This is a genomic window from Paenibacillus sp. J31P13 (genome assembly GCF_056269295.1).
Map to the genome: position 1 here is coordinate 1 of NZ_JBWDNR010000016.1, position 57,671 is coordinate 57,671.

58 protein-coding genes, 1 rRNA gene and 1 riboswitch (1 of these 60 running past the window's edge) are annotated in these 57,671 nt (G+C 44.9%); of the genes, 56 read left to right on the top strand and 3 right to left on the bottom strand.

The genetic code is table 11. The features are described from left to right. Positions 1 to 188: 188 nt before the first annotated feature. Positions 189 to 305: ribosomal RNA gene (gene rrf / locus AC0YOD_RS27270) — 5S ribosomal RNA — on the top strand. Between the two features lie 99 nt (positions 306 to 404). Here rrf and AC0YOD_RS27275 read toward each other — a convergent pair. After that, positions 405 to 935, bottom strand: coding sequence for a transposase (locus AC0YOD_RS27275; protein WP_475802498.1), 531 nt, complete (start codon positions 933 to 935; stop codon positions 405 to 407). Between the two features lie 239 nt (positions 936 to 1,174). Between AC0YOD_RS27275 and AC0YOD_RS27280 the strand changes: the two genes are divergently transcribed. The 10 genes from AC0YOD_RS27280 (at position 1,175) to rsmI (ending at position 8,667) form a co-directional block, all read left to right on the top strand. Then, a complete protein-coding gene (locus AC0YOD_RS27280; protein ID WP_475802499.1) occupies positions 1,175 to 1,366 on the top strand; it encodes a sigma factor G inhibitor Gin in 192 nt (63 codons plus the stop codon). Between the two features lie 112 nt (positions 1,367 to 1,478). Then, positions 1,479 to 3,005 carry an aminotransferase class I/II-fold pyridoxal phosphate-dependent enzyme gene (locus tag AC0YOD_RS27285; protein WP_475802500.1) on the top strand — a complete coding sequence of 509 codons (1,527 nt, stop codon included), beginning with the start codon at positions 1,479 to 1,481 and terminating at the stop codon, positions 3,003 to 3,005. 101 nt (positions 3,006 to 3,106) lie between these two features. Further along, positions 3,107 to 3,763, top strand: a complete 657-nt coding sequence (tmk, locus tag AC0YOD_RS27290) for a dTMP kinase (RefSeq protein WP_475802501.1) — start codon at positions 3,107 to 3,109, stop codon at positions 3,761 to 3,763. 126 nt (positions 3,764 to 3,889) lie between these two features. Beyond that, complete coding sequence (locus AC0YOD_RS27295; RefSeq protein WP_475802502.1) at positions 3,890 to 4,219, top strand: cyclic-di-AMP receptor; 330 nt, start codon at positions 3,890 to 3,892, stop codon at positions 4,217 to 4,219. A 16-nt stretch (positions 4,220 to 4,235) separates the two neighbouring features. Then, positions 4,236 to 4,679 (top strand): YaaR family protein, encoded by a 444-nt coding sequence (locus AC0YOD_RS27300; RefSeq protein WP_475802503.1) that lies wholly within the window; start codon positions 4,236 to 4,238, stop codon positions 4,677 to 4,679. A gap of 32 nt (positions 4,680 to 4,711) precedes the next feature. After that, positions 4,712 to 5,689 (top strand): DNA polymerase III subunit delta', encoded by a 978-nt coding sequence (gene holB / locus AC0YOD_RS27305; RefSeq protein WP_475802504.1) that lies wholly within the window; start codon positions 4,712 to 4,714, stop codon positions 5,687 to 5,689. 3 nt (positions 5,690 to 5,692) lie between these two features. Beyond that, entirely contained in the window at positions 5,693 to 6,496 is an 804-nt protein-coding gene (locus tag AC0YOD_RS27310) for a PSP1 domain-containing protein (protein WP_475802505.1), read from the top strand. A 62-nt stretch (positions 6,497 to 6,558) separates the two neighbouring features. Beyond that, entirely contained in the window at positions 6,559 to 6,960 is a 402-nt protein-coding gene (locus tag AC0YOD_RS27315) for an initiation-control protein YabA (protein WP_475802506.1), read from the top strand. 160 nt (positions 6,961 to 7,120) lie between these two features. Further along, positions 7,121 to 7,789 carry a tRNA1(Val) (adenine(37)-N6)-methyltransferase gene (locus AC0YOD_RS27320; RefSeq protein WP_475802571.1) on the top strand — a complete coding sequence of 223 codons (669 nt, stop codon included), beginning with the start codon at positions 7,121 to 7,123 and terminating at the stop codon, positions 7,787 to 7,789. Continuing rightward, positions 7,786 to 8,667 (top strand): 16S rRNA (cytidine(1402)-2'-O)-methyltransferase, encoded by an 882-nt coding sequence (gene rsmI / locus AC0YOD_RS27325; protein WP_475802507.1) that lies wholly within the window; start codon positions 7,786 to 7,788, stop codon positions 8,665 to 8,667. Before AC0YOD_RS27320 ends, rsmI begins: the two co-directional genes overlap by 4 nt. A gap of 131 nt (positions 8,668 to 8,798) precedes the next feature. Here rsmI and AC0YOD_RS27330 read toward each other — a convergent pair whose 3' ends face one another. Beyond that, positions 8,799 to 9,053: an AbrB/MazE/SpoVT family DNA-binding domain-containing protein gene (locus tag AC0YOD_RS27330; protein WP_054025791.1), complete on the bottom strand. Its 255-nt coding sequence runs from the start codon at positions 9,051 to 9,053 to the stop codon at positions 8,799 to 8,801. A 269-nt stretch (positions 9,054 to 9,322) separates the two neighbouring features. Between AC0YOD_RS27330 and AC0YOD_RS27335 the strand changes: the two genes are divergently transcribed. The 25 genes from AC0YOD_RS27335 (at position 9,323) to AC0YOD_RS27455 (ending at position 34,245) form a co-directional block, all read left to right on the top strand. Then, entirely contained in the window at positions 9,323 to 10,621 is a 1,299-nt protein-coding gene (locus tag AC0YOD_RS27335) for an HD domain-containing protein (RefSeq protein ID WP_475802508.1), read from the top strand. 17 nt (positions 10,622 to 10,638) lie between these two features. Next, positions 10,639 to 11,412, top strand: a complete 774-nt coding sequence (locus AC0YOD_RS27340) for a TatD family hydrolase (RefSeq protein WP_475802509.1) — start codon at positions 10,639 to 10,641, stop codon at positions 11,410 to 11,412. Positions 11,413 to 11,596: 184 nt separating this feature from the next. Beyond that, positions 11,597 to 11,780, top strand: a riboswitch (cyclic di-AMP (ydaO/yuaA leader). Positions 11,781 to 12,028: 248 nt separating this feature from the next. Then, entirely contained in the window at positions 12,029 to 13,177 is a 1,149-nt protein-coding gene (locus tag AC0YOD_RS27345; protein ID WP_475802510.1) for a ubiquitin-like domain-containing protein, read from the top strand. A 130-nt stretch (positions 13,178 to 13,307) separates the two neighbouring features. Continuing rightward, positions 13,308 to 13,853 carry a ribonuclease M5 gene (rnmV, locus tag AC0YOD_RS27350; protein ID WP_475802511.1) on the top strand — a complete coding sequence of 182 codons (546 nt, stop codon included), beginning with the start codon at positions 13,308 to 13,310 and terminating at the stop codon, positions 13,851 to 13,853. 7 nt (positions 13,854 to 13,860) lie between these two features. Beyond that, positions 13,861 to 14,808, top strand: a complete 948-nt coding sequence (gene rsmA, locus AC0YOD_RS27355; RefSeq protein WP_475802512.1) for a 16S rRNA (adenine(1518)-N(6)/adenine(1519)-N(6))-dimethyltransferase RsmA — start codon at positions 13,861 to 13,863, stop codon at positions 14,806 to 14,808. A 55-nt stretch (positions 14,809 to 14,863) separates the two neighbouring features. Continuing rightward, entirely contained in the window at positions 14,864 to 15,748 is an 885-nt protein-coding gene (gene yabG, locus AC0YOD_RS27360; RefSeq protein ID WP_475802513.1) for a sporulation peptidase YabG, read from the top strand. 249 nt (positions 15,749 to 15,997) lie between these two features. Then, positions 15,998 to 16,273 carry a biofilm formation stimulator Veg gene (gene veg / locus AC0YOD_RS27365; RefSeq protein WP_053373389.1) on the top strand — a complete coding sequence of 92 codons (276 nt, stop codon included), beginning with the start codon at positions 15,998 to 16,000 and terminating at the stop codon, positions 16,271 to 16,273. A gap of 222 nt (positions 16,274 to 16,495) precedes the next feature. After that, the gene (locus tag AC0YOD_RS27370) at positions 16,496 to 16,681 is read left to right on the top strand and encodes a small, acid-soluble spore protein, alpha/beta type (protein WP_475802514.1); all 186 of its coding nucleotides are present in this window, start codon (positions 16,496 to 16,498) and stop codon (positions 16,679 to 16,681) included. Positions 16,682 to 16,820: 139 nt separating this feature from the next. After that, positions 16,821 to 17,675, top strand: coding sequence for a 4-(cytidine 5'-diphospho)-2-C-methyl-D-erythritol kinase (gene ispE / locus AC0YOD_RS27375; RefSeq protein WP_475802515.1), 855 nt, complete (start codon positions 16,821 to 16,823; stop codon positions 17,673 to 17,675). 82 nt (positions 17,676 to 17,757) lie between these two features. Beyond that, positions 17,758 to 18,588: a pur operon repressor gene (gene purR, locus AC0YOD_RS27380; protein ID WP_475802516.1), complete on the top strand. Its 831-nt coding sequence runs from the start codon at positions 17,758 to 17,760 to the stop codon at positions 18,586 to 18,588. Between the two features lie 51 nt (positions 18,589 to 18,639). Further along, positions 18,640 to 19,038, top strand: coding sequence for a RidA family protein (locus AC0YOD_RS27385; RefSeq protein ID WP_475802517.1), 399 nt, complete (start codon positions 18,640 to 18,642; stop codon positions 19,036 to 19,038). A gap of 130 nt (positions 19,039 to 19,168) precedes the next feature. Further along, a complete protein-coding gene (spoVG, locus tag AC0YOD_RS27390; protein ID WP_028609566.1) occupies positions 19,169 to 19,450 on the top strand; it encodes a septation regulator SpoVG in 282 nt (93 codons plus the stop codon). A 204-nt stretch (positions 19,451 to 19,654) separates the two neighbouring features. Further along, the gene (glmU, locus tag AC0YOD_RS27395; RefSeq protein ID WP_475802518.1) at positions 19,655 to 21,052 is read left to right on the top strand and encodes a bifunctional UDP-N-acetylglucosamine diphosphorylase/glucosamine-1-phosphate N-acetyltransferase GlmU; all 1,398 of its coding nucleotides are present in this window, start codon (positions 19,655 to 19,657) and stop codon (positions 21,050 to 21,052) included. Between the two features lie 189 nt (positions 21,053 to 21,241). Next, positions 21,242 to 21,892: a 50S ribosomal protein L25 gene (locus AC0YOD_RS27400; RefSeq protein ID WP_475802519.1), complete on the top strand. Its 651-nt coding sequence runs from the start codon at positions 21,242 to 21,244 to the stop codon at positions 21,890 to 21,892. A gap of 203 nt (positions 21,893 to 22,095) precedes the next feature. Beyond that, positions 22,096 to 22,656: an aminoacyl-tRNA hydrolase gene (pth, locus tag AC0YOD_RS27405; RefSeq protein WP_475802520.1), complete on the top strand. Its 561-nt coding sequence runs from the start codon at positions 22,096 to 22,098 to the stop codon at positions 22,654 to 22,656. 63 nt (positions 22,657 to 22,719) lie between these two features. Further along, positions 22,720 to 22,950, top strand: coding sequence for an anti-sigma-F factor Fin (locus AC0YOD_RS27410; RefSeq protein WP_475802521.1), 231 nt, complete (start codon positions 22,720 to 22,722; stop codon positions 22,948 to 22,950). Positions 22,951 to 23,059: 109 nt separating this feature from the next. Beyond that, the gene (gene mfd / locus AC0YOD_RS27415) at positions 23,060 to 26,587 is read left to right on the top strand and encodes a transcription-repair coupling factor (protein WP_475802522.1); all 3,528 of its coding nucleotides are present in this window, start codon (positions 23,060 to 23,062) and stop codon (positions 26,585 to 26,587) included. A 72-nt stretch (positions 26,588 to 26,659) separates the two neighbouring features. After that, positions 26,660 to 27,721 (top strand): peptidylprolyl isomerase, encoded by a 1,062-nt coding sequence (locus AC0YOD_RS27420; RefSeq protein ID WP_475802523.1) that lies wholly within the window; start codon positions 26,660 to 26,662, stop codon positions 27,719 to 27,721. 347 nt (positions 27,722 to 28,068) lie between these two features. Next, the gene (gene urtA / locus AC0YOD_RS27425; RefSeq protein WP_475802524.1) at positions 28,069 to 29,322 is read left to right on the top strand and encodes an urea ABC transporter substrate-binding protein; all 1,254 of its coding nucleotides are present in this window, start codon (positions 28,069 to 28,071) and stop codon (positions 29,320 to 29,322) included. A gap of 102 nt (positions 29,323 to 29,424) precedes the next feature. Continuing rightward, entirely contained in the window at positions 29,425 to 30,330 is a 906-nt protein-coding gene (gene urtB, locus AC0YOD_RS27430) for an urea ABC transporter permease subunit UrtB (protein WP_475802525.1), read from the top strand. Between the two features lie 51 nt (positions 30,331 to 30,381). Next, a complete protein-coding gene (gene urtC / locus AC0YOD_RS27435) occupies positions 30,382 to 31,470 on the top strand; it encodes an urea ABC transporter permease subunit UrtC (protein WP_475802526.1) in 1,089 nt (362 codons plus the stop codon). Further along, a complete protein-coding gene (gene urtD, locus AC0YOD_RS27440) occupies positions 31,442 to 32,218 on the top strand; it encodes an urea ABC transporter ATP-binding protein UrtD (RefSeq protein ID WP_475802527.1) in 777 nt (258 codons plus the stop codon). Before urtC ends, urtD begins: the two co-directional genes overlap by 29 nt. Continuing rightward, the gene (gene urtE, locus AC0YOD_RS27445; protein WP_475802528.1) at positions 32,196 to 32,891 is read left to right on the top strand and encodes an urea ABC transporter ATP-binding subunit UrtE; all 696 of its coding nucleotides are present in this window, start codon (positions 32,196 to 32,198) and stop codon (positions 32,889 to 32,891) included. Before urtD ends, urtE begins: the two co-directional genes overlap by 23 nt. Before the next feature lie 206 nt (positions 32,892 to 33,097). Further along, a complete protein-coding gene (gene thpR, locus AC0YOD_RS27450; RefSeq protein WP_475802529.1) occupies positions 33,098 to 33,733 on the top strand; it encodes an RNA 2',3'-cyclic phosphodiesterase in 636 nt (211 codons plus the stop codon). 98 nt (positions 33,734 to 33,831) lie between these two features. After that, positions 33,832 to 34,245, top strand: coding sequence for a DUF2500 domain-containing protein (locus AC0YOD_RS27455; RefSeq protein WP_475802530.1), 414 nt, complete (start codon positions 33,832 to 33,834; stop codon positions 34,243 to 34,245). A gap of 129 nt (positions 34,246 to 34,374) precedes the next feature. Here the strand turns inward: AC0YOD_RS27455 and AC0YOD_RS27460 are convergent, their stop codons facing one another. Then, on the bottom strand, positions 34,375 to 35,508 hold the full coding sequence (locus tag AC0YOD_RS27460) for an ATP-binding protein (RefSeq protein ID WP_475802531.1): 1,134 nt from the start codon (positions 35,506 to 35,508) through the stop codon (positions 34,375 to 34,377). Positions 35,509 to 35,974: 466 nt separating this feature from the next. On the opposite strand from AC0YOD_RS27460, the gene AC0YOD_RS27465 reads away from it, so the two are divergent. The 20 genes from AC0YOD_RS27465 to AC0YOD_RS27560 form a co-directional block, all read left to right on the top strand. Continuing rightward, positions 35,975 to 36,613 (top strand): energy-coupling factor ABC transporter permease, encoded by a 639-nt coding sequence (locus AC0YOD_RS27465; RefSeq protein WP_475802532.1) that lies wholly within the window; start codon positions 35,975 to 35,977, stop codon positions 36,611 to 36,613. After that, on the top strand, positions 36,606 to 36,959 hold the full coding sequence (locus tag AC0YOD_RS27470) for a PDGLE domain-containing protein (RefSeq protein WP_475802533.1): 354 nt from the start codon (positions 36,606 to 36,608) through the stop codon (positions 36,957 to 36,959). The genes AC0YOD_RS27465 and AC0YOD_RS27470 overlap by 8 nt, the downstream gene beginning before the upstream one ends. Continuing rightward, complete coding sequence (gene cbiQ, locus AC0YOD_RS27475; protein ID WP_475802534.1) at positions 36,919 to 38,589, top strand: cobalt ECF transporter T component CbiQ; 1,671 nt, start codon at positions 36,919 to 36,921, stop codon at positions 38,587 to 38,589. The genes AC0YOD_RS27470 and cbiQ overlap by 41 nt, the downstream gene beginning before the upstream one ends. 173 nt (positions 38,590 to 38,762) lie before the next feature. Continuing rightward, entirely contained in the window at positions 38,763 to 39,305 is a 543-nt protein-coding gene (spoVT, locus tag AC0YOD_RS27480) for a stage V sporulation protein T (protein ID WP_475802535.1), read from the top strand. A 151-nt stretch (positions 39,306 to 39,456) separates the two neighbouring features. Next, positions 39,457 to 41,259, top strand: coding sequence for a putative polysaccharide biosynthesis protein (locus AC0YOD_RS27485; RefSeq protein WP_475802536.1), 1,803 nt, complete (start codon positions 39,457 to 39,459; stop codon positions 41,257 to 41,259). A 967-nt stretch (positions 41,260 to 42,226) separates the two neighbouring features. Further along, positions 42,227 to 43,720: a bifunctional methyltransferase/pyrophosphohydrolase YabN gene (gene yabN, locus AC0YOD_RS27490; protein WP_475802537.1), complete on the top strand. Its 1,494-nt coding sequence runs from the start codon at positions 42,227 to 42,229 to the stop codon at positions 43,718 to 43,720. Between the two features lie 180 nt (positions 43,721 to 43,900). Beyond that, positions 43,901 to 44,173: an HU family DNA-binding protein gene (locus AC0YOD_RS27495; RefSeq protein WP_053373361.1), complete on the top strand. Its 273-nt coding sequence runs from the start codon at positions 43,901 to 43,903 to the stop codon at positions 44,171 to 44,173. Positions 44,174 to 44,177: 4 nt separating this feature from the next. After that, complete coding sequence (locus tag AC0YOD_RS27500; protein ID WP_475802538.1) at positions 44,178 to 44,468, top strand: RNA-binding S4 domain-containing protein; 291 nt, start codon at positions 44,178 to 44,180, stop codon at positions 44,466 to 44,468. Positions 44,469 to 44,688: 220 nt separating this feature from the next. Then, the gene (gene yabP / locus AC0YOD_RS27505; protein WP_475802539.1) at positions 44,689 to 44,976 is read left to right on the top strand and encodes a sporulation protein YabP; all 288 of its coding nucleotides are present in this window, start codon (positions 44,689 to 44,691) and stop codon (positions 44,974 to 44,976) included. An 8-nt stretch (positions 44,977 to 44,984) separates the two neighbouring features. Next, complete coding sequence (yabQ, locus tag AC0YOD_RS27510) at positions 44,985 to 45,581, top strand: spore cortex biosynthesis protein YabQ (protein WP_475802540.1); 597 nt, start codon at positions 44,985 to 44,987, stop codon at positions 45,579 to 45,581. A gap of 8 nt (positions 45,582 to 45,589) precedes the next feature. Further along, positions 45,590 to 45,898 (top strand): FtsB family cell division protein, encoded by a 309-nt coding sequence (locus AC0YOD_RS27515; RefSeq protein WP_475802541.1) that lies wholly within the window; start codon positions 45,590 to 45,592, stop codon positions 45,896 to 45,898. 148 nt (positions 45,899 to 46,046) lie between these two features. After that, on the top strand, positions 46,047 to 46,571 hold the full coding sequence (locus tag AC0YOD_RS27520) for a S1 domain-containing RNA-binding protein (protein WP_475802542.1): 525 nt from the start codon (positions 46,047 to 46,049) through the stop codon (positions 46,569 to 46,571). A 504-nt stretch (positions 46,572 to 47,075) separates the two neighbouring features. Further along, positions 47,076 to 49,568 (top strand): stage II sporulation protein E, encoded by a 2,493-nt coding sequence (gene spoIIE / locus AC0YOD_RS27525; protein ID WP_475802543.1) that lies wholly within the window; start codon positions 47,076 to 47,078, stop codon positions 49,566 to 49,568. A gap of 485 nt (positions 49,569 to 50,053) precedes the next feature. Continuing rightward, entirely contained in the window at positions 50,054 to 50,779 is a 726-nt protein-coding gene (locus AC0YOD_RS27530; protein WP_475802544.1) for a vWA domain-containing protein, read from the top strand. Continuing rightward, entirely contained in the window at positions 50,763 to 51,686 is a 924-nt protein-coding gene (locus AC0YOD_RS27535; protein ID WP_475802545.1) for a protein kinase domain-containing protein, read from the top strand. Before AC0YOD_RS27530 ends, AC0YOD_RS27535 begins: the two co-directional genes overlap by 17 nt. Before the next feature lie 38 nt (positions 51,687 to 51,724). Further along, a complete protein-coding gene (gene tilS, locus AC0YOD_RS27540) occupies positions 51,725 to 53,137 on the top strand; it encodes a tRNA lysidine(34) synthetase TilS (RefSeq protein WP_475802546.1) in 1,413 nt (470 codons plus the stop codon). A 51-nt stretch (positions 53,138 to 53,188) separates the two neighbouring features. Continuing rightward, complete coding sequence (hpt, locus tag AC0YOD_RS27545) at positions 53,189 to 53,728, top strand: hypoxanthine phosphoribosyltransferase (protein WP_475802547.1); 540 nt, start codon at positions 53,189 to 53,191, stop codon at positions 53,726 to 53,728. A gap of 98 nt (positions 53,729 to 53,826) precedes the next feature. Continuing rightward, complete coding sequence (gene ftsH, locus AC0YOD_RS27550; protein ID WP_475802548.1) at positions 53,827 to 55,833, top strand: ATP-dependent zinc metalloprotease FtsH; 2,007 nt, start codon at positions 53,827 to 53,829, stop codon at positions 55,831 to 55,833. Between the two features lie 338 nt (positions 55,834 to 56,171). Further along, positions 56,172 to 57,224: a BMP family lipoprotein gene (locus tag AC0YOD_RS27555; RefSeq protein ID WP_475802549.1), complete on the top strand. Its 1,053-nt coding sequence runs from the start codon at positions 56,172 to 56,174 to the stop codon at positions 57,222 to 57,224. Positions 57,225 to 57,369: 145 nt separating this feature from the next. Beyond that, positions 57,370 to 57,671, top strand: partial view of an ABC transporter ATP-binding protein gene (locus AC0YOD_RS27560; protein WP_475802550.1) — the start only. The gene runs 1,243 nt beyond the window's last position; 302 of the gene's 1,545 nt are visible here — the first part of the coding sequence; the start codon lies at positions 57,370 to 57,372; the stop codon falls past the right edge of the window.

Below are 57,671 nucleotides of genomic sequence, written 5' to 3' on the forward strand. Positions count from 1 at the left end.
ATACTAATCGGTCGAGGGCTTATCCTAAAAATGGTTTGCTGTGACCCATACATCCAGCAAGCAATAGCTTTAAGGCTTCAGCAGCCTCTATCTTTCATATCCAGTTTTCAGGGCGTAAAGCTTTGTGAACCCGACATGGCTATGGTCGATGTGAAGAAATTCCATGATCATACGCATCAGCAACACCGTTTGGTGGCGATGGCGGAGGTGAACCACGCGTTCCCATACCGAACACGACCGTTAAGCCCTCCAGCGCCAATGGTACTTAGACCGCAGGGTCTTGGGAGAGTAGGACGTCGCCAAGCACGAGAGACCTATCGCATGTGATGCGATAGGTTTTTTGTTTTCTCATCATGAAAAAATAAGCCTTAGAATGCTCTGTATGAGCTTCTAAGGCTTTCTAATTACCAATGGTAATACGATGCTCCTCGAGCTTCGAGTCGAAGCAAGCCGTCTTTTTGTACCTTACGAAAGGAATAGGATAATAGGAGACGCGGAATCAAGAGCCATAAGTGCCAGGATATAATGCTAATCATGAGCGATTCTTTAATCCAAGGATATAATATAGCGATGAAACATAGTCCGATCCAGAAGAGATGCCGATGGACGCGTCGGAATAGACTTAGCTTAATATCATTAGCGGGTTTAAAGCCGATCCATGGAGGTGTAATGCGCCAAATCCATTTTCTCTCGGCTGCCTCATCTACACGAATGAATGTAAGCAGTATAATAGCAATATGCATAACCTGTATGACTACAAAGCCGAATAACCAGGAGAAGAGCCCGTCCATTTGGTACATGAGAATTTGAAAGGCAAGCAGTATTGCCGCAATCAGCAAATGACTCTGAATAAGCTCAGAACGAATTGTTTTTCTCTTCACAAGCTGATATTGATAAATGGTGGCATTTTTTTGATCGGATAAAGGTTGATGCATGGTTGTACGTCCTTCCTAATCATAGTTACACGAACTAACTCTCGGTAATTATATCGGTATTTATTAGAGATCTGTCCATAGTTTTGAATAAACATTTTCAGAAATGCTGTAACCACTGGGCTATCCGGCGCATAAGATATATAAATATTTGAAATGGGCTATGAAAACAAGTATAAAACGATAGAGTATGTGTCATAATAATTACTATATTGGGCTTGTAAGAGAAAGCGGGGATTGTTATGAACGATAATCGCGAGCATCATTGTATCATTTGTAATCAAGAAAAATCCGATGGGCAAGGAATAACAATTGTTAGTGGTTTTATATGTGAGACTTGTGAAGAGGAAATGGTACGAACTGACGTTAAGGATGCGAAATATCCATTTTTCATTCATCAGATGAAACAAATATTTCTAGGCGAAAATGCATGAGTGGTTTCTGATTACAGAAACTGCTCTTTTTTTGTGCGATTTTTCAAGTACAATAGAAAGTATAATGGAGTCTATTTGAGTCATATGTACGCGAAAGGAATGTACTTATATAATGAAGCAATTTTTTGCACCGCTTTTTGAAGCGTTGATTAAGCATAATAATCATTCCCCCGTAGGCTTTCATGTCCCGGGCCATCATTACGGACAAGCCTTAAATTTGGAGTTAGATGGAGCTAAGCCAGAGCAGCATCCAGCAGGGTGGTTCTCTGCGATTATGAAGCTTGATGTAACGGAGTTGTCCTCTACCGACGATTTACATCATCCTGAGGCTTCAGTTAAGGAAGCGCAGCAATTGGCTGCTATCACCTTTGGAGCAGATGAAACATTCTTTCTGGTCGGCGGCAGCACCTCAGGTAATATTGCTCTTTTGCTAACCGTTTGCGAGCCGGGCGATGTCATTATTTTGCAGCGCAATGTCCATAAATCAATTATAAATGGCTTGAAGCTGGCCGGTGCTACTGCTGTATTTCTATCTCCTCAAATAGAACCACAATCTGGTCTTGCGATCATCCCCTCGTTGGAAAGAGTTGAAGAGGCTCTTAGACTATATCCAGAGGCGAAAGCTGTTTTTCTTTCTAATCCGAATTATTATGGGATGGGTGTTTTGTTACGACCTTATTCGGAGCTTATTCATAAGTATGGAAAGGCACTAATTGTTGATGAAGCGCACGGAGCCCATTTTGGATTTCATCCCGAACTACCCTTATCTGCAATTGCAGAAGGTGCGGATGCCGTTGTACAGTCAGCTCATAAAACATTGCCTGCTTTAACAATGGGAGCGATGCTGCATGTAAAAGGTGATAAAATAGATAGAGGACTTCTTCGACAATCATTAGCCATGATTCAGAGTTCAAGTCCTTCATTTCCTATTCTTGCTTCATTAGATATATCTAGAGCAATGATTGATTCATTGGGAGTAAAGCTATTCCAGCAAAGCTTGGCGGCTGCAGCTTCATTCCGACACTGGTTGAAGCAAAATAGCTCTGTCATTCAAGAGTTAGATCTGTTAATAGATGAAGGAGCATTTAAGGATCCTCTAAGAGTTATATTATTTGATAGCAGTGGTAGACGATCAGGTTATGAGCTTCAACAATATTTTGATGGACTGGGCTGCTATGCTGAGATGGCTGATCCTCGCTATTTAGTTCTCGTATTTGGGATCCAGACATCTCCTACAGATATCGAAGCTCTTCAAACTGCTGTAAAGGCGATTAATAAGGAATTGGATGAGAACAGGGAAGATTCAAAAATCTATCATGATTCATTCTCACTAAATAGTGTATGTATAAGTATAGATGAGGAAATTTCAGATCCCATTTCATTTGAAAGAGCGAGGTTTATTGGTAGAGGAAGTGAGCGAATCGATCTGATACAAGCAGAAGGAAGGCTTGCAGCAGAATTGGTTACACCGTACCCGCCGGGAATTTCAATTTTATATCCTGGGGAAATGATATCAGCGGCAGTTATTTTGCAAATTCAACATTTAGCGCGGTTGGGAGCCAAATTTCAAGGGGCAATTGATGGAGAAATGAATACAATAACCGTATATGCAAAAGAAAGTGAAATAACCTTTAAATAAGACCATGTTCGTACCATTTGTTCATTGTACAAGGGGTAACGCTTTGTTAATATAGGTATAGAGTATGAACAATTTATTTTGACGTTAGGAGAAGCCTTAGTTTGAAAAAAGGTCTATTCATTACCATAGAAGGCGGCGAAGGAGCCGGCAAGTCGACACTTATTGAGCAGCTTGCAGATAGGATGTCGCAAAGAGGAATATCGGTCCTCATAACAAGAGAACCAGGCGGTATTCCGATCGCAGAGCAGATACGCGAAGTTATATTGGATCGGAGTCATACGAATATGGATGCGAGGACGGAAGCACTGCTTTATGCAGCAGCCCGCAGACAGCATCTTATTGAGAAGGTTGTTCCTGCACTGGAACAAGGAGCATTTGTCATATGTGATCGATTCGTTGATAGCAGTCTTGCTTATCAGGGCTTCGCTCGCGGTTTGGGTATGGAAGAGGTATGGACAATCAATCAGTTTGCGATTCAAGATACGATGCCGGATTTGACGATCTATATGGACGTCTCACCTGAAGTAGGACTGAAACGAATTCAGCAGGCTTCCGATAGAGAAATAAATCGACTAGATCTTGAGAAGCAATCCTTTCACGAGAAAGTTCGGGAAGGTTACATGAAGCTTTTAGCGCAGCATCCTGATCGAATCATGCTTATAAATGCTGAACAAGCACCAGAAATGGTATTTGATGACGTTTTATCCGCTATTGATCAGCGTTTTGCAGGAGTTTTTGCAACGGATGTCAAACTTTAAGAGAAGGACCTTTTATGCCGTGTGAAGATTAAGATCACCCAGAGATAGCACTAGCGGCGAAATGGATACCTGGTTAGAAGAAACTGTTCAATAACCTATTCTAATAGTAGTCAAGGGGGAATGAAGATGAAATTAGTAATTGCGGTTATTCAAGATAAAGACAGCAACCGATTATCGAATGCGCTGGTGCGCGAAGGGTTTAGAGCAACGAAGCTGGCAAGTACGGGTGGTTTTCTGAAAGCAGGCAATACAACCTTTATGATAGGTATTGAAGACGAAAGAGTACATGAGGTGCTCCAAGTCATTAATGCGAACTGTAAAGTGCGTGATCAATTGGTTACTCCGGTATCACCTATGGGTGGATCGACAGATTCATATATTCCTTTCCCTGTCGAAGTGCAGGTTGGGGGAGCGGCTGTGTTCGTTATTCCTGTGGAACGGTTTGAACATTTTTGAATGGGCGTGACATGCGATGAAAATTGATCAAGGATTTCGTCCATTGGGGCAAAATAGAGCAAACAACGATACAGGAGCCAAACTGGTACAGCCTAGAAGTTTTGCTGATGTCATGGTTCAGCAAAATGCAGATCGTACACAAGAGCAATTGCAGCAAAAAATGCAGGATATTCAAAAACAAGGCGATCGTTTGGCAAAAGTAATGACGGTGCGTGAGCTTAAGCTCTATCGCCAAATGGTCAAAAATTTCTTAGAGGACACGATTAGACGAGGCGTCGTTCTAAAGGAAGTCAAAGGATTTGATCGAAGAGGCCGCATTAAGCGATATAAATTGCTCGATGAGATCGATTCGACACTCATTTCGATGGCAGAGGATTTATTGGACAGCGAGCAGGGAAGAATAGACTTGTTGAACAAAATTGGAGAGATACGCGGATTGCTTATCAATTTGTTATTTTAATGAAATGAGAGCAAGAAAGGTTAGGAACGGTTATGAGTCTTGAACAAGTTACCGGACAATGGAAGGCACAGCGTATTTTGACGCATGCCCTGCAAAGTGGTAAGATCTCACATGCTTATTTATTTAATGGACCTTCGGGTACTGGCAGAATGGCTATGGCCCGCGAATTTGCCAAAGCATTATTCTGTACGTCAGATGGTGTTGATTCTTGTGGTGAATGTTTGGAGTGCCGTAAATTCGAGCACGGCAATCAAACAGACCTAACAACCATTTCTCCTGATGGTCAATCCATAAAAATAGACCAAATACGTGAGCTGCAGCGTGATTTTGCTTACCGCAACAGCGGTACGAAACGTAAAATATATATGATCGAGCAAGCAGATAAGATGACCCTGCAAGCTGCTAATAGCTTGCTTAAATTTCTGGAAGAACCATTATCGCCAGTAGTAGCCATACTATTGACCGAAAATGGACAAGCGGTACTTCCTACTATTCGCTCTCGTACACAGTGGGTACCTTTCTTGCCGATGTCACCTGAGAGTATGCTGCAAACACTGATTGCCGAAGGAGCGCCTTCAACCTTAGCGCGTACAGTTGTACATTTAAGTTCAGGTTTGGATGGTGCAAGACAATTTCTCCAGCAGAATCAGTTTGCAGAAATCAGAAATCTAGTGATACAATTGGGTAAGGAGAGTTTGACCCGATTCACCGCGGCGATGATCACTGCTGGACAACAGCTTTTTAAGACAGATTTGGTTGAACATACTCAATTGCTGTTGTCATTATTAGTTATATGGTTTAAAGATTTGATACAGTTCCAGGCCGGAAGGCAGAACAACATCGTTTTTATAGATCAGTTAGATTGGATAGGCAAACACGCCTTTAATCGTTCGTTGGCAGGCTGGGTGTCCTGTATAGAGCATACGCTGGAAGCGAGCAAGCGTATGCGAGCAAATGTAACGCCTCAACTCGCTTTTGAGCAACTATTGGTAAGATTACAGGAGGGCTAATTCTTGTATAATGTCGTCGGTGTTCGCTTCAAGAAAGCGGGCAAGATCTATTACTTTGATCCGGTCGATCAACCCGTGGATAAGGAGCAATATGTAATTGTTGAAACAGCACGCGGAATCGAATATGGTAAAGTGGTGGTGGGACAGAAGCAAGTCGGTGAATCAGACGTCGTTCTTCCTCTTAAGAAAGTGATTCGCATTGCAAGCGATGTCGATGCTAATATCGTCGATGAAAATCGTATTGCAGCCAAAAATGCGTTTGCCACTTGTCTTGAAAAGATTAAAGGTCATCAGCTTCGTATGAAGCTTGTAGATGTAGAGTTTACTTTTGACCGGAATAAAATTATTTTCTACTTTACTGCAGAAGGCAGAGTCGATTTCCGTGAGCTAGTTAAGGACCTAGCCAGTGTGTTCCGTACTAGAATCGAGCTCCGCCAAATAGGCGTTCGAGACGAAGCGAAGATGCTGGGCGGTATAGGCCCATGCGGACGAGTGTTATGCTGTTCCTCTTGGCTGGGTGATTTCGAGCCCGTATCGATTAAGATGGCTAAGGATCAGAACTTATCACTCAATCCTACAAAGATTTCTGGATTATGCGGACGTCTCATGTGCTGCTTAAAATACGAGCATGACAATTACGAAAGTATTCGTGAAGAGCTGCCGGCTATCGGCAAGTTCGTTGTCACCTCATTAGGCGAAGGTAAAGTAACTGGCATTAACACGTCCACGAAAAGCGTGTATGTGCAATTATTCGATACACCAGGTAAACCAAAAGAACTATCGATGGACGATGTCGTCATTAAATAAACGGCAGATTGCGATTCTCACGGGTGAGTTAACGCTCACGCATGAAGCTCTGGGGTGGGAACTTGGAGAAGAAAGATATATTTCTAAAGATGGACGAACTGGATAAGCAAGTCGGTACTTTTCATAAGGAGCTTAGCGCGATGAAGCAGAAGGTCAAAGAGCTGCTTGAAGACAATAAGCGCCTTAGCGAAGAGAACAACCAGTTGCGTCAGTTGTTTAAGAAAGAAGTAGAGCATGAGCGTGAAGTTGATCACACGCCAGTTCAAGGGACACAAGTTGCTGTTAGTCATGAGACAAAATCACTAAATGAGGATGCTTTAGCGGAAGCGGGCGTTGCCATTGGGGAAGGTCATGACAATCTAACACGCCTGTATCACGAAGGATTCCACATATGCAACGTTTATTACGGGCATTTGCGGACAGAGGGAGACTGTTTATTCTGTCTTTCCTTTCTAAATAAATAATGGAATCCGTATCGACATGCCGTCCTTGCCGCAAAGGGCGGTATTTTTTTGTATAATGACAGTAAGATTCATAGGAATGAACATCGTTTAAATAAAAGGAGCGGCTTAAAACGTGTCAGAAACACAATTATTAAAAGAAAATGAACGTTTAGATGATTTAATGACAGAATCAGGACTCAAAATTATACAAAGTCGTGAAGTATTCAGCTTCTCGCTTGATGCGGTTTTGCTGTCTCGATTTGCTAGTGTGCCAAAGCATGGACGTATCGTTGATTTATGTACAGGGAACGGTGTTATACCGCTGCTCCTGTCAGATAGAACGAATGCGCGTATTGATGCAGTAGAAATTCAACCGCGACTAGCAGATATGGCGAGAAGAAATGTTGCGCTAAATAAATTGGACGAACAGATAACGATTATAGAGCAGGACCTGAAGTTGTATACAAAGCAAGCTGGAAATGGTGTTTATGATGCCGTTACCGTTAATCCTCCCTATATGCCGATAACGGCAGGTGAGCAAAACGAGAACCAACATTATGCAATTGCGAGACATGAAATCCATTGTACACTTGAGGATGTTGCTGAAGCTTGTTCAAGACTAGTGCGTCCTGGTGGAAAGGTATCCATGGTGCATCGTCCATCGCGCTTGCTTGATATAGTCGAAACGATGCGTAAATGGCGGCTTGAACCGAAGCGTATTCAATTTGTTCATCCCAACGCAAATACGGAAGCAAATATGATATTAATAGAAGCAATGCGAGATGGAAAGCCTGATATTAAGCTTCTTCCACCGATAATGGTTTATGAGAATGGGGTGCAGATCGTTTGAATATTCAGAAGAGCTTCTCTCAGGCATCAAATGAGAATGTCGGCAGCTTATATTTAGTGGCTACGCCGATTGGCAATCTAGAAGATATGACATTTCGCGCCATACGGACGCTAAAGGAGGTGCAGCTTATTGCGGCTGAGGATACGAGGCAAACACGTAAGCTGCTTACTCATTTTGAAATAAGTACACGTTCGATTAGCTATCATGAACATAATAAACGGGCAAGCGGACCTGAGCTTATTCGCTTATTGCTTGAAGGACAATCCATTGCGCTAGTCAGTGATGCCGGTTTGCCTGCAATTTCGGACCCAGGTGCCGATCTTGTCAAAGAAGCGATTGAAAATAATATAGCGGTTATACCGATCCCAGGCGCTAACGCAGCATTATCCGCTCTTATTATGTCAGGTCTTCCTACTGATCGTTTTCTCTTCGCAGGCTTTCCACCGCGCGAGCGCAAGTCTTTGATGAAATGGCTGGAGGACCTAAAAGCTCAGAAGGGTTCGCTTCTTTTTTATGAATCTCCACATCGTATAACGAAGACTTTGGATGCTTTACTAGAAGTATTAGGTGATCGAACTATCGCATGTGTTAGAGAATTAACAAAGCGTCATGAAGAGGCGGTCCGAGGACGCGTTTCTGAATGTATCGAATGGTTTGCAGAGCATGCGCCGCTAGGTGAATTTTGTATCGTAGTGGATGGTGCTGACGGAATATCTGCTGGTGAACAGTCACTAGCGGAAACGTGGTGGTCAGAGCTGGATATGGAAGCTCATGTTGCACACTATGAGGAGCAATTCGATCGGAAGGAAGCGATTAAGAAAGCGGCATTGGATCGCGGATTGTCAAAGCGGGATGTATACAATGAAGTAAATCGTTAGGTGAGGCATAGGGTAGTCAAAATGTAGGCAAAAAAAGACCTTCCTGGCCGGGTTCTAGCACAGGAAGGCAACAAGGAGTATTAAAAAGGTTAGAATTAACAAGTTAATAAATATAGTATAACTTATTTTATTTATTTTGTCACAGGTGTAGGCATTTCTGACAAACAAACATGACAAACAATTTTACCTTTAAAGTAAGAAACGTTCTCTGCATTGCCACAGAAGATACAAGCAGGCTCGTATTTTTTCAACATGATGCGCTCGCCATCAACATAGATTTCAAGAGCGTCTTTTTCGCCAATACCAAGTGTACGACGCAATTCGATCGGAATTACTACCCGTCCCAATTCATCAACCTTGCGAACAATACCAGTAGATTTCATCATAATATATAAATGCCCCTCTCAAAATGTGTTTCGCCATCGTTCGACATAGTTTGTAGTTTTGTGATTACTATAATACCAACGATTACCATAATAGTCAACCTAATTTATTGCTTGACATCGCCTATATCATCGACATTTGACTAGTTATAAGGCTAATACTACTCTGTAATAGGATACAACAGCTTCGACATTTTGGAAACTAATTTACGACACTATTCGACATTATCCTGTATTTCTGTGTCGAAAATATGAACAAAGGAGATGAGACGATGAGTAATCAGCTGACGGAAGAAAAAGTTTTTAAGGATCCGGTACATAATTATATCTATGTGCAAGACCAAACGATTTGGGATTTGATTAATACAAAAGAGTTCCAGCGATTACGTAGAATCCGTCAATTAGGAACCTCTTATTTGACCTTTCATGGGGCCGAGCACAGCCGGTTTTCACATTCACTTGGCGTGTACGAAATAACACGAAAAATCATTTCACAATTTGAAAGGCATAAGTATCCGGATTGGCCGCTTGAGGAGCGACTAGTATCGCTTTGCGCCGCACTTTTGCATGATGTCGGTCATGGTCCGTTCTCACATTCTTTGGAGGAAGTATTCGATACGGATCACGAGGAATGGACCTGCAAAATCATTCTTGGCGATACGGAAATTAATCATGTGTTAAGTGCCGTTTCAGCCGATTTCCCAGAGCAGGTAGCAGCGGTAATTCGGAGGACCTATCCAAAGCCTATCGTGATCAGCTTAATCTCTAGTCAAATGGACGCTGATCGTATGGATTACTTGCTTAGAGATGCTTATTTTACGGGGGTAAATTACGGTACATTTGATTTGGAAAGAATTCTGCGTGTATTGCGGCCTCATAAGGGCAAAATTGTTGTGAAAGAAAGTGGAATGCATGCTGTTGAGCATTATCTGATGTCTCGTTATCAGATGTATTGGCAGATTTATTTCCATCCCGTAACAAGAAGTTCTGAGATTATTTTACGACAAATCTTTCGTAGAGCTCAGGAGCTGTACAGCGAAGGTTATACCTTTAATTGGATACCGAAATCGCTGGAGGGACTTCTTCTAAATACCATTACGGTACGGGATTATTTAAAGCTGGATGAGGCGCTTATACAGACGGTATTTGCTCAGTGGGCAGAGGAAAGTGATCCACTATTGAGTGATCTATGTGATCGTTTTCTAAATCGCAAATTATATCAATATATTACGATTGAAAACCCAGATGAAACGCTATTAAATGAGATCAAAAATTGCTTCTCTTCTATAGGAATGAATCCTGCTTATCATATGGAAATTGATTTTCCATTTGATCTGCCATATGACGTCTACCGTCCAGATAAAAAAGAAGGCGAAAAGAAAGAAAAAGCGCCGATTTTGTTGTTAGATGGGACGGATGACATTAGCGAAATATCGGCTAAGTCCGACATTGTTCGCTCTATTACTGGTTTGCATCAGGGAGAGTATCATCTTTACTTCCCAGTTGAGCCGCTCAAAAAAAATATTGGTTTGATTTCGGAGCCCATGAAGAAATTGTTTAAACTTAATTAAAGGAGCATGACATCAACATGACATTACTATTTGACACCCATACGCACTTGGACTCGCCCAATTTTAATGAGGATCGGGATGAAGTGATTAAACGCGCTAGAGAAGCGGGCGTAGATCTTTTGCTTAATATAGGATTTAATCGTGAGACGATTCCGACTACAATGGCTCTTGCCGAAAAATACGATTTTATTTATGCAGCAGTAGGCTGGCATCCCGTAGACAGTATCGATATGCTCCCGGAGGATTTGGAGTGGATAGAGCGGTTGTGCTCGCATGAGAAGGTTGTCGCTATCGGAGAAATTGGTCTTGATTATCACTGGGACACGTCTCCAAAAGATGTTCAGCAGCGTGTTTTCCGTGAACAAATCCGTCTAGCTCACAAGGTGAATAAGCCGATTGTCATTCATAATCGCGATGCGCACGAGGATATTATTCGGATTCTTCGAGAAGAAAATGCCTCTCAGGTTGGAGGCGTTATGCACTGCTTCTCAGGGAGCTGGGAAACGGCAAAACAATGTCTCGATATGAACTTTTATATTTCATTTGGAGGTCCTGTTACCTTCAAAAATGCAAGGGTGCCAAAAGAGGTTTTGAAGCAGGTTCCACTGGACCGAATTTTGATTGAAACGGATGCTCCATATTTGTCTCCGCACCCCCTTCGAGGGAAGCGAAATGAGTCCTCTTATGTGTCTCTAGTCGCAGAGACGGTAGCCGAATTATTGGGCAAATCTGTTGAAGAAATAGGTGCATTAACGACTGAAAACGGTAAAAAATGTTTTGGTATTGTATAAAAACGAGAGATATCAAGAGTAAATAAGACCTTTATCGCGTAAAAACTAATTTTTATATCGATAATCGCTTATTTTTTCCGAGTTTAACCAGCTTTTTCGCTAAAATCGTCTTTTATCGTATCTTTACAATTGACCACGGATGAGGTTATGATTCAACTCAGAGCTATTAAATTTTGTATTGGATTTCCAGTTCGCGCTTAATCTCCAAGTCGGAGAGCGGGGGAACCAGGTGCGGTAAATCGTTCCGCATTTTGATATTCTTCAGGGGTGAATTTCGGAGACATTGCCATGAGCATTGTGCTTCGTTTAGGGCAGCTCTCTTGCCCGAACCCGTCAGCTAACCTCGTAAGCGTAAATAGAGAGTGATCAAAATCGTGCATCCACTTTTTCTGTATCCCAGTGTATCTATTACCGGGAAGCCACGAAACAGATCTCTGTCGACGGCTTCTTTTTATTTTCGAATAATCGAAAATTTGACGTCATAGGGATAGAAAGATGGGGGTGTCGAGATAGATAGATGTTCTGGATTGCGTGCTTGCACGCCAATATACTATAGTCGCGTCAGTTGTATCATGCGTAACACTTGGCGGCGGGGCTATGAAGGAGGACCGATGAAGTGGGACTATTCCAAGTAAAGGACACCCATGGGAAACGATCATCCAGCATGTCTTTCGCATTGCGATGGAAGCGTGAAAACTTGCGTTTGATTCTTTTGAGTGCTACTATCTCAATCGCTATGACTTTCATGTTTTTGGTGTTGTTGTACGGAACGGCTGTCAAAAGCGTCTCCGTAGTAGTGAACGGACAAGAAACCGTTGTGGAAACAAAGCAATGGGTCCTGCAACGCCTACTGGATGAACAAGCTATCGCAATTGGACCACATGATGAGGTGTCCGTACCGCTTAATGCGGCATTAAAGGACGGAGATCGTATTGAGGTAACTCAAGCGATACCGGTAATTGTGAAAGCTGATGGCAAGACATCAACAGTGTACACGACAGAGAGAACAGTGCAGGCAGCGATCGAGGAATTACATATTCCAATTCGAGACCAAGATAAAATAATGCCACCGCTAGATACGGCATTAAATGCAGAGTTAACGGTGACGGTTGTACGCGTCGACACGAAGATGTCCGAGTCCGAACGTGCAATGCCGTTCTCTATCGTGAAGAAAGAAGACCCTACACTTGAAGCAGGCAAAGAAAAGCTTGTGCAAAATGGTAAGGAAGGTCTGATTGTTGAGCAAATCGTGAAGCAGTATGAAGATGGTGTACTTATCTCGAAGAAGATGGTCAACAAGGTTGTTGAGACAGCTGCTGTCGATCAGGTTGTTGCTGTTGGAACGAAGAAGGCAGAACCTAAAGTAACGGTTCTTTCGAACAAGTCGCCTAGCATTGCAACGCTTACGAAGAGCGGTGTAACCTTTAAAGCGAAGAAGGTACTGAATAATGTCACTTTAACTGCTTACTCTGCAGGTGTAGAGTCAACAGGAAAAGGTGAGAAGCATCCTTTATACGGGGTAACGGCTTCTGGCACACGTGTGCATGAAGGACGGACCATCGCAGTTGATCCTAAGGTAATTCCTATCGGTTGGTGGGTCTATATCGAGGGAGTCGGCTTCCGGCGAGCTGAAGATAAGGGAAGTGCTATCAAAGGCAATAAAATTGATGTTTATTTTGACAGTAATAAAACAGCAGATAAATTCGGCAGAAAGAAAGGCGTAACCGTCTATCTTCTCGGTCCGAACAAACCAACTGCAAGCTAATATCTAGAGGTACGCTATCATTTTATCGTATTTTTTAATTAAATATGCCATCATAAGGAGAGGCAATGCCTCTTCTTTTTGTATGTTCGTATGCAGAAAAAGGGAATCTAAACAGAGGGGAATGATCTTGATGATCAAAGAGATCATTGTCGTTGAAGGTAAAGACGATACTGTAGCGATTAAACGCGCGGTAGAAGCAGATACGATAGAGACAAACGGCTCCGCTATCGGTGAAGATGTGCTGCGGCGGATTGCGCTCGCAAATGAACGTCGCGGCGTTATTATATTTACAGACCCCGATCATGCAGGTGAACGCATTCGCAAAATTGTTGCGCGTCATGCGCCAGGCTGTAAGCATGCTTTTTTGCCACAAGAGAAAGCATTGTACAAGGGTGATATCGGTATTGAGAATGCAAGCCCAGAAGCTATTCGAACGGCGCTCTCAGAGCTCCGTACAGAGTCTCCAGATGAAGTCGGCGAAATTAGCTGGGATGACTTAATGGAAGCAGGTTTAATCGTGCACGAGGATGCTTCTAATAGACGTCTGCAAATGGGCAAGCTATTAGGAATAGGATATGCGAATGGAAAGCAGTTCTATAAACGCTGTACAAGCTTCAGAATTTCAAAAGCAGAGTTCATAGAGGCACTGCGTCAAATGGAACAGGAACGGGAGTGAAAGCAGAATGAGCAAGCAAGAGCATGAAGAGCAGCGTACTGCAGCAGCTGGAGCCAAAGCCGCAGCAATAGAGGTAGCAACACCTAAGCGGACAAAAGAGATTATTGCAAAATACGGATTCTCCTTCAAGAAGAGCTTGGGACAAAACTTTTTGATCGACCAAAATATATTGAACAAAATCGTAGCAGCTGCTGAACTGGATAAGACAAAAGGCGCGCTGGAGATTGGTCCCGGTATTGGTGCTCTTACTCAGCGGCTTGCAGCTGAAGCGGGAAGCGTAACCGCAGTCGAAATAGATAATCGCCTTATACCGATATTGCGTGATATTTTATCCGATGAGCCTCATACAACCGTCATACATGGTGATATTCTGAAGCTTGATCTCAAGCAATTATTTGCTGAGCAATTTGCTGGCTTGTCAGGCGTGAGTGTAGTCGCTAATCTTCCCTACTATGTAACGACTCCAATTCTCATGAAGCTCCTAGAGGGGAAGCTTCCGCTTGAGCATATCGTGGTTATGATTCAGAAGGAAGTAGCAGAACGGATGGCTGCGAAGCCAGGAGGCAAGGAATACGGCAGTCTGAGTGTGGCTGTTCAGTATTATTGCGTACCTCAGGTCGTATGCATGGTTCCTAATACCGTATTTATTCCGCAGCCGAATGTCGATTCCGCTGTTATTAAGTTATCCATACGTGAAAAGCCTGCTGTTGATGTTCCAGATGAGGATCATTTTTTCCGAGTGGTACAAGCAAGCTTTGCACAGCGTCGTAAGACGCTTGCGAACAACTTGACTGCCTTTGTAGGGAAGGATCGTCGTGAAGCGCTGACAGAAATGCTGTTAAAGCTTGAAATTGATCCAATTCGACGCGGTGAGACGCTATCCTTGGAGGAATTTGCACGTATAAGCCGCAGCATGTTGGAGGCAGGTTGGGGAAATAAACCGACAGAAGCATAAAATACTCACCATTCGCCCTCTCTGCCCATAGGATAGACGAAGAGGTGATTTACCTATGAAGCAAGGGGACCTGGTCGTCCGCAAATCGTATGGCGGTGACGTATTATTCCGTGTTGAGGCTGTTCGTACTGAAAAGGCCATTTTGAAAGGCACGGACTACCGCTTATTGGCGGATGCTCCTATTCCAGATCTATCTGTCGTACGCGACCCAGGATCGACAAAAGTGGTGCAGCAAGTACAAATAAAAGTGAATGACTCCATAAGACGTATGTATTCCGAACGTGAGAAGCAAGCAACCCAGAACGAGGACAGCATCAGGCATGCGATGCAGCAGAGCCAGCCATTTTTTGAAGTACCGGGAAAAGTGCTCCATCTTGACGGCGACGGTAACTACTTAAAGAAAAGCATGCAGTTATATAACACGATGCATGTTCCTTCGCATGGTCTTCATGTCCATGAATCACAAATGGCTGATGTGCTGTATCATCTGCTTCCGCAACTGCAGCCAGATATTGTTGTCATTACCGGTCATGACGGGGTACTCAAAGATCGTGGACGGATGGACCTTTACAGCCTTAGCAGCTATAAAAACTCTCAGCACTTCGTTAATGCTGTTCGGGTTGCCCGTGAGTATGAGAGAAACCGCGACGGCCTAGTCGTTATTGCTGGCGCATGCCAATCTCATTTCGAGGCGTTGCTGCAGGTGGGTTCAAACTTCGCCAGCTCTCCGGGGCGTATATTGATTCATGCGCTTGATCCTGTTTATATTGCGATTAAAGCAAGTTATACATCGATTAAGGACACGGTAAACCTGGCAGACGTCATACATGGCACAATTAGCGGAATAGATGGTATTGGCGGTATCGAGACAATGGGGCGCTTTCGTGTTGGTATGCCTAAGCCGCGAGTTACATCCACATCATCAGCATTAAAAGTGTAAGCTAGCTAATAAGCTAGCTTTTTTTGTTTTTTTTACATAAGAAATTTTTAATTTTTTTCATTGTCCATTATAAAATCACGGCGCAACCTCTTATTATGCAGATATATTTGCGGATCTATGCCTGCTTTTTAAAAAAATGGGTGAAATCACCGTTGACAAGTAAATAATCCGACTGATATAATATTTCGTTTATTTGACAAGCTATCTCTTTTTGGTTATAATGAACAAGGAAAGAGGTGGTAGTGTACAATGGCTAAAAATGCGCTATTGGATATTAAACGCAGTTTGGAAGCTCATGTTGGCTCCAAAATCCGTCTTCGAGCGAACGGTGGCCGACGTAAGACCATCGAACGAACCGGTACGTTGGAAGAAACCTACCCTTCTGTTTTCATTGTTAAACTGGATGAAGAGCAACATGCATTTAAGCGTGTTTCATACAGTTATGCGGATATACTGACTGAGTCGGTGGAAGTGACCGTATGCAATGATGAAGGTCAAGTCCGTATCGCCCATTTGCAACAATAGAATATATACGCCTAAAGGCAAGTTAGCGCAGAATGCTCTGCGCTTTTTTTTTGCGCTTTAAGCTGCATGAAACACATAGATTATTTTGAATTAGAGCAAAACAACTCCTTCTTCCCAAACGTATGGGTCCATCTCATATGACGCATACTACCTGTGCCAAGATAATCACTATTCATGTTTGGTGAGCGTCCGTACGTTAATTTGGGTGTGGAGGGAATAGCAATGAGCCGTAGAAAACGAGGGGTCATGTCAGAGCAATTGAAATATGAGCTGGCGAAGGATCTTGGTTTTATCGATACCGTGGAGCAAGAGGGTTGGGGCGGCATACGTGCCAAGGATGCCGGAAATATGGTTAAACGGGCTATTCAGCTTGCTGAACAGGCAGCAGCTAGATCCAATCAGCCTTAATAAAAAATAGGATCGTATACGCATATAAAAGCTAAGTTCCTGCCAGCCGAAAATCGGTTGAATTTGGGGGCTTAGCTTTTATTGCGTTCGTTTGATATAATGATGCTTAAGCTTATGAACGAACGGGTGAACCTATCGGATGAAAATTTATGAAAAAGCTCCTGCCAAAATTAATTTATTGCTCGATGTCCTTCGCAAACGCGAGGATGGTTATCATGAAGTCGAGATGATTATGACGATGGTCGATCTTGCTGACCGTTTGACTATGGAAGAGTTGCCGAGAGATACAATTATTATTTCAAGCCAAGTTGGCTACATACCGCTAGATGAGAAGAACCTTGCTTTCCAAGCGGCTAGGCTTATTAAAGACCGCTATGATGTGAAACAAGGCGTATACATTCATCTGGATAAGAAGATTCCAGTCGCTGCAGGTCTTGCTGGCGGAAGCAGCGACGCTGCTGCTGCGCTGCGCGGACTTAATCGCCTCTGGAAGCTGCAAATCCCGGAGGACGAGCTATGCCGTCTTGGAGCGGAGCTTGGTTCAGATGTGCCGTTTTGTGTGACTGGCGGTACCGCTATTGCGCGCGGTCGGGGAGAGAAGCTTGAACATATTGCTACTCCACCGCAGTGCTGGGTGGTCTTGGCCAAGCCACCGATCAATGTCTCAACTGCTGATGTATATGGCAGGTTCCGTGCCAATGCCTTGAAGGAGCATCCTTCCATTTCTAATATGGTTGGTGCGCTTGAGAGAGGTTCGTTTAGTGATATTTGTGACGGGCTAGGCAATGTTCTGGAGAATGTTACGCTGGATTTATATCCGGAAGTGATGCAATTGAAGGAAAGTATGATTCGTCTTGGCGCGGACGGCGTATTAATGTCGGGCAGCGGTCCTACGGTTTTTGGTCTTGTATCAAAGGAAGCCAAGCTATCACGCATTTATAACGGACTACGTGGTTTTTGCAAAGAAGTATATGTGGTAAGAATGCTCACATAGGACTGACGTTCTTCTTGATTAAATCCGTATAAAAATGTTATATTGGCATTATATTATTCGGATTTAGTGGGGGGAGATGTGTTTGAAGAAGTTGAAACGGAGTTCGCGGTTGGTTGAAATGACCCAATACCTATTAAGTCGTCCCCACACGTTAATTTCATTAACAGCATTTGCTGATCGTTATCAATCAGCAAAGTCTTCAATCAGCGAGGATTTAGCCATTATTAAAGAAGTGTTTGAGGAAGAAGGCATTGGTGAGCTTCATACGCTAGCTGGAGCTGCTGGCGGTGTAAGATATACGCCTAAGATGCAAGAATCCACTGCACTAACTATTATGACGAGCATATGCCGCCAGCTAGAGCAGCCTGAAAGGGTTCTTCCAGGCGGTTATTTGTATATAACGGATATGCTAGGCCAACCGGAACTGCTGGCTGATGTCGGCAGAATGTTTGCTACCGCATTTGCGGATCGCAAGATTGATGTCATCATGACGGTTGAAACAAAAGGGATCCCGCTTGCTTATGCAACGGCTGCTTGCCTCAATATCCCTGTTGTTATCGTAAGAAGAGATAATAAGGTGACGGAGGGCTCTGCGGTTAGTATTAATTATGTTTCTGGCTCTACAAAGCGGATTCAGACGATGTCCTTAGCGCGCAGAGCGCTTAAGGAACAATCTCGCGTCCTGATTATCGATGATTTCATGAAAGCGGGCGGGACGATACAGGGCATGATGGATTTGCTGTTCGAATTTAAAGCGATCGTAGCTGGCGTAGGTGTATTTGTAGAATCAGGCGAGGTTGAATTAGAGGAACGTTTGCTTGAGGATTATATTTCCCTTGCTAAGCTTACCGCGGTTGATATGAAAACGAAGCAAACGACGGTTGTACCTGGAAACTATTTTAAAGGTCAATAAATAAAGATGTGTTCAAAACAGTTGAAAATGCCAAGAGAGGTTGTGAGGATAATGACAACAAAGAAAAAATTGCAGGTCATTGCAACGGATCAAGCGCCTGCCGCTATCGGACCTTATTCACAAGCAATTATGCTTGGAGGTTTATTATTTACTTCTGGTCAAATTCCACTCGATGCATCAGGCCAGCTTGTTGAAGGCGGTATCGAGGAACAAGCACATCAGGTGTTCAAGAATTTGGAAGCGGTTCTGTCCGCAGCGGGTGCTGGCTTTTCAGATGTTGTGAAAGCAACTGTATTTATGAAAGATATGAATGATTTTGCAGTGGTTAACGGCATCTATTCTTCTTATTTTGGAGAGCATAAACCGGCTCGTTCGGCCGTTGAGGTCGCAAGGCTGCCAAAGGATGTTCTTGTCGAAATAGAGGTCATTGCATCGACAATTGTCGAATGAAAACGAAAAAGATTCATTTTAAAAAAAATATTTTAAATAGAGTATGATTTTACCAAAAATGTAGAAGGAATTGGCACAAATGTGTGGAAGTATACACCAAGTCTCTGATAGACAAAGGTGGTGAACACAAGTGCAAATTACTGATGTCAGACTCCGCCGTGTAAATTCCGAAGGGCGTATGAAGGCAATCGCATCCATTACTATTGATAATGAATTCGTTGTTCACGATATTCGTGTTATCGACGGAAACAATGGTATGTTCGTTGCAATGCCAAGCAAACGTACTCCGGATGGAGAATTTCGGGATATCGCTCATCCGATCTCTTCAACCACCCGGGAGAAAATCCAGGCTGCTGTTCTAGCTGAATACGAGCGTGCAGCAGAAGAAGTAGCAATTGAAGAAGGCGCTTAACCAATGCACTTCATGTTTTAGAGGAATGATCGGAGAAGAGGGCTACGGCTCTCTTTTCTTTTTTTTGAAATATAAGCAATTACTCGTATAATGTATATTGTAATAGAGTGATTCTTATATTTGAAAGAAAATGGATGCTTGAGATTCGGTTAAGAAGGTTAAAAACAAATTATTATTTCTAGATTAACTAGGGGGATCTTTTCGATGAAAATTATGGCTATTGTGCTTGCTGCCGGTCAAGGCAAGCGTATGAAATCTAAATTATATAAAGTGTTACATCCTGTTTGCGGTAAGCCGATGGTAGGACATGTACTGGACACCGTCAAGGAAGCTAATGCTGAACGCGCGGTTGTCATCGTTGGGCATGGAGCGGATAAAGTGAAAGCCTTCTTGGGGGATAGCGCAGAGTACGTGCTGCAAGAGCAGCAATTAGGTACAGGGCATGCTGTGCGTCAAGCAGAAGCCTTGCTTGGAGAAGAAGAGGGCACGACAATCGTTATTTGCGGCGATACACCGCTTGTAAAGGCTTCTACGATTAATGCGATGCTTGAACTGCATTCATCGAGCGGAGCGGCTGCAACAGTGCTTACAGCCTCGTTTGAGGATCCAACTGGTTATGGCCGTGTCATTCGCGGAGAAGCAGGTACGGTACAACGTATTGTGGAACAGAAGGATTGCTCTCCTGAGGAGGCAGCTGCGAAAGAAATTAATACGGGCACCTATTGCTTTGATAATAAGAAGCTGTTTGCAGCTCTTGCTAACGTTACGAGCAATAATGCACAGGGTGAATTCTATTTGACCGATGTAATCGGTATATTCCGCGAAGCGGGCGAAGTTGTTCAAGGGTATTGCACGAATGATTTGGCTGAAGCGATTGGCGTAAATGACCGTGTCGCATTGGCAGAGGCCGAAGGCTTCATGCGTGCGCGCATCAATCGCAATCATTTGCTGGGCGGGGTAACGTTGATTGATTCGTCCTCGACATATATTGAAGATGGCGTACAGATCGGTTCTGATACCGTTATATACCCAGGAACTGTGCTGCGCGGCAACACAGTGATTGGTGAGGACTGCATCATTGGACCGCAAGCAGATATCTCGGACAGTGTTATTGGAGACGGCGTTGTCATTAAATATTCGACAGTGGCTGAATCTTACATTGGAGATACGAGCTCTGTCGGTCCATATGCTAACCTGCGTCCGGGCTCGAAGCTTGGAGTGGGATGTAAAGTCGGCGACTTTGTTGAATTGAAAAATGCGTCATTAGGTGATGGCAGCAAGGTTTCCCATCTTAGCTATGTTGGTGACGCGCAGGTAGGCAAGGATGTAAATATCGGATGCGGAGCCATTACGGTCAATTATGACGGCTACAATAAATTTGTAACCGAAATCGGCGACTATGCGTTTGTTGGCAGTAACGTTAATCTGATTGCTCCAGTCAAAATTGGTGAAGGTGCATATATTGTTGCTGGTTCTACCGTAACCAATGATGTGCCGGCTGGCGATTTGGCGATTGCTCGTGAGCGTCAAGTGAATAAACCGGGTTACGCTGATAAATTGCGTGGCCGTGCGAAAGCGAAAAGAGACAAGAAACAGCAATAGATGAATGAGAGTCAGATAAATGCAGCAATAGATTCGGTCAGACGAATCCTTTGCTGCATTTTTCTATTTAATCATGTTGTAAAATGATTCCTTATTTTACCTGTTTGGTTATGGATTCGAATGGGTAAGTTATAAAGAAATCAATTTTGAAGCAAATAGGCTTCACTAAAATTTTAGGAGGTTTCTAGTATGGCTATAGCAATGAAAGCGGATCAACGATCGAGATCAACGAAGGGCGAACTGCGTCAATTGCGGCTCAAAGGAAAAACTCCCGGTGTTATTTACGGAAAAAATTTAAATGATGCAGCTCAAGTGGCTGTTGACAGCAAGGAGCTTCAGGCACTGCTTCGCTCACATCCGAATGCTGTAATTGAATTGAATTTACCGTCACTAGGCAAACAGTCTGTTATGGTGTCGGAGGTACAGCGGGATACAATGAATCGTCAAGTGCTTCATGTCGATTTCCATCAAATTAATATGAATGAGAACGTAACTGCCAATGTTAGAATTCAAGTGGAAGGCGATTCGCAAGGTGTAAGAGAAGGCGGCGTACTTCAATTGCTTGAGCATGAGCTGGAAGTTCAATGCTTGCCAAATAATATCCCTGATTCGCTAACTTTAGATATATCTGCGCTTGGAATAGGAGAGAGCTTGCTTGTTAGCGATTTGAAGCTGCCCTCTGGTGTTGAGCTAGTTGCAGAGGCAGAACAAGTGGTAGTCACTATTCTTGCACCGCAGAAAGAACTTACTGAAGAAGAAAGTGAAGCTGCTGCTGTTGAGGCGATTGAAGCGGAATCTCGTTCAAATGAAGCAAAGCTTGAAGGCGTTAAGAGCCTTTAATATATCTCGCCAGAGAACACTTATGCTGTCTGGTAGTCCAAATAACGTCGCCTTTGTATAGGGCGGCGTTGTTTGTTGTGTTTTCTCATGAGCGGTGTTCTTGTGATATATAGTCATTGCTTTTGAAGCTTTGGATTCCCTCTAACCGTTTACGCTTGCAACAGATTATGATACATTTGTCCGTAAAGGAGTGAAGTGAAGTAATGAGGTGGATTGCAGGTCTAGGAAACCCTGGCACAACGTATCATGGAACGCGGCATAATGTCGGTTTTATGGTTATTGATGAGCTGGCGAAGCGCTGGGGTATTAGTGTGACGCAGAGCAAATGCAAAGCTTTAATCGGTGAGGGCAACGTACAAGGCACCAAGGTTGTTCTTATTAAGCCGATGACATATATGAATTTATCTGGAGAGTCCGTTCGTTCGTTTATCGATTATTTTAAAACAAATGTCGAGGATGGCGTTATTGTCTACGATGATTTGGATACGGAAATGGGTAAGCTAAGACTTCGTTATCAGGGAAGTGCCGGTGGTCATAACGGCATCAAGTCGCTTATTCAGCATTTGGGTACGCAAACGTTTGATCGTGTCCGAATGGGGATATCTCGTCCGCAACCCGGTATGAATATTGCTGATTATGTACTCTCCAACTTTGCCAAGAGCGAGCAAGAGCAGCTTGCTGCTATGATTTCTTCGGCATGTGATGCCATTGAATTTAGGCTAAAGGCTCCTTTCGAGGAAACGATGGCAAAGTTTAACGGATAATCTGTTAGATTAGGATAATCGGGGCATACTGAAGGGTATAACGACTCTTCAGGAGGCATACATATGGCTGTAAACTATATTTGTCGGCACTGCAGAACGTCAATTGGGTCCTTGAACGGGTCGGATATAACAGAGCAGCAGCTCGGTTTCCATTTCTTGACCCCCGAAGAGCGCAGCGATATAATAGCGTATGACCCAAATGGTGACGTGACAGTAAAAGTGGTTTGTGATTATTGCCGTGAGGCGATCGATGCAAATCCCGAGCTTCATTTGGTAGCTAATCCACTTCAATGATGGAAAGTTAATAGTTAGAGCCTTAGCAGAAAGCTGAGGCTTCTTTTCAATTTACAGGGAGCGATCGTATCACTCTCCGATTGTGTACAGAAACGGGGTGTCGCAAACGTTGAAAGCGTTAATTAAAGCTTTTGCCGCGGATACAGACGTTCAGTCCGTCATATCCGGTATTCGAAAAGGAATGCGAGAGCAAATGATATCAGGGCTCGCCGGCTCTTCCAGACAGGTGCTCCTGGCTGCTCTGCAAGAGGATGTAGGCCGTCCGATGTTAGTTGTTACGCACAATATGTTCTCCGCACAGAAGATCGCGGAAGACTTGCAGGAATGTCTATCACCAGAAGAAGTATTGTTATATCCAGCAAATGAGCTGGTTGCTGCCGAAGCAGCCATTTCAAGCCCAGAGATACTCGCACAGCGTATGGATGCACTAATCAAGTTGTCCAAAGGCTATCGCGGGATTGTTGTCGTGCCCTTCTCAGGGGTGCGGCGTTATTTGCCTATAAGCAGTGTAATGGCAGAAGCTCAAATCGCGATAAAAGTTGGCGACTCTCTACCCATTGATACGTTTCTTCGTCAAATAACGGCTCTAGGCTACACGAGAGCTGATCGCGTAGAGCTGCGTGGAGAAATGAGTGTTCGCGGCGGCATCGTCGATTTATATCCGATTACAGCACCTCATGCTTATCGAATTGAATGGTTTGGCGATGATATTGATTCTATCCGTGCATTTGATCCTGCTGATCAGCGTTCATCTGATCGGTTTGATTCATTTGTTGTTTTGCCTTGTCAGGAATTGCTTGCTGACGGGCATCGCATGGAGGTCGCGGCTTCTCACGCGCAGCAGCTGTTAGAGAAGCAATTGGACAAAATGACTGATCGAACAGCAAAAGAGAGACTTCGCAGCGAACTAGGCGGCGAGCTTGAGCGTCTGCGTGAGCATGTTTATTTTCCGGAGATTTATAAATATATTTCGTTACTTTACCCTGAGCGTCAAACGATTCTTGATTATATGCCGAGCGATACCCTGCTCATACTAGACGAGCCGACACGTTTAATAGAGACGGCTAAGCAGTTGGAGCGGGATGAAGCAGAATGGTCCATGCATCTCATGCAGAATGGAAAGTCACTGCCAGGTCTATCGTTAGCGCGTGATACAGAAGAAATTCTGCATCATCGTCCGTTCCCGACCTTATTCTTATCTCTGTTCTTACGGCAGATTCCGCATTCGCAGCCGCAAAACATTTTAAATATGACAAGTCGCTCCATGCAAAGCTTCCATGGACAAATGAATGTATTGAAGGCTGAGATGGAACGTTGGCATAAAACAGGCTCCAAGGTTATGATGCTTGCTGGAAATGCGGAGCGTTTGGAGAGAATGCGCCGCGTATTGGATGACTATGGTATCGAAACACCAACGATGTTGGAAGGCAACCTGCAGTCAGGGTTTGAGCTTCCGTCTTCTCATCTAGTCATTATTACAGAAGGCGAGATGTTCTCGCAGAAGCAGCGGAAAGCGCGGAGAATTGATAAAAAGGTTGATAATGCAGAACGGATTAAGAGCTACACCGAGCTTAAGGTCGGCGATTACGTCGTTCATCATAATCACGGTATAGGTAAATATGTAGGTATCGGTACGCTGGAAATTGCGGGCATTCATAAAGACTACTTGCACATTCTATATGCTGGCGGCGACAAACTGTCTGTTCCAATCGAACAGGTCGACATGATTCAGAAATATGTTGGCAATGAAGAGAAGGAGCCAAAGGTCAATAAGCTGGGCGGCAGTGAGTGGACCAGAGCGAAGAGCAAAGTAAAGGCATCGGTTCAAGATATTGCGGATGACCTGATCAAGCTGTACGCTGAGCGCCAGACAGCTGCAGGTTATTCCTTTGGACAAGATACTTCTTATCAAAATGAATTCGAAGCGATGTTTCCTTACGATGAGACGCGTGATCAGCTCAGAGCTATTGAAGAGATCAAGAAGGACATGGAGAAAAGCCAGCCAATGGATCGCCTATTGTGCGGAGACGTTGGCTACGGGAAAACCGAGGTTGCTATTCGTGCTGCCTTTAAATCCGCTATGGACAGCAAACAGGTTGCAGTACTAGTTCCGACGACGATACTCGCTCAGCAGCATTATGAGACGTTCCGGGAGCGCTTTGCTGGTTATCCTATCAATGTTCAGGTGCTTAGCCGTTTCCGCTCACGCAAAGAGCAGAATGAAACGATGAAGGGACTTAAGGCAGGCACGGTAGATGTTGTTATCGGTACGCATCGCCTTTTGTCGCAGGATATTATTTTTAAATCATTAGGACTGCTTATCGTGGATGAGGAGCAGCGGTTTGGCGTGTCGCACAAGGAGAAGCTCAAGAAGCTGAAGACGAATGTTGACGTTCTGACTTTGACTGCAACACCTATTCCGCGCACGCTGCATATGTCGATGCTTGGCGTTCGTGATTTGTCAGTTATTGAAACGCCTCCTGAGAATCGTTTTCCGGTGCAAACGTATGTAGTCGAATATAGTCCTTCACTCGTGCGTGAGTCTATTGAGCGTGAGCTTGCGCGGGGCGGTCAAGTCTACTACTTGTATAATCGGGTGCAGGGTATCTATCAGATGGCTGAGCAAATTAATGCGCTTGTGCCGGATGCTAGAGTTGCGGTTGGACATGGACAAATGTCGGAGCAGGAGCTGGAGAAGACGATCCTTGATTTCCTAGACGGGGAATCAGACGTTTTGGTCAGCACAAGCATTATTGAGACAGGGGTCGACATTCCTAATGTAAATACACTAATCGTGCATGATGCGGATAAAATGGGGCTTTCGCAGCTCTATCAGCTGCGCGGACGAGTCGGACGTTCTAATCGAATTGCTTATGCCTATTTCACGTATCAGCGGGATAAGGTGCTTACTGAAGTAGCTGAGAAGCGTCTGCAGTCCATTAAGGAGTTTACGGAGCTCGGCTCCGGCTTCAAAATTGCGATGCGTGATTTATCCATTCGGGGAGCGGGTAATCTGTTAGGCGCTGAGCAGCATGGCTTTATTGCCTCAGTAGGCTTCGACATGTATTCGCAAATGCTGGCTGATGAGATCGCGAAGCGCAAAGCGGAAATGAGCGGTGAAGAGGTTAAGGAAGAGAAGCCTGTCAGCACGCTTATTGATGTCAGCATTGATGCGTATCTGCCATCGGATTATATTTATGACAGCATTCAAAAAATTGAAATCTACAAAAAGGTCGCTGCCATTCGCACATTTGAAGAAGCCGATGATGTGATAGATGAGCTTGTCGACCGCTTTGGAGATTTGCCGCAGGCGGTAAGCAATTTACTTGCTGTGGCAAGGCTTAAAGTATACGGTACCTTATATGGTATTGAACAAGTTAGCGGAAAAGGCGAGGATCTTCTGCTACGATTTGCAGCCGCTGAAAAGCGGAAAATTGACCGAAAAAAGGTCGATCAGCTCTGCTTGAAGCATGAGAACCGATTTAAGCAAGGGATGGATACTGAGCCGAATCCAACTATTCTTTTGCGTGGCAAAGGACTGAATATGGAGCAAAAGATCCATATGCTTGAGAAATTTTTGCAAGCCTATAATGATGTCCTCCTCTACAAGGACCAGTTGCAAAATGTAACACCATAAGAGAAGATTCGCTTTCAGCGACCCTTTTCTGATACAATAAGAGCAAGTTTATAAGATGAAAGGGGATTCTACATGTTATACGGTTCACGTAAATCAGCATGGCGCAAAGGCGCAATGCTAATCGTAGCATCAGTGCTTGTCATGGCCTTGGCAGCATGCGGCGCGAAGACAACAGATGTTGCAACTTATAAGGGCGGTACGGTTACGGATAAGGAGTTCAATAAGTATTTGGCTGTTTTCACGGTTATGCAGCCTTCTTATGAGCAAATTATTGAGATCCCGCAATTCAAAGAGCAATTGCTTAACCAGTACATTGCTTACAAAGTACTGAACAGCCAAGCTTCTGAAGAAACGAAGAAGGCAGCACAAAAAGATATTGATGAGCAAATGAAGCAATATAAAGCGGCGCTGAAATCCAATTCGGATTTGAAAGCTGTGATAGATGAGAAGAAATTGAAAGACAAAGATATGGAAAATTATTTATCTCTAGGCACAACAGTTGTTGCACACATGAACTCGTTGGTAACAGACGATGAATTGAAAACAGAAATTGAGAAGAACCCGGTAGACAATGCTATCGTTTCTGTTCGTCACATTCTAGTAGCGACCACGGATCTATCTTCGCAAGAGCAAAAGGAGCTTCGTACAGCAGAGGAAGCACTTGCTAGAGCGAAAGAAGTGAAAGCGAAGCTTGAAGCAGGCGGCGACTGGGCAGCAATTGCTAAGGAGTATTCTGATGATACAGGTTCCAAAGAAACAGGCGGACTGTATGCAGATAAAAGAAATGGCACTTGGGTTGAAGAATTCAAACAAGCTGCTTACAAGCAAGAAATTGGTGTGATCGGTGATCCGGTTGAAACGGAATATGGTTATCATGTGATTTTGGTTGAGAAGCGCGAAAACACGCCTCTGGACAAAAGAACAGATGCACAGAAGGATGAAATCAAAAGCGTTATTGCAAATAACCATATGACTACATTTATGACGGACGAGCTTCCGAAGCTGGAGATTGTGTCTAAACTTCCGAAAGCGGAAGAGGAAACACCAGCAAGTGATACGCCAGCAAGTGATGCTCCTGCTGGAGATGAAGCGCCAGCAACAGACGCGCCAACTGAAGCACCAGCAACGAAATAAGCATTTACGTTTAAACCCCTTTAGCCACTATGAGGCTAAAGGGGTTTTTTGTCGTTCTAATCCAATCATCTTATTTGTATCGAGTTACTTTATCTAACATAAAATATTCCTTTGAATCATATAAGAAGGATCGAGAGATAAATGTTAATATATCTAACTCGAAAATGAGATTAAACCCTGTAAAACTACGCATTTCCCAAAACAAAATAAAATTACAAAATTTGGTGTAAACTATATTGACATACAAAATAAGGGTATTCTATAATGATGACACGAACAATGGAATAACATTCCAGTAAAATGTTCGGAATTATAGAGAAAATATAAGGGAACTGGGGAGTGGGCAAATGAAAAAGAAGTTTGTTTATCAATTTAGCTTGTTGCTAGTGGTTTTCACTATGGTAATGGCGGGTTGTGGGACGAACAACAATGCGGGTAACAAGGAGACCGCAACAGCAAATACAGGAAGCTCAGCAGAGGGGGAAATTAAAGTAGGGGTTTTGCATTCTCAGAGCGGCACAATGGCAATTAGTGAGGTATCAGTTATCGATGCGGAACTGATGGCAATAGATGAAATCAATGCTAAAGGCGGCGTGCTTGGCAAAAAGATAGTGCCTGTTATCGAAGACGGGGCATCTGATTGGCCTACATTTGCGGAGAAGGCTCGCAAGCTTTTATCGGAGGATAAAGTCGCAACGGTTTTTGGCGGATGGACATCTGCCAGCCGAAAAGCGATGAAGCCGGTATTTGAAGAATTAAATGGTCTTCTCTGGTATCCCGTTCAATATGAGGGGCTAGAATCCTCACCAAACATTTTCTACACAGGAGCGACAACGAACCAACAGATCGTTCCATCGGTTTCTTGGCTGCTTGAAAACCGGGGCAAGAAATTTTACTTACTAGGTTCAGACTATGTATTCCCTCGCACTGCAAACCTCGTAATAAAAGAACAATTGAAAGCTGAAGGCGGCGAGCTGGTAGGAGAAGAGTACACACCGCTCGCTCACACCGATTACAGTACACTAATCAGCAAAATTAAAGAAGCCAAACCGGATATCGTATATAACACCCTGAATGGTGACAGTAATGTTGCTTTCTTCAAACAGTTAAAAGATGCAGGCATTACAGCTAAAGATTTAACGACTCTATCCGTATCGGTTGCAGAGGAAGAAATTCGTGGAATAGGTGTCGATGTACTGGAGGGTCATTTGACGGCATGGAACTATTACCAAACGACAGATACGCCAGCCAATAAAACCTTCGTTGAAAACTACAAAAAGAAGTATGGGGAAGATCGCGTAACAGCTGATCCAATCGAGGCTGGTTACACAGCTGTATACTTGTGGGCAGCAGCAGTGGAGAAAGCGGGTTCTACTGATGTAGCTAAAGTGAAGGAAGCGGCCAAGGAGCTGGAGTGGGATGCACCAGAGGGCAAAGTGAAAATTGACGGTGCTACTCAGCATATTTATAAAACCGTTCGAATTGGTGAAGTGCAAGCGGACGGCCAATTTAAGGAATTATGGAATTCGGGTGAAGCGGTTAAGCCAGACCCTTATTTAAAGGGCTACGCTTGGGCGGCTAGCATTCAACCTACGGAATAATAAATAAGCAAATTGTGGTTTATAAGCTAAGCGGCTAAGTATGAAGGAGTATTCGAATGCTTCGAATACTCCTCTTTTGTTTCCAGTGAAGGGAGCGGTTCTATGGAGGTATTTCTGCTTCAGATTTTTAATGGCCTTAGTATAGGTTCAATATTATTGCTGGTTGCATTAGGTCTATCTATTACATTTGGACTTATGAAGATCATTAATATGGCGCATGGTGAGCTTATTATGATTGGGGCCTACTCCACTTATTTGACGCAAAATCTATTTCATGACTACCTTCCAAAATCGATGTTCGATTGGTATTTCGTACTTTCCGTACCGGCTAGCTTCATTATCGCTTATATTTTCGGTCTTATATTAGAAGTATCTCTTATTCGCTTTCTATACGGCAGACCGCTGGATAGCTTGCTTGCCACATGGGGAGTTGGATTGGTGCTGCAACAGCTTGCGCGTTCTATCTTTGGAGCACCAAACGTGGCGGTAACGAGTCCGTCCTGGTTGAATGGCGGTCTCAAAATAATGGATGGAACATTGCTGCCCTATAAACGGCTATTCATTATCGCGCTAGTGATTGCTTGTTTAGTTGCTATGTATTTCTACATTTATCGCAGTCATGAAGGCAGAAGAATGCGTGCCGTTATGCAGAACCGTGATATGGCCGCATGTTTGGGCGTATCAACGCGTCGTGTAGATGCAATGACCTTCGCCATCGGCTCGGGTATTGCCGGGATTGCTGGCTGTGCTTTGACGCTTCTTGGGCCTATTGGTCCTTCCCTAGGCACGTATTATATCGTTGATGCCTTTATGGTTGTTGTGCTTGGCGGAGTTGGGAAGCTTATTGGAACCGTGCTAGGAGCAATGGGCATCGGTATGTTCAATACATTATTTGAATACTGGACGAATGCTTCCCTTGGTAAAGTGCTTGTGTTCGTCTGTATCGTTGCTTTCTTACAGTGGAAGCCAATGGGGCTTGTAGCGATGCGGTCGCGATCACTGGATTAAGAGAAGACCCTATGATTCCTCTGAGCAGATTCAAAGAAGGGTGGAATGCGCATGCGATTACGATTGCAAAAGCTTACTCCTAAAAGAATATGGATTTTAATCGGTTACACCGTATCGGCAGCTGTGTTATTCTCGGCACCGCTGTTTATTAGCGACTTTCGGCTTAGCTTATTGGCGAAATTTCTAGCCTTCGCTATAGTGGCGCTGGGGCTTGATCTAATATGGGGCTACACAGGCATATTAAGCTTAGGGCATGGTATTTTCTTTGGTCTTGGTGCTTATGCCATGGGGATGTACTTAAAGCTGGAAGCAAGCGGTGGAAAGCCGCCGGATTTTATGGGCTGGAGCGGGCTGAAGGAACTCCCGTTGTTCTGGCAGCCCTTTCAGAATTTTGGATTTGCGATTGTCATGGGGGTAGCGATGCCTGCATTCTTGGCGCTTGTACTTGGTTATGTTACATTCCGAAATCGAATTCGCGGTGTTTATTTTACGATTCTGACTCAGGCACTCGTTATTATTACAACAACACTATTAATTGGCGGGCAGGCCTTCACAGGGGGGACGAACGGCGTTACAGGCTATTCAACGCTGCTCGGGTTTTCATTAGGTTCTCCCGATACAAAGAGGGCGCTCTATTTTGTAACTGTTACTGTGTTATTTATGATCTTCATCTTTTGTCGGTTTATTATCGGCAGTCGTTTTGGCAAGGTACTGCGAGCCATTCGAGATGGTGAGAATCGTGCGCGGTTCATTGGCTATAATCCTGCCATTTATCAGATGGTCATCTTTACGATATCAGCGGCTATTGCAGGTGTTGCCGGTATGTTGTTCGTTCTGCATGTTGGCATTATATCCCCATCGATGATGGGGATAGTTCCTTCTATTGAAATGGTTCTTTGGGTGGCGATCGGTGGAAGAGGCACGCTTATCGGCGCGGCGCTTGGAGCTATTCTCATGAACTGGGCAAAAAGTGAATTCAGTACGGCTTATCCGCAAGGCTGGTTATTTTTTATGGGGCTGCTGTTTGTTGTCGTGGTTGTTTTTATGCCGAAGGGCTTTGCCGGTTTATTTAGTCAGTTGAAATTCCGCAGAAAAAGGGAGGAATCAAAGCATGAAGGAGTCCGCAATCCTGCAGTGTGATGATGTGACAGTGGAGTTTGATGGCTTTAAGGCGATTCAAGGAATGAATCTGAAGCTGGAGAAGGGTGAGCTGCGTTTTCTCATCGGTCCCAACGGAGCGGGTAAGACGACGATGCTGGATGTCATATGCGGAAAAGTGAGACCATCGAGGGGGAGTGTGACATTTGGCGGCAAGGTGGATATTACGCGAAAAAAGGAGCATCAGATTGCCGAGCTTGGTATTGGTCGCAAGTTTCAAGCGCCTTCGATTTTTCCTACTATGACGGTTGCGGAAAATTTAGAAATTGCAATGCGTCAGAAAAGGACTGTTTTTGCCACATTATTCGCAAAAATGGTCGATGATGAGCGTGAGAGAATGGATCATCAGCTTACGATGATCGGACTGCAGAGCAAGAGAGAGTGTCGGGCAGGCGGGTTGTCTCATGGTGAGAAGCAGTGGCTGGAGATTGGCATGATGCTGCTGCAGGAACCGGAAATTTTGCTGCTCGACGAGCCAGTAGCAGGCATGACCGATAAAGAAACGGATAAGACAGGTGAACTGCTGCACCATATTGCCCGCAAGCGATCAATTGTTGTGGTGGAGCATGATATGGAGTTTGTTCGAAACTTCGCAAGTAAAGTGACCGTCATGCATGAGGGAAAGCTGTTGAAGGAGGGCTCCATGGATGAGGTGCAGCGCGATGATCGCGTTGCTGAGGTGTATTTGGGGAAAAGGCGGGATGCGGATGCTAGCCGTTCAACAGCTTGAGTCGGGTTACGGGGAAAGCATTATTTTGCGAGATGTATCGTTAAAAGTGAGGACAGGGCAAGTAGTATGTTTGCTTGGTCGAAACGGAGTGGGCAAAACAACTCTGATGAAAAGCATAATGGGACTGTTGAAGGCGCGGGGCGGATCTGTAACCTATAATGAGACGGATTTGACCAAGAAATCCCCGGGTTTAAGGGCGAAAAGCGGGATCGGCTATGTGCCGCAAGGTCGTGAAATATTTGCTCAGCTCTCCGTATATGAAAATTTATTGCTGGGGCTTGAGGCTTCCTCAGTCAAAGTGAACGCAATCCCGTATGAAGCCATTTCCAAATTTCCAGTGCTACCCACAATGTATACTCGCCGAGGCGGGGATCTGAGCGGAGGACAGCAGCAGCAATTAGCATTTGCCCGTGCACTGGCTTCAAAGCCCCAAGTGCTGCTGCTTGATGAGCCGTGTGAAGGGATACAGCCATCCATCGTTGATGATATAAGGGATGTGATTCGTTCTATTAAAACAGACGGCAAGACAGCTATTCTATTGGTGGAGCAAAGCTTAGACTTCGTGAAGAGTGTTGGTGATTACTTCTATGTGCTGGATAAAGGTGTGGTGGTGTGGGAGGGCGGTCTGGAACAGCTGGACGATGAGACCATACGTAAATATTTGACCGTATAAGCCTATTGGTTATAGGGGAAATAGTAATGAATAAGCATTAAGTCAAAGCATCCCATTGTGAAAGCGGGGTGTTTTGGCTATTTTTATTTTATAGGTATGTACTGTGGTAGTTTTGTTGCATGAGCCAAGGATCTTAAACACAGTATGAATGTTTTGGTATCAAAACCTACATAATGACAAAGTAAATCGATAAAGGGGGATATGTAATGCCGGATTCCAAAAATGACACTATGCGTTTGTTTATCGCTATTCCAGTACCCGATCATGCTGCCGATAAGCTGAAGAGCTGGATAAGTGAACAACGACAAGGGCTTCCCTTTCGAAAATGGACCCATCCGAGTGATTATCATATTACGCTGCAGTTTTTGGGTGATGTGTCTATCGAGAGGCTTGATGCGCTGAGAACGATCTTGTCCGCTGTTAGCGCTGAATCTCTTAAATTATCGCTAAATGGGATTGGCACTTTCGGGCTGCCAAAGGCACCACGTGTACTCTGGGCGGCTGTAAACGGTGAGATTGAGTGTCTAAATATGCTTCGGACAGCGGTAACGGAAGCGATGAGCTCACTGGGTTTTGAGGCGGAGAATCGTCCTTATTCACCGCATATTACATTGGCAAGAGGGTTTGCTGGGGGTAATGATACGACTGCCCAGAACCGTAAGGATTTCACGGGAATAGAGGATTGGATTAGAAGCAGTGAGGTCGGGGCAGCGCCGATCGGTTCGGATTGGGATGTGGATTCCTTCGTGCTCATGCGAACCCATATGCATGATTCGCCAATGTATGAGGTGATTGGACAATTCCCTCTGTCGTCTAAATATGGGAAGCATACTACAAAATAAAATGAATATAATGGGCTATATTGACAATATATGAAACAAAATGGGCTGATCATTCGTAAACATAGACACGAGACAAGAAAGATGGGAGAGTGTGTCCTATGTTTAATTTTGGGCCGCCGACGGGCGGAGGCTTTGGTATCATGTTTACAATTGTTCCTATTCTTATTGTCATTGTATTCGTTATCGTCATCGTCGGAATTATTTCAAACGGTGCGCGTTATGTCAAAAATTCGCGTTCCCCGCGAGAATCTGCATATGCCAGTATTGTTACCAAGCGTATGGAAGTTCGCCATCATTCGAGTCATCACAATCATGGTGATGGAGTCATGCACCCTACTTCCTCTTCTAGAACGTATTATTACATCACGTTGGAATTTGATAATGGAGAGCGGAAAGAATATCTCGATGTCAAAAATTTATACGGTCTCGTAGTCGAAGGGGACCGCGGCTATGCTGCTATTCAAGGTGATTGGTTAGTTTCCTTTGAACGAGAATCGGGAACGATGAAGTGAAAAAATGTATAAACGCTCCGAACCGGAATTGAACCCGGGCCGGGGCGTTTATTATTGTGCTCTGTTATGAGTTTGGTGTGAGTGAGGTCGTATTTTTTTTGAATGAAGTTTGGCCAGGCCAATGATTGTTTATTTAGCGTCAGCATCTGCACGAAAATGAATGGTTAACTTGGGGTAGGCTGCTGAAATATCGCTAATGTGTTTGGCTATTACTGCCTTGTCAAAAGAAAAGCCAAATATCTCATTGTCTGGAGCAAAGGTTACGCTTGTTCCGGTCTCCTGAGTGATTCCTATTGTTAATAAATCAGTTTGCGGTATGCCATGTTTATAATCCTGTCGAAATGCTTTGCCATCGCGGCGTACTTCCACAGAAAGCTTTTGTGACAGACCATTAACGACTGCCATAGTAATTCCTTTTTCACTTCCGGGTGCCAGGAAAGAGACGCCGGTGCTGTAATGACTGAGATCGGTGAGAACGGATTGTACTCGTGTAGTTGTTTTGCCTGGGAGCGCTTGAACAGGAATTCCTCGTCCGTTATCAGCTACGGTAATGCTGTTATCAGCGTGTAGAAATAGTGCAATCTCACTGCAGTATCCTGCTTGGTGCTCAAGAATTGTGTTTTCAATAACTGCGTATAGAAGGTGATGAGGGTCGTAGTGGTCTGGGGTATCGCCTAAATAATCACCTGCATTCTTTTTCGTTTCAGATAAGGCAATGAAATCACTCGTATCAAGCAAATCAGATGCGGACGCTAGCAGCAGAAGAAGCGGTAATGAGCGCTGGGAGGGGATGGTGTATTTACCGCCGCGTTCTTCTTGTACAAGAAGGTTAGCGCCAAGCAATGCCTTAATGTGATGGTAAAGCTGGCCTGTAGTCCCCATGTTTAGCTGTTCAACGAGCTCAGCTCCTGTAAGGGGTTGCTTCAACACACTTCTTAAGATATCCAATCTCTGCTGGTGAGCGAGAGCAGTCAGTACCTTAGAAGCCTTGTCCCCGTCCAGCTCTAAAAGCTGAGAGACTGTTCTCTCTTGCGGTTCCCAACGATATCGAAAGGATTCGTTGCGATACTGACCCGAATAAAAAATACTGCCGAGCTCATCGGTTGAATAATCAGTAGAAATGGTTTTGTTATCAATAAGAATGGTTTCGTTATTGCTGGCTCTTGAAGGGGTTTGATTCCGGATTGGCTCGATTAAACGTTTGATCTCATCCATTTGCGTTTTCAACTGATCGAGCTCGGCGCCAAAATCTCTTGTCGTCATCCGTTACACCATCTCTCAAATTATTTAACTACGTAATTACGTAATTTAATAAAATATATCATATCCTTTTCTTTTTGTAAATAATGTAATGGAAACTAACGCGTAAATAACGAGATTCACATAACTCATCATATACATCGATAAATGTTAAGTTTTATGACGGTGGAAACAAAGTGTCTAGCGATACACTAACTAGGATCAGTCATAAACGGGTTCACGTTTCTCTTGGGGAAAATCAATCGATATGGAAGATTACATGTGAAGCCGAATATATAGACAATAGTTTGAGATGTGAAGTGAAGCAAGGGATTATATGAGAATCCACATTTGTACAGTGCCTTTAAAGGGCAAAATATTTATGCTAAACCTCCCTTCGTTGTATTGACGAATGGTGGACATTAATTGATAATAAGGTAAAATAATCAAGTTACATAACCTAACACTACGAGTGAGGAGTTGATCTTCTTTGCATATACCTGATGGGTTTCTAGACGCAAAAATATGGATTACAACGACTGCGTTTGGTGCAGCAGCTGTTTCATACAGTCTGCATAAAACGAAATTGACTCTCTCAACGAAACAGGTTCCTATGGTCGCTCTTATTGGTTCATTCGTATTTGCTGCTCAAATGTTAAATTTCCCCATTGCCGGAGCAACATCAGGCCATTTTCTAGGGGGGACGCTTGCTTCCATATTATTTGGACCTTGGATTGGAACTATCGTAATAGCAGCTGTTCTTATTATTCAAGCGCTTGTTTTTCAAGATGGGGGAATTACGGTTCTTGGAGCCAATATCCTATGTACTGGATTTATTGGATGCTTTGTCGGCTATGGTGTTTACAGGGCTGGAATGAAGCTGCTAAGAGGTAAAGCTCGATTCCTAATTACGTTTGGTGCTGCTTGGTTTTCTATCGTGTGTGCCTCAGCAGGGGTAGGGCTGCTGCTGGCTTGGTCAGGAACGTTCGAGCTGGGAATGGCGCTCAAGGCCATGGTTGGCTGGCATATGTTAATTGGACTGGGCGAGGGGCTTCTTACTGCTCTGGTTAGCAGTTATCTGCTTGAACGCAGCACTTCAACCGTTAAGGGGGCGTTCGCTCATGAATGAGGTGTCGTTAACGACTTCCAAGCGAAAATGGTTAGGACTTCTCGCTCTTACCTTACTGGCTGCTGGATTGTTGTCGCCATGGGTATCGCCGCATCCAGATGGCCTAGAGCGGGTAGCCGAGGATCATGGCTTTTTGAAGCAGGCAGGGACATTGTATAAATGGGCTCCTATTACGGATTATGAGGTAGCTGGTATATCGTGGGCGGCATTGCGCGTTGGTTTGGCGGGCGTTATTGGCTCAGTCGTCATGATAGTCATTCTTTGGTTATTATTACGGGGCCTGACAGGGAAGAGGAGGGGCAAGGATGCTGGAGCCGATTATGAAGAAGGATCAGGATCTTTATAGTCAAGACAAGAGCAAACAACCCACCTTGCAAAGAGCGAAGCGGCGATTGCTGCTTGTCTTGGGAATCCTTATATCGATCATGTTCTTTCGACATCCTGCAGCTCTCACCGGGGCAGCAGGATTTTTTCTGTTCAGTTTGCTATGGGCAGGCATTTCTATTCGAATCATTATGAAGAGAATGCTGCTTATTGTGCCCTTTGGGCTGGGAGCAATTTTGTTTATCCCTTTTCAGATACCTGGTCAAACGTTGTTTCAAGTGCTCGGCTATTCGGCAACGAGTGAGGGCATGCGTCATGCAGAAATTATTTTGCTGAAAATTATAAATGCCAATCTGCTTATTACCTACTTCATTTGTTCAACCCCTTTGTTTCTTTTGATAAAAAGCTTGCGTGCGATAGGCATGCCTGCCATTATGATCGAGATTATCAGCTTAATGATGCGTTATTTTTATCTGTTGAAGGAAGAGGCACAGAGCATGCTCAAAGCCCAGCGATCGCGGGGTTTGCGAGTGGAGGGCTGGCTGTGGAGCCGTGAAGCATATAAAAGATTTGGAGAGCTGCTAGGTGTATTGTTTTTGCGGGCAATGGAGCGGAGCCAGCGTATTTATCGATCAATAAGCGCCCGAGGCGGATTTGGGGAATGGCTTCTACTGACGAAGGACGGGCAAAGAAGGCTCGAGTTAACGGGCCAGGCAAGAAAGGACAACATGAATGCAAGCAAAAGGAGGAAACGGGGAATGCTGGAGAAGGGTGAGCGAGAGGCAGCCATCGAGGTACGGCATGCGACCTATCGTTACGGAAATACCGTTGCATTAGACGATATTAGTTTTCGAATAGAGCAGGGCACGAAGGTTGTATTGATGGGACCAAATGGTGCAGGGAAATCGACGCTTATTGCATTGCTCAATGGTATTGAGAAGCCAGTGAAAGGCGAAGTTTACGTGCTTGGTGAAAAAATGACCGAGCAGTCCAGCAAACGGATGAGAAGCAGAGTCGGTGTCGTATATCAGGACCCGGATGATCAAATTTTCTCCACTTCCGTGGAGGAAGATATCGCTTTTGGCCCCCGTAACCTTGGTTTAAGTGAAGAGGAAGTAAGGGAGCGAGTGGATAAAGCGCTTATAGCAGTCAATATGTCGGAGCTGCGCGGGCGTTCTCCCTTCGAGCTGAGCTATGGGCAAAAGCGAAGAGTGGCGATAGCCGGTGTGCTGGCGATGGAGCCTGAAATTATTATTTTGGATGAACCGATGGCTTTTCTTGATCCGAAAAGTCGTGATGATCTTCAGGCCTTGTTGGAATCGATGCATGATGGGGGAATGACACTTATCGTAGCAACGCATGACGTTGATTTCGCCGCAGAATGGGCGGATGGTGTGCTGTTATTGAAGAGTGGAAATCTGCTTGCAGAGGGTACGGTAGACCTTCTGTTTGAGGATGATTTAATTTTAAAAGCTGATCTGCATTTGCCTCGACTTGTTCGTCCTTTTCGTTTATTGGATGGAGCTGACGCTCTTAGGCCGAAAACGGTGAGGGAGGCAGCTCAGCACATATGGAGGCTGATGAGAAAGAACAGCTCCAGTTCAGAATCACATATTTTGGAAGACAAAGGAAGATGGCGTGACCGACCGTGATTTTTAGAAGAAAAAGGAGCATTTAGCTCACAATTCAGTTCGTGCATAAGAATCTGGGAGCGGATGAATACTATGGTCAGATTCAAAAATCTTTGAAGGATCTTTCCTCTTTATAAAGAAACTGCATGAATCCAGTCGATTCAAAATCCTCTAGGAAAGCGGGGCAACATGAAATGAAAGCAACTGGAATTGTACGGCGCATCGATGATCTCGGGCGTGTAGTAATTCCGAAGGAGATCCGCCGTACGCTGCGTATTCGCGAGGGAGACCCTCTAGAAATATTTGTAGATCGTGATGGCGAAGTTATTTTGAAGAAATATTCTCCTATCGGTGAGCTTGGTGACTTTGCTAAGGAATATGCGGAGTCCTTATTTGAGGGTACGAATCATATTACTTTGATAACGGATCGGGATAACATAATCGCGGTAGCTGGCGCATCTAAAAAAGAACTGCTTGATAAGGGAGTTGGAACGGTTCTGGAAAGCGCTATGGAAAACCGCAAGACGCATACTGAAATGAATGGCGGAGCATTCGAAATTATAAAGGATGTGCAAGAAACATACACTTCCTTTGTTATCGCACCTATCATTTCAGGCGGCGATCCCATCGGGACGGTCGTTCTACTTAGCAAGGATGAATCAGTGAAAATGGCGAATATGGAAACGAAAATGGCTGAAACAGCAGCAGGTTTTTTAGCTAAGCAAATGGAGCAGTAGGTGCAGCTGAGAAACGTAAGCAAAGAATACATGGATTAGTACAGCTTCTTTGATCAAGAGCAATCTTGATTGAGGAAGCTTTTTCCACGTTTGCGATTGTGAGGTATACTATTACCAATATAAATCGATGGACAGGCAGGAGTGTGGCAGGATGAACCGTAAGCCGGAGGGTCATCGGCAGGGGACGCCGCGAGAGCTCGGAAGCAGCGTACAAGAGGTTGAAGTGGATAAGAGGTATTCTGGGAGTAAAGAGCTCACAGGAAGGGATGAGCCACGCAGCTCGAAACGGATATGGATGAGCGGTGTTGTCATTATGGCTGGGGCAGCTCTTTTGTCTAAGTTAATTGGCGTGTTTCAAAAAATACCGCTGCAAAATTTAGCGGGTGACCGCGTGTTTGGTATATATAATGCCGTATATCCGTTGTATCAGATGGTTGCCGTGTTAGCCACTGCTGGGCTGCCAACGGCGGTATCTCTCTTGATCGCGGAGAGACTGCGCAAAGGAGAGGACTCAGCTGGTGTTAGAAGAACGCTGTATGCAGCGTTGTTGCTGCTTGGTATAACGGGCATATTTGCTTTCGCTTGGATGTGGGCAGGAGCTGGTCAAGTATCTCGCTGGATAGGCGATACAGAGACGATGAATGCTATTCGGGCCGTATCGGTTGCGCTATTGCTTTCTCCATTTGTTGCAGCGCTACGCGGCTATATGCAGGGCCTAGGACGGATGGGGATTTCGGGCGCCTCACAAGTTGTCGAACAGCTGGTTCGCGTAGCTATTATGTTATTTGTGCTGGCTATGAGCTGGTCGGCTGGCTGGGCAGATGAATCGGTAGCTGCTGGAGTAATGAGCGGATCGGCAGTGGGTGCAGCTGCCTCTTTGTTCGTATTAGCAGGCTATGCTTGGAGGAAGCGGAAAAAGGAGCGACTGAATCATTTACCTGGTGCTATTTCCGCAGAAATGAAGAAGCTTGCCGTAATTGCGCTGCCGGTTGCACTCGGGGCGATTGTCGTACCTGCGCTTGGCGTTGTTGATTCATTTACGGTACCGCGATTATTGCAGGTTGGCGGGTTAACAGAGGCTGCCGCTATGACAAAGTTTGGCATATACAGCCGCGCACAGCCGCTTGTGCAGCTAGTGGTGATGGTGGCGGGGGCTGCTGGGGCAGCACTCGTGCCGGGAATTGCACTTGCTCGAATGCGCGGAGCCTATGGACAGCTGCGGGCTCATCTGTCCATAACGGAGCGCGCGGCTTGGGCGATTGGAGCAGCAGCTAGTGTCGGCTTGGTGCTCCTAGCGGAGCCGCTTAATGTGATGCTGTATGCCGATACAAAAGGCACGATTGCATTTGCCCTTGTTGGCTGTACGGCATTGGCGGGGAGTGTTAATGCAGTTACTGCACCAGTTCTTCAAGGACTGGGTGCAGTACGCACCCCAGTGGTTTTATTGCTTATAGCAGCGCTGTTAAAGGCTGTGCTTAATCTCGTGCTAGTTCCCTCTTACGGAGTCGAGGGCGCTGCGATTGCTGGTATTATTGCGCTTAGCACAGCCGCGCTTCTAGGGATGCTTGCAGTGCGTTATACGGCCGCTGCCTCAGGTGCTGCGTTTGGTGGCGGAGGTAAGGAGCGGGTGACGGAACGAGTAGAAGACCGAGGGCGGAAGAACGCAACGTGGCGTGCGTTTTGGGGTACTTGTTTTGCGCTCGCGGTAATGGCCGCGACGCTGGTGATTCTAGGGCGCGTGCTCAGCGTCGCGCTCGGCGGGCTGCCGCCACGGGCGGCAGCAGCTGCGCTTGCGCTGACGTGCGTAGTCGTCGGCGCTTGCGCCTTCGGTGCCGCGGCATTGCGCGGCGGCGCCATTAGCGCGCGCGAATTGCGCGCGTTGCCGGGCGGCAATTTGTTGGCCGCTCGGTTGCAGCGCTGGCGGCTTATTCCGCCAGTTGAGGACAAGCAGTAGCTCGCTTAGCACTCGTAAATAAACTCATACGACGAGAACTGAACCTAATAGAGCTAGGTTCTAGCGCTATTCCACAAATCAGGGTTAGTTTCAGAGAAATAGAGCTAAAAATTAGCTCTATTCTAGGCTGAAGTGGCGGAAATAAACTCATACGACGAGAACTGAACCGAATAGAGCTAGAAACTAGCTTTAATCCACAAATCAGGGTTAGTTTCAGAGAAATAGAGCTAAAAATTAGCTCTATTCTAGGCTGAAGTGGCGGAAATGAGCTCATACGACGAGAACTGAACCTAATAGAGCTAGTTTCTAGCGCTATTCCACAAATCAGGATTAGTTTCAGAGAAATAGGGCTAAAAATTAGCGCTATTCTAGGCAGAAGTGGCGGAAATGAGCTCATGCGATGAGAACTGAACCGAATAGAGCTAGAAACTAGCTTTATTCCACAAATCAGGGTTAGTTTCAGAGAAATAGAGCTAAAAATTAGCTCTATTCTAGGCTGAAGTGGCGGAAATGAGCTCATACGACGATAACTGAACCGAATAGAGCTAGAAACTAGCTCTAATCCGCAAAATTAGGTTAGTTTCAGAGAAATAGAGCTAGAAACTAGCTCTATTCGAAAAACTTAAACTAGTTTAGGAAAGTAAGCTGCTTGCTAACTCATGAAACCGTGAAACATGCACCGCAATTCACGCCTTTTATGATAATTAAGATTAATTTTTGATATTTTTATGACATCTTTGCGATAACTTATTGAAGTTTTTGGCGATTTGGTCCATTATTACTTTTTACAGAAAAATTGATATCGGGTTTTTCGTTGATCGTCTCTACGTTTCTATCGATCTACACTACCACCTGTTCTTAGTGACGGGTAGGTTTAATTAGCCTCAGTTGCAGTTATGCTGGTGATAAGATTATATCTGCATAATGTTTTCTGTTTCAAAATGATTCTTGAGGAGGCTTGTGTTACATGGCAATCCCGAATATAACGATCGTGGGGCTCGGCTCCGGTGATCCGGATCAGCTGACACTGGGCGTGTGGCGCAGACTGCAAGCTGCAGAGCGTGTATTCGTCCGCACAGCACAGCATCCCGCCTTGTCGATTTTGCAGGAAAATGGCATCGCCTATACCTCTTTTGATTCCCTATACGAGGAGCATGCTTCATTCCCGGATGTTTACAAAGCTATAGCAGAAGCATTGATAGCGGAGGCGCTCAGCCTAAATTCCGAAAATGGGCAGCTCATCTATGCCGTCCCTGGACATCCAATGGTCGCAGAGAGAACGGTTCAGCTGCTGCGCGAACAGTGTGCTGAAGCGGGAATCGAGCTGCAAATCATCGGCGGTGAGAGCTTCCTCGATCAAGCATTTATAAGTCTCGGCATTGATCCAATCGAGGGCTTTGCGCTGCTGGATGCCGCAGAGCTTCAGCCTTCGCTGCTGCAGCCTCAGCTTCATACGCTTATCGGTCAGGTGTATGATGCTTTTACGGCTTCCGATGTAAAGCTCGCGCTTATGGAGCGTTATCCGGATGATTATGAGGTTGTTGTCGGTCATGCGCTTGGCGTAGCTGGCGAACAACAGATTATTCGAGTACCATTGTATGAGCTTGATCGCACACCAGGCTACGGCAATCTCTCGCTTATTTGGGTGCCGCGATCGGATGATGCGGCACTGCGCAATCGCTCGTTTGAACGACTGCATGAGATCGTTTCTATCCTTCGAAGTCCTGAGGGCTGTCCGTGGGACCGCGAGCAAACGCATCTATCCATTCGCAAGAACTTCATCGAAGAGTTGTATGAAGCGCTTGAAGCAATTGACAATGATGATCCCGATGCCATGCAGGAGGAATTCGGCGATGTTATACTCCAAGTTATGCTTCATAGCCAAATGGAGGAGGAAACAGGCGCATTCTCTGTATATGATGTGATACAATCACTGAATGAGAAGCTGGTATTCCGCCATCCACATGTATTTGGCGATCAGAATGCGAGCAACTCCGAAGAGGCGCTTGGCAACTGGGAGCAAATGAAGGCCGAGGAGAAACGGTTGAATGGAACCGACGTCAACCGCAAATCTGCGCTGGACGGCATTCCGCCAGATCTGCCTGCTCTTATGAAAGCTTATAAGCTTCAGAAAAAAGCCGCTAAGGTTGGTTTTGACTGGGACGAGCTTGGACCGGTATTGGATAAAATTGAGGAAGAGCTGGCAGAGCTTCGCGAAGCTATTTCTACCCAATCTCAAGAGGAACAAGCTGGAGAGCTTGGCGATCTATTGTTTGCAGTCGTTAATGCTTCACGCTTCATTCATGCTGATCCAGAAGAGGCGCTGACTCGTACGAACAAAAAATTTCGTACTAGATTCGCGTATATTGAGGAGCAGCTTCGTATAAGCGGTAAGCAATTTGACCAGACTGATTTAACAGAAATGGATCGTTGGTGGGAAGAAGCAAAACGCCAATCTTAACCAGTTATCCGCCACAAAACGCCTTTATTCAGCACTATTCGCAAAAAAATTTCAATTAGCGGCAGGATTTATTTGCTTGTAAGCAGAATAAGTATTCTCGTACGAGTAAAGATTTCCAACAAAGGCGGCGTTACAAGCGTCGACCACAAATAACGGTACACAAATTAGGAGGATTTTATAATGAACAAAACAGACTTGATCAACAACATTGCAGAAAAAAGCGGTTTGACTAAACGCGACGTAGAAGCAGTACTTAACGGATTTTTGGGCGAAGTAACAGACGCACTTGCTGGTGGAGATAAAGTACAATTGATCGGCTTCGGTACTTTCGAAACTCGTAAACGCGCTGGACGCACTGGCCGCAACCCGCAAACAGGCGCTCCAATCGAAATCTCGGAAGCAAAAGTTCCTGCTTTCAAAGCTGGTAACAAGTTGAAAGAAGCTATCCAATAGTCTGATGAGACTAGATAAATTTCTTAAGGTATCTCGACTGATCAAGCGTCGTACGGTTGCGAAGGATGTATCCGAGCAAGGGCGCGTATGGATCAACGGCCGCGAAGCGAAAGCAAGCAGTGCTGTCAAAGTCGGAGATGAGCTCCAAATCCAATACGGACAAAAGATCGTTACCGTGCGTGTTGAGCGCATTGCGGAAACGACTCGTAAGGATGAAGCCGGAGAGCTGTATACCTTGGTGAAAGAAGAACAACGCCCAAGAGAGAATGATCTCGACTGGGAACAAAAGAAATAACAACAGGGCTGTCCGCAGGATTTATACTTGCGGGCAGCTTTTTTTATAGCTAAGAGAGTTTCAAAACTATTTTTTTTGTTTAATTAATAAGGGTGCTTTTACAAATTAAAATCTACTGGCTTCTCTGATGCTCATTTAATGTCCATTAACACTTGTTCTAAACCTCGTCCAACCGCCATAAGCTATTGATAGACATGTTAACGAAGCGGGGGACGAGTCTATGGTTGACCAAGGAAAAGGGCAGAAGCGTCAGGAAGTCAAAATGATAAATCGAAAACTGCTGGAGCTTACCGGGGTTGTGAACGTGGAGAGCTTCGACAGTGAGGAGTTTCTACTTGAAACAGAGCTTGGTTTCTTAGCTGTGAAGGGCCAAAATCTGCATATGAAGCATCTAAGCCTGGAACAGGGACTGGTAGAAATTGAAGGGCTCGTCCATTCGCTCGCCTATTTGGATGGAAACACCGGCTCGTCAAAATCAAAAGGGCTCCTCGGAAAGCTATTTAAGTGACGCTGAGCATGCAATGGGTGACTATGGCAGCTATGTTATTATCCGGCCTTGGAATGGGCATTGTATTCGATGGCTATCGAGTCGTATCGAATGAATTGAAATTTCCGCGCTGGTGGCTGCCTGTGCTGGACGTCATCTATTGGATGGCGGCAGCGCTGATCGTTTTTCGAGTGTTGTACGCCAGCAACAATGGCGAGGTGCGAGCGTACGTTTTTATCGGACTAGCTGTCGGTGTCACGATCTATTATTTTTTGTTCAGCAAGCTTGTTATCAGCATTGTAAAATGGTTCATTAGGGCTGTCCGAGCAATAATCAGCTTTGTGCTCAAATGTTTGGATATTCTCATTGTGAAGCCGATTTTGCTGCTCTACAGGGTAATTATGGTTATTTTAGGATTTGGGTCTGCATTCACTATTTTCCTTTTGAAGATTGTGATACAATTGGTTCGTCCTTTTTGGAAACTGCTGGTATGGATGGTTAGGCCAGTCCTTCGTCCGATCGGTCGATGGCTGTCGCCTTACATGATCAAATGGCGAGTTGCCGAGAGGTTGAATAAGCTGGGACTAGTAATTGCTCAATGGTGGAGCAAATGGTTTAGGAGGTAACACCGCTCATGAAGACTGCTGCTGTAAATAAGACTGATGGGAATTCTGGCACCAAACGCCGGTTTAAGCTATGGATGCTGTTCATTGTCCTATTTATGGGCTGGGCGGGGTATACATTCTATGGCCAAATGCAGCGGCAGGATGCAACAAGCATCCGGCTATCTACGATAAAAGAGCAGCTTGCTGCTTCAACGAAAGAAACGAATGCACTTAAACGGCAGATTGAACGTTTAAACGATCAAGAATATATCGAACAGCTCGCAACCAAAGAGCAAGGCATGGTGAAGAAGGGCGAGCAACAAATTTTCAGTGACTAAATAGGGCATCAATTCGGGTGAACGTCTGTTGACCTTACTTGAACGGTTCGGTTATAATCACGTTAATAGCGTTTTCGCAAAACTTTTAGCATATGCTTATTCATTCGGTTTTGCTTCGCATAACTTTTAGGGAGGAACATTTTATTTTATGGCAATTGAAGTGGGCGCTAAGTTAGAGGGAAAAGTGACAGGCATTACGCATTTTGGGGCATTTGTCGACTTGTCGGGAGGTGTCACGGGTCTTGTTCACATTTCGGAAATTGCTGATAATTACGTCAAAGACGTGAAGGATCACCTGAAGATCGACGATGTCGTCAAAGTGAAAGTGATCAACGTGGACAAAGACGGAAAGATCGGACTTTCCATTAAGCAAGCCATTGACCGGCCGGAAGGTCAACCAGCGCCACAACAACGCGAGCGTCATAGCGGTGGAAGCGGCGGAGGCGGAAGCACTGGCGGTAGTGGTGGTGGCGGAGAACGTTTCAACCGCGGAGGCGGTGGTGGCGGAGGCGGACGTCCCTTCAACAAGCAATCGTCTGGCAGACCGGCATACGGTAAACCGTCATTCGAGGATAAAGTGTCACGTTTCCTGAAAGACAGCGAAGAACGCATCTCCTCTTTGAAGAAGAATACGGAGGGCAAACGCGGCGGACGCGGTGCCAAGCGAGTATAAGCTGGATCATCATAAAACTCATACATGAAGCAGAACCGATGAGGTTCTGCTTTTTTTGCATTTTTGCGGACGCTTTCCTTTGATTATTTTGGAAACGCTTACTATAAACTGTCGAAGAGGGACGCGAAGCCTAGGTGAATGCTGCCGAATACACCGGGAAGTCCCTATCTGCAATGGTACATGTCGTTTTCATGTCGCTCTCCTTTGAGAAAAAAATACTTTTCCCCGATCCTCCATCATTCCCGACAGGTTACAACGTACATTCGCTAAAAGCATCAGAAATAGAAGCACATATTTTGTTGCCAATTTATAGGAGGTAAATGCCTGTGGAGCTGGCATAAACCTATATGGCGTATATATTTAAGGACAAGCTGACAATCAACGCAAGGCACATTATTTTTGTCGGAAAAAATATTTGACACCCTTCCGTTAACTGACAAACTTCATACGGACATGCTCCTATAATGAAAAACACATTACATTCGGAAATGGTGGTGTCTGCTTGTGGAAAAGGAAAACGCAGTTATATTTCCCGATATAAAACGGACAAATCTAGCTAAGGCAGTTATGCAGAAGGGGCGAGAATGGGCGGCAGCGCGTCGCTTCATTCAAGTTATTATGGCTAAAAAGTGGACTTTTCTATTAGTTGGAGTAGCTTTCCTACTTGGCAGAGCAGTCATACTGGAGTCGCTAATGCCATTTGCCATTGCTTATTTTGGGGTCATTTACTTTATGAGGCGAGATATTTATCCGTGGGTGGCTATCACACTCGTTGCAGGCAGCTGGCTGGCGGCCGATCCCGCACCTGTATGGATATCGATGGAGATTGCTGTACTATTCCTTATCTTAAAAGGGCTTGAGGCGTATGAGAAAGCGGAGTTGTCTACGGCGCCGATTCTAGTCTTCACATCGACACTCCTGGTACAGCTGTTCAACGTATTCATTGGTGATCAGCTAAGCTGGTATAACTTTATGCTCGTTGTGGTTGAAGCTGCATTAAGCTTTGTACTTACTCTTGTGTTCATCCAAGCGATTCCGGTGCTGACGATGACGAAGAAATCAGCCTCTCTCAAAAATGAAGAAATTATATGTTTAATGATTCTACTTGCATCGGTCATGACAGGGGCAGTTGGCTGGTTGGTCTACGGTATGTCGGCTGAGCATATTATGTCGCGCTATATGCTTCTCTTGTTTGCATTGGCAGGCGGTGCGCCTCTGGGTGCTTCTGTAGGTGTCGTTGCAGGACTCATTCTAAGCTTGGCGGACTTTGGGGCGGTCGTTCAGATGAGCCTGCTTGCTTTTGCAGGATTGCTTGCGGGACTGCTGCGTGACGGCGGAAAAATGGCTGCTGCGTTCGGAATGTTGCTTGGCACTTCGATATTATCCATCTATGTAGGCAGTCAAGCCGATGTTATGAGCTCGACTTGGGAGTCTGTTGCAGCTGCTACGCTGTTGATGCTGACGCCTCGCAGCATGATTCGTACCATTTCAAGATATGTGCCGGGCACCAATGAGCATGCTAAATCACAGCATGAGTATGCCAAACGGGTGCGTGAGGTAACTGCTGACCGCGTATCGCAATATTCAGAGGTGTTCCGCCAGCTGTCCCGCAGCTTTGGTCAGTTGAATGCTGGTGTGACCAAAATGAAACGAGAGGATGAGATCAGCCACTTTATGAATGCGGTCGCCGAGAAAAGCTGCGCCAGCTGCCATCGGCAAAATGCTTGCTGGGAGGATAAGTTTTTTCATACGTATAAAATGATGACTGATATGATGACCACTGTAGAAGAGAACCGTGTTCCCTCAGTGAAAGAAATACCGCGCTCTTGGTCGGCTCATTGCGTGAAATCCACGCAGGTACTGAGTGACATGAGTCAGCAGTACGAGCTTTATCAAAATAATATGCACTGGAAGAAGCAAATATACGACTCTCGTCAACTTGTTGCAGACCAATTGCAGGGCGTATCGCAGGTCATGGAGGATTTAGCGAAAGAAATTAAGCGGGAAGGGCAAACGCTGCATTTGCAAGAGGAGCAAATTCGAGAGGTGGTAGAAGGGCTGGGATTATCTATTCAGGGTATTGATATTGTGAATTTAGAGGAGGGAAATGTAGATATAGAGGTCTATCATTCTTTTGGGAAAGGATATGATGAATGCCGTAAAATAATTGCGCCGCTACTTAGCGATATTCTGGGAGAGCATATTGCCGTTAAGTCGGAAACCGCACCAGTCAAAAGCGGCGATCCAACGCTCGTCGTATTCGGTTCGGCGAAGCAGTATGAAATTGAAACCGGTATTGCAGGTGCAGCAAAGGGAGGAGATCTGTTATCGGGAGACAGCTTTAGTACGGTGGAGCTTGGAAATGGAAAGTTTGCGGTTGCCATAAGTGATGGGATGGGCAATGGCGAGCGAGCGCGGCAAGAGAGCAGTACGGCTTTATCTATTTTGCAGCAGCTGCTGCAATCAGGAATGGATGAGAAGCTAGCTGTGAAGTCCGTTAATTCGGTACTGCTGCTGCGATCATCTGACGAAATGTTTGCTACCGTTGATTTGGCAATTATTGATCTGTATACGGCGCAAACGACATTTATGAAAATCGGTTCAACGCCTAGCTTTATCAAAAGAGGAAATGAGGTTATACCTGTGACGGCGAATAATTTGCCAATCGGTATACTGCAGGATATAGACGTCGATTTTATTTCCATGCAAATGCAATCCGGTGACACGCTGGTCATGATGAGCGATGGGATATATGATGCGCCCGGTCATGCGGTAAATAAGGAGCTCTGGATGAAGCGAATCATTAGTGAGTTGGAAACGGATGAACCGCAAGAGATGGCGGATGCTTTGCTCGAGAAGGTCGTTCGCTATCATGACGGTGATATTGTTGATGATATGACGGTGCTGGTTGCGCGAATTGATAAACATTTGCCGGAATGGGCTTCCTTCCGATTCCCTGGTGTAACGCGCATGGAGCGTCCAAGGACGGTGAGCTGAAGAGACTATGCTCTATTTAATAAATAGTAGGAGGCGATGCTGAAAACGCTCAAATAATGATTTGGCATGAATAATAAGAAATACGGATCAGAAGCCTAGTTGTTCGTCAGCGCTTGTGGCTGGTGTCGATAGGGCTTCTTTTTTGCTGAAGTGCCTGCAAGCCGTTAGCCTATCAATTATTTACTTGTTAGAGCATGCAGCTTAGTAGGCCAAATGAGTCACTTTATTTGTTATGAATACATACCCTGCTTGTTTGATTTTGAAACGTTTCTTGCTCATTCATTCAAACAAAAATTTTATATGCCGATGAAAGTAATATAATGCTATAGGGAGTTTATCAATTTTTTAATAGTCTAGCGGTTTAACCCTCTCAAAAAAGGAAAAGCTAATAGAAAGCCTATGCTATTTAGGTTGTAGCAGAAGCTTGAGAATGCAGCTTTCAAATTAATGTTTGCTTCGCAAGCATTTGAGGAGGGTAAAACATTATGAAACAGATATTATTAATTACCGATGGTTGCTCGAACGTTGGCCTTAGTCCAGTGGTGGCGGCTGCACATGCTAGTTCTGAAGGTATTTCTGTTAATGTGGTCGGCGTACTGGATCATGGGGATGTAGGAGAGCTTGGCGCATCAGAGATTGAAGAAATTGCCCGCGCTGGCGGTGGGTTAAGTCGTATGGTTAACATGCGTCAACTTTCTCAAACCGTTCAGATGATGACACGTAAGACAGTCGTGCAGACCATTCAGCTAGCCGTGCAGAAGGAATTGAAGCAAGTGTTTGGCAATGGGTCAATTGAAGGGCTTCCTCCGGAGAAGCGCGGAGAGGTTGTTCGGGTAATTGATGAGCTTGGCGAGACTTCCAGCTTGCAGGTGGCGCTTGTTATTGATGCTAGTGCCAGTATGAAGCCGAAGCTTGCTGCCGTAGAAGAAGCCATCCGAGATTTAATGCTCAGTCTGCAGGCGAGACAAGGAAAGAGCGAGATAGCTGTATTCCATTTTCCTGGATCGAGAAATGGTGACGATTGCGTGATGGACTTGAATTGGACGAATAATTTAAATGGCGTTCACGCGATTTTTCCGAAGCTTCAAATGGGCGGTACAACACCTACGGGACCTGCGATCATGCATGTGATCCAGTTTTACAGACAGGGTGATTATGGAAGACAGAGCAGAGATGAAACGGATGGGATGATGAGTGACTACGTCGTTTAAGATTGATCTTCGCCGTGGAACCGTGGTGACTGGAAAATGGAGGCACGGGCGGTATCGGATCGAAAAGTTGCTAGGGGAGGGCGCAAACGGTAAAGTATATCTAGTACAGAGAGATCGTAGCTGGTTTGCTCTAAAGGTTGGCTCAGACGCTGTAGATCTGCAATCGGAGATCAATGTACTGCAGTCGATAGCAAAACAGAAGGGGCAAGGCAAAGACAATTTTCTCTGTGACGTGGATGATTTGTACGGACCGGATGGACGGGAATATCCGTTTTATATTATGCGTTATGTACTGGGAACGACGCTTGCCGATTATTTAAAGCAGCAAGGGATGGAATGGTTTCCGCTAGTTGGTCTCAACCTGTTGAACAATTTGGCGAAGCTTCATCAGGGGAACTGGGTATTCGGTGATTTGAAGGTTGAGAATGTGCTCGTTGCTGATTACGGTCGTGTTGAATTGGTGGATTATGGCGGAGTCACTGCAGTGGGCAAGGGCATACGGCAATTTACTGAAATTTACGATCGGGGATATTGGAATGGCGGCTCGCGATCAGCGGATGCCAAATACGACTTATTTTCCTTTGGGGTGCTTTGCATTCAGCTTCATGAATCGAAGCGTCTACATCAGTTGACGACTGAGCTGCTGCCACAGAACCGATCCGTGGAAGAGCTTATGGCGATAGCGGAATCGAGTCAGGGCTTAAAGCCGGTCAATGGTTGGCTGCGCAAAGCCTTTGCAGGACAATTCCATGATGCAGCGGAAGCATCTGCGGCATGGAGATTGCTCATGCATAGACGAGACACACATAGGCCCTCCGCTATACCGGGCTGGCTGAAGGGACTTGTTGCAGTATCCGCTATACTTCTTGGAACATCCGTATATTGGTTGCTGCGCAACATGCTTTAGCATAAGGGAAAGGCACAGAAATGAAGGTGAGGATACATATGAATCTGCGAAACGAGCTTGAGAGAGTTGCAGCGGAACGCCGGCTTTGGAAGCCGGGAGACTGTATAGTAGCAGCTGTTTCCGGGGGTTCGGATTCAATGGCATTGCTGCATATGTTAGCTTTGCTGGCGCAGGAGAGGAAAATATCGGTTATAGCCGCTCATGTGAATCATGGCTTTCGTAAAGAGGAGTCTGCGCATGAGCTGGCTGTCGTTCAGGATTTCGCTAAGAAGCTTGGTGTTATTTGTGAGACGGTGACACTTGATATGCCAGCCTATATTAAAGAATCGAAGTTAAATGGGCAAGCAGCTTCACGTGAGAAACGGTATGCATTTCTTCACGAGATCGCTGATCGCTACAAGGCTTCCAGTATTGCGCTCGCCCATCATGGTGATGATCAAGCTGAAACGGTGCTGATGCGATTCATCCGCGGGACAGGCTTAACAGGGCTGGCTGGAATTCTTAGCAAAAGACGTGAAAAAAACGTGGAACTTATTCGACCGCTACTTCGTATGAACAAGTCAGACCTTCTGAATTACTGCCAAGAGCATGAAGTTCCGTATTGTACAGACAGCAGTAACAAGGAACGTCATTATTTCCGAAACATCATTCGGTTAGATATTTTGCCTTATTTATCTCAATTTAATCCGCAGCTATCTCAGTCGCTACAACGACTTGCTGAGGTTGCCGGGGCGGAAGACGAATGGATGGAGAAACAAACCGAAGCGTTATTTACGCAGCTCGTTACGTTATCCCCTGATGAATGCGCGGTTAACTGCGGCGATTTGTGCGGCCTCCATGTCGCTTTACAAAGGAGATTGATTAAACTAATATTAAGTTATCTTTCTAAGGAAACGGAAAAGATATCCTTCGAGCAAATTGAGACGATGCGGCTTGCCGCTTCCGCTCAAGCGTCAGGTACATGGGGAATGGATGCGGGTGCAGGTATCCGTTGCGCGCGTGAGTATGATCTTATGCGCTGGGTACGAGTATCGCGGCATGCATTCAATGATTTTAGTGACTTTTCGCATGAAGTGGGAAGGCTCACAGCTAGCTTAGCGATTGAGCAAAGCGGTTGGCATTTTGAGCTTGTTCATGTTTCTGAAGGAGAGAAATACAAGCCTGCTTCACGATATGAAGCTTGCTTCGATGCATCGGCACTCACTTATCCGCTCGTTATTCGTAATCGACGACCGGGCGACAGAATTCAGGTTTTAGGATTAAATGGTTCGAAAAAAGTGCAAGATATGTTCGTTGATGAGAAGATCGCACCGTCGGAGAGGGAGCGATATCCGCTGCTGTTCGATTCAGCAGGGCAATTGCTATGGATTCCCGGCATACGCAGATCAAGTCATGCGCTTACCGAACCGCACACGAAAGACGTGTTGTTCATTCGCGCGAGCAACGAATAAGAAGCACTGGTACACTCATAAACATAGTTAAGGCGTAGGGGGATTTATACTTTGCAAAACGATATTCAAGAGGTATTGTACGATGCGCAGCAGATTGGTGAAAAGGTTAAGGAGCTTGGCGCAAAGCTAAGCCAAGATTTTAGCGGACGTAATCCGCTCGTTATTTGCGTTCTCAAGGGCGCGTTTATTTTTATGTCTGATTTGGTTAAAGAAATAACAGTACCGCTTGAAATTGATTTCATGGCTGTTTCCAGCTATGGAGCATCGACTAAGTCATCAGGCGTTGTGAAAATTATTAAGGACCTTGATGTAACGGTTGAGGGACGAGATGTTCTTATTGTTGAGGATATCATCGACAGCGGTTTGACGCTTAGCTACTTGATCGACGTTTTAGAGCGTCGCAATGCTAAGTCAGTTACTGTTGTTACGTTGTTCGATAAGCCAGCTCGCCGTACAGTTGAGCTTGAAGCAGACTATACAGGTTTCACGCTTCCGGATGAGTTTATTGTCGGATATGGTTTGGACTATGCTGAGAAATACCGTAATCTTCCATATGTTGGTATTTTGAAACCGAAGATTTACGAAAAATAATAGCGATTCACCCGTACATGCCCTTCTCCGTATACCTCTATTGTTATGGAAAGTCATGCTATGGTAAAATATTTTAAGCGTCTGAGAGGAGGTTGGGGATGAATCGGATCATCCGTAATACTGGTTTTTATTTAATTATTTTTTTGGTGACCGTGGGGATCTTTACTTTTATAAGCAAACAGAACGATACGACGGTTGGATTGCGATACGACCAGCTTCGTTCTGCGGTTGAATCAGGCAATGTGAAAGAGATGGCCGTCAAGTACGAGAATCAAACGTATTTTGTATCAGGTAAATATAAGACTAAACCTGCAGACGCAGAAAGCGACCAGTTTGTATCAAGGGTCAGCGTCAAAGCAGACGAAAAAATTCTTGCTTGGCAAGAAGAGTTTGGCTTTGAATTAGTGAATAAGGAGATGGATCAGCCGAGCATTTGGCTAACATTCCTTACTTCAATCATTCCGTTTATTATCATTTTCGTCCTGTTCTTCTTCTTAATGAATCAAGCACAGGGTGGCGGCGGCAAAGTGATGAACTTTGGCAAGAGCAAAGCGCGCCTTTATGACAATGAGAAAAAACGGATTACATTTGAGGACGTTGCGGGAGCTGATGAGGAGAAGCAAGAGCTGGTCGAGGTTGTCGACTTCTTGAAAGACCCTCGTAAGTTTAATCTCGTAGGTGCTCGTATACCGAAGGGCGTACTGCTCGTTGGTCCTCCAGGTACAGGTAAAACCTTGCTTGCCCGCGCAGTTGCAGGCGAAGCAGGCGTACCTTTCTTCAGTATTTCTGGTTCTGATTTCGTAGAGATGTTCGTCGGCGTCGGCGCATCCCGTGTACGTGATTTGTTCGAGAATGCGAAGAAGAATGCTCCATGTATCATTTTCATTGATGAGATTGATGCTGTAGGTCGTCAGCGTGGTGCCGGTCTTGGTGGCGGGCATGATGAGCGTGAACAAACACTCAACCAATTGCTCGTTGAAATGGATGGCTTTGGAGCTAACGAAGGCATTATTATCATCGCTGCAACGAACCGTCCTGATATTCTAGATCCTGCGCTTCTTCGTCCAGGCCGTTTCGACCGTCAAATCACGGTTGATCGTCCAGATGTTAAGGGCCGCGAAGCGGTGCTAAAAGTACATGCTCGCAACAAGCCGCTAGCTAAGGATGTTAAGCTGGATATCATCGCTAGACGTACAACAGGCTTCAGCGGAGCTGACCTGGAAAACCTACTTAATGAAGCAGCGCTTCTTGCTGCTCGCCGTAATAAGAAGGATATCGCTATGGTTGAGGTTGATGATGCGATTGATCGGATTATTGTTGGTACGGAGAAGAAGAGCCGTGTCGTCAGTGATCGTGAGAAACGTATTGTTGCTTACCATGAAGCGGGACATACAATTGCAGGCTTCTTCTTAGAGCATGCAGATATGGTCCACAAGGTTACGATTATCCCACGCGGTCGCGCTGGCGGTTACGTCATTATGCTTCCGAAGGAAGATCGTATGCTTGTAACGAAGCAAGAGCTTTTGGATAAAGTGTCAGGCTTGCTTGCAGGCCGTGTGGCAGAAGAACTATTCATTGGCGAAATCGGAACAGGCGCATACAGTGACTTTAAACAAGCTACAAGTATCGTGCGCAGCATGATCATGGAATATGGTATGAGTGATAAGCTTGGACCAATGCAATTTGGCAACTCACAGGGTCAAGTCTTCCTTGGTCGCGATATCGGTCATGAACAAAACTACTCTGATGCGATTGCTTATGAGATTGACCAAGAAATGCAAAGCATCATTACAGCTTGTTATGATCGCGCGAAGAAGCTGCTTAATGAGAAGAGTAAGGAAATGCATTTAATTGCTCAAACATTGCTAAGTGTTGAAACACTTGAGCTTGAACAAATTAAAAGCCTGATCGAAACAGGTGCACTTCCAAACGCTGGCGATGAAGCTTCAACTTCTACTGTCAGTGCAGATCCAACAACTGAACCTATTGTTGAAACAATCGGCGATGTTAAGGTGAGAATTCAAACTCGTGAGCAAGATGAGATTAAAGCTCCATCACTGGAGAAACGTGAAGACTCAGAAGATCCTGATGGGGATAAGAACTAACAACATTGTGAAAGCTAAGGTTTATAAATGGTCGTCTTACTACTTTGAGCAGTAGTAAGACGACTTTTCTTTTTTTCTTTATTAATGCGCGAATTTAGCCTATAATATTGATGAAACGAACAAATGTAAAAAAGGGTTTGAAATTTATTACATAACTTACATGTATATTACATGGAAGCGTACACACAGTTTATTGCGTCACAATAGCTCACACAAATGATTGACGTTTTATTTTTTGTCACTATAATGAAATAATAGCGGCCAAAAAAAGTAAGAATAAGAAGGTAAACAGGGGTTGCAAACGGAAACACCAAAATTGAGTTGGGGGAGAGAACAAAATGAAAAAAACATTTAGTTTTATGCTAGTCTTGATGGTTTCATTAACACTTGTACTATCTGCTTGCGGATCCAAGAACAATAATGAGGGCGGCTCAAACAAACCGAATACTGAGAAAGTAGAATCCGATGGTACAGGTAAAGATTTCAAAATCGGTATGGTTACTGACGTAGGCGGCGTTCATGATAAATCCTTTAACCAAAGCGCATGGGAAGCGCTTGAGAGTGTAACAGCTTCAACTGGTGCACAAACGAAGTTTTTGGAAAGTAAAGGCGAAGCAGATATGGAGCCGAACTTGAACAGCTTTGTTAAAGACGGCTATAGCTTAACTTGGGGTATCGGGTTCTTGTTCCAAGACGCTATGACAAAGGTTGCTGCTGAGAATCCAGATGCTAAGCTTGCTGTAATCGATAGCGAAGTTAAAGCACCAAACGTAGCTTCAGTAACATTTGCTGAGCACGAGGGATCTTTCCTTGCTGGTGTTGTAGCAGGTCTGATGACAAAAACGAATAAAATCGGTTTTGTAGGCGGTATGGAGCTTCCGGTAATCGTAAAATTTGAAGTTGGATTTAAAGCTGGAGTAGCAGCAGTAAACCCTGATGCTAAAGTCGATGTACAATATGCTGGTGATTTCGGTAAACCAGATCTTGGTAAACTAGCTGCATCTACAATGTATGATGCTGGTGCAGATATCATTTTCCACGCTGCAGGCGGAACTGGAAATGGCGTATTTAACGAAGCAAAAGCACGTAAAGAAGATGGCAAGAACGTATGGGTTATCGGCGTAGATAAAGACCAATCACTAGAGTATGGTGATGAAATCACATTGACTTCCATGGTGAAGGGCGTAGATGCAGCTGTTCAAAAGGTTTCTAAAGATCTAATTGCTGGAAACTGGGCTGGCGGCACTACACAAGAGCTTGGTTTGAAAGACGATGCAGTAGGTTTGCCTGAAACATCAACAAAAAATGTGCCTGCTGACGTGCTTGCGAAAGTAGACGAGTTCAAAAAGAAAATTGTTAGCGGTGAGATCAAAGTACCGACTACTAGATAATCTTTGCCTTACGAAGGTATCCTTTGTTTGAGGATTGTATGTCGATGTATTAGACAAGACCGGCTTCGAAGCCGGTCTTGTCCTTTTTGTAAGAAGAATAGTCCTGTGTACGCACAGATGTAGAAACCCGGGGAGATGATGAAGAATGGACCGGAGCTTGGCAGCAGTTCAGTTAAAAGGCATTACCAAACGCTTTGCTGGATTCGTAGCAAATGATTCCATTAATTTAGAATTAAAAAAGGGAGAAATCCATGCGCTGCTTGGCGAGAACGGAGCCGGTAAATCGACGCTAATGAACATTTTGTTCGGCCTCTATCAGCCGGATGAGGGCGAGATCTGGGTAAACGGCGAGCAAACGGTAATTGAAGGAGCTTCTAAAGCGATAGAACTTGGTATAGGAATGGTGCATCAACATTTTAAGCTCGTGCAGCCATTTACGGTTGCCGA

Excerpts from the sequence above, each read along its gene's own strand:
- AC0YOD_RS27275 (WP_475802498.1), bottom strand. The coding sequence starts at position 935 with ATGCATCAACCTTTATCCGATCAAAAAAATGCCACCATTTATCAATAT.
- AC0YOD_RS27280 (WP_475802499.1), top strand. The coding sequence starts at position 1,175 with ATGAACGATAATCGCGAGCATCATTGTATCATTTGTAATCAAGAAAAA.
- AC0YOD_RS27285 (WP_475802500.1), top strand. The coding sequence starts at position 1,479 with ATGAAGCAATTTTTTGCACCGCTTTTTGAAGCGTTGATTAAGCATAAT.
- AC0YOD_RS27295 (WP_475802502.1), top strand. The coding sequence starts at position 3,890 with ATGAAATTAGTAATTGCGGTTATTCAAGATAAAGACAGCAACCGATTA.
- AC0YOD_RS27300 (WP_475802503.1), top strand. The coding sequence starts at position 4,236 with ATGAAAATTGATCAAGGATTTCGTCCATTGGGGCAAAATAGAGCAAAC.
- holB (WP_475802504.1), top strand. The coding sequence starts at position 4,712 with ATGAGTCTTGAACAAGTTACCGGACAATGGAAGGCACAGCGTATTTTG.
- AC0YOD_RS27320 (WP_475802571.1), top strand. The coding sequence starts at position 7,121 with ATGACAGAATCAGGACTCAAAATTATACAAAGTCGTGAAGTATTCAGC.
- AC0YOD_RS27330 (WP_054025791.1), bottom strand. The coding sequence starts at position 9,053 with ATGATGAAATCTACTGGTATTGTTCGCAAGGTTGATGAATTGGGACGG.
- AC0YOD_RS27335 (WP_475802508.1), top strand. The coding sequence starts at position 9,323 with ATGAGTAATCAGCTGACGGAAGAAAAAGTTTTTAAGGATCCGGTACAT.
- AC0YOD_RS27340 (WP_475802509.1), top strand. The coding sequence starts at position 10,639 with ATGACATTACTATTTGACACCCATACGCACTTGGACTCGCCCAATTTT.
- rnmV (WP_475802511.1), top strand. The coding sequence starts at position 13,308 with ATGATCAAAGAGATCATTGTCGTTGAAGGTAAAGACGATACTGTAGCG.
- rsmA (WP_475802512.1), top strand. The coding sequence starts at position 13,861 with ATGAGCAAGCAAGAGCATGAAGAGCAGCGTACTGCAGCAGCTGGAGCC.
- yabG (WP_475802513.1), top strand. The coding sequence starts at position 14,864 with ATGAAGCAAGGGGACCTGGTCGTCCGCAAATCGTATGGCGGTGACGTA.
- veg (WP_053373389.1), top strand. The coding sequence starts at position 15,998 with ATGGCTAAAAATGCGCTATTGGATATTAAACGCAGTTTGGAAGCTCAT.
- AC0YOD_RS27370 (WP_475802514.1), top strand. The coding sequence starts at position 16,496 with ATGAGCCGTAGAAAACGAGGGGTCATGTCAGAGCAATTGAAATATGAG.
- ispE (WP_475802515.1), top strand. The coding sequence starts at position 16,821 with ATGAAAATTTATGAAAAAGCTCCTGCCAAAATTAATTTATTGCTCGAT.
- AC0YOD_RS27385 (WP_475802517.1), top strand. The coding sequence starts at position 18,640 with ATGACAACAAAGAAAAAATTGCAGGTCATTGCAACGGATCAAGCGCCT.
- glmU (WP_475802518.1), top strand. The coding sequence starts at position 19,655 with ATGAAAATTATGGCTATTGTGCTTGCTGCCGGTCAAGGCAAGCGTATG.
- AC0YOD_RS27400 (WP_475802519.1), top strand. The coding sequence starts at position 21,242 with ATGGCTATAGCAATGAAAGCGGATCAACGATCGAGATCAACGAAGGGC.
- pth (WP_475802520.1), top strand. The coding sequence starts at position 22,096 with ATGAGGTGGATTGCAGGTCTAGGAAACCCTGGCACAACGTATCATGGA.
- AC0YOD_RS27410 (WP_475802521.1), top strand. The coding sequence starts at position 22,720 with ATGGCTGTAAACTATATTTGTCGGCACTGCAGAACGTCAATTGGGTCC.
- AC0YOD_RS27420 (WP_475802523.1), top strand. The coding sequence starts at position 26,660 with ATGTTATACGGTTCACGTAAATCAGCATGGCGCAAAGGCGCAATGCTA.
- urtA (WP_475802524.1), top strand. The coding sequence starts at position 28,069 with ATGAAAAAGAAGTTTGTTTATCAATTTAGCTTGTTGCTAGTGGTTTTC.
- urtB (WP_475802525.1), top strand. The coding sequence starts at position 29,425 with ATGGAGGTATTTCTGCTTCAGATTTTTAATGGCCTTAGTATAGGTTCA.
- urtC (WP_475802526.1), top strand. The coding sequence starts at position 30,382 with ATGCGATTACGATTGCAAAAGCTTACTCCTAAAAGAATATGGATTTTA.
- urtD (WP_475802527.1), top strand. The coding sequence starts at position 31,442 with ATGAAGGAGTCCGCAATCCTGCAGTGTGATGATGTGACAGTGGAGTTT.
- urtE (WP_475802528.1), top strand. The coding sequence starts at position 32,196 with ATGCTAGCCGTTCAACAGCTTGAGTCGGGTTACGGGGAAAGCATTATT.
- thpR (WP_475802529.1), top strand. The coding sequence starts at position 33,098 with ATGCCGGATTCCAAAAATGACACTATGCGTTTGTTTATCGCTATTCCA.
- AC0YOD_RS27455 (WP_475802530.1), top strand. The coding sequence starts at position 33,832 with ATGTTTAATTTTGGGCCGCCGACGGGCGGAGGCTTTGGTATCATGTTT.
- AC0YOD_RS27460 (WP_475802531.1), bottom strand. The coding sequence starts at position 35,508 with ATGACGACAAGAGATTTTGGCGCCGAGCTCGATCAGTTGAAAACGCAA.
- AC0YOD_RS27470 (WP_475802533.1), top strand. The coding sequence starts at position 36,606 with ATGAATGAGGTGTCGTTAACGACTTCCAAGCGAAAATGGTTAGGACTT.
- cbiQ (WP_475802534.1), top strand. The coding sequence starts at position 36,919 with ATGCTGGAGCCGATTATGAAGAAGGATCAGGATCTTTATAGTCAAGAC.
- spoVT (WP_475802535.1), top strand. The coding sequence starts at position 38,763 with ATGAAAGCAACTGGAATTGTACGGCGCATCGATGATCTCGGGCGTGTA.
- AC0YOD_RS27485 (WP_475802536.1), top strand. The coding sequence starts at position 39,457 with ATGAACCGTAAGCCGGAGGGTCATCGGCAGGGGACGCCGCGAGAGCTC.
- yabN (WP_475802537.1), top strand. The coding sequence starts at position 42,227 with ATGGCAATCCCGAATATAACGATCGTGGGGCTCGGCTCCGGTGATCCG.
- AC0YOD_RS27495 (WP_053373361.1), top strand. The coding sequence starts at position 43,901 with ATGAACAAAACAGACTTGATCAACAACATTGCAGAAAAAAGCGGTTTG.
- AC0YOD_RS27500 (WP_475802538.1), top strand. The coding sequence starts at position 44,178 with ATGAGACTAGATAAATTTCTTAAGGTATCTCGACTGATCAAGCGTCGT.
- yabP (WP_475802539.1), top strand. The coding sequence starts at position 44,689 with ATGGTTGACCAAGGAAAAGGGCAGAAGCGTCAGGAAGTCAAAATGATA.
- yabQ (WP_475802540.1), top strand. The coding sequence starts at position 44,985 with ATGCAATGGGTGACTATGGCAGCTATGTTATTATCCGGCCTTGGAATG.
- AC0YOD_RS27515 (WP_475802541.1), top strand. The coding sequence starts at position 45,590 with ATGAAGACTGCTGCTGTAAATAAGACTGATGGGAATTCTGGCACCAAA.
- AC0YOD_RS27520 (WP_475802542.1), top strand. The coding sequence starts at position 46,047 with ATGGCAATTGAAGTGGGCGCTAAGTTAGAGGGAAAAGTGACAGGCATT.
- AC0YOD_RS27530 (WP_475802544.1), top strand. The coding sequence starts at position 50,054 with ATGAAACAGATATTATTAATTACCGATGGTTGCTCGAACGTTGGCCTT.
- tilS (WP_475802546.1), top strand. The coding sequence starts at position 51,725 with ATGAATCTGCGAAACGAGCTTGAGAGAGTTGCAGCGGAACGCCGGCTT.
- ftsH (WP_475802548.1), top strand. The coding sequence starts at position 53,827 with ATGAATCGGATCATCCGTAATACTGGTTTTTATTTAATTATTTTTTTG.
- AC0YOD_RS27555 (WP_475802549.1), top strand. The coding sequence starts at position 56,172 with ATGAAAAAAACATTTAGTTTTATGCTAGTCTTGATGGTTTCATTAACA.